57 protein-coding genes, 1 tRNA gene and 1 other RNA gene (1 of these 59 cut by a window edge) are annotated in these 55,826 nt (G+C 66.3%); 31 read left to right on the top strand and 28 right to left on the bottom strand.

Translation table 11 applies throughout. From position 1 onward, the window contains the following. A protein-coding gene (locus tag K7G82_RS02715; protein WP_222988265.1) for an ArsR/SmtB family transcription factor crosses the window boundary here: on the bottom strand, nt 1-266 show its 5' end (the start). The gene continues 358 nt to the left of window position 1, outside the view; only the first 266 of its 624 coding nucleotides appear in the window; it begins with the start codon at nt 264-266; the stop codon falls past the left edge of the window. A gap of 110 nt (nt 267-376) precedes the next feature. On the opposite strand from K7G82_RS02715, the gene K7G82_RS02710 reads away from it, so the two are divergent. The 10 genes from K7G82_RS02710 to K7G82_RS02665 all read left to right on the top strand — a co-directional run bounded on the left by K7G82_RS02710 (nt 377) and on the right by K7G82_RS02665 (nt 9,838). Beyond that, on the top strand, nt 377-2,686 hold the full coding sequence (locus K7G82_RS02710; protein WP_222988264.1) for a patatin-like protein: 2,310 nt from the start codon (nt 377-379) through the stop codon (nt 2,684-2,686). Between the two features lie 56 nt (nt 2,687-2,742). Further along, nucleotides 2,743-3,075, top strand: coding sequence for a LapA family protein (locus tag K7G82_RS02705; protein WP_222988263.1), 333 nt, complete (start codon nt 2,743-2,745; stop codon nt 3,073-3,075). Beyond that, entirely contained in the window at nt 3,072-3,746 is a 675-nt protein-coding gene (gene pyrF / locus K7G82_RS02700; RefSeq protein ID WP_222988262.1) for an orotidine-5'-phosphate decarboxylase, read from the top strand. Before K7G82_RS02705 ends, pyrF begins: the two co-directional genes overlap by 4 nt. 94 nt (nt 3,747-3,840) lie before the next feature. Then, nucleotides 3,841-4,356: a GNAT family N-acetyltransferase gene (locus K7G82_RS02695; protein WP_222988261.1), complete on the top strand. Its 516-nt coding sequence runs from the start codon at nt 3,841-3,843 to the stop codon at nt 4,354-4,356. 7 nt (nt 4,357-4,363) lie between these two features. Next, nucleotides 4,364-5,002 carry a phosphoribosylanthranilate isomerase gene (locus K7G82_RS02690; RefSeq protein ID WP_222988260.1) on the top strand — a complete coding sequence of 213 codons (639 nt, stop codon included), beginning with the start codon at nt 4,364-4,366 and terminating at the stop codon, nt 5,000-5,002. Next, a complete protein-coding gene (gene trpB / locus K7G82_RS02685; protein ID WP_222988259.1) occupies nt 4,999-6,231 on the top strand; it encodes a tryptophan synthase subunit beta in 1,233 nt (410 codons plus the stop codon). The genes K7G82_RS02690 and trpB overlap by 4 nt, the downstream gene beginning before the upstream one ends. Further along, nucleotides 6,228-7,043, top strand: coding sequence for a tryptophan synthase subunit alpha (gene trpA, locus K7G82_RS02680; RefSeq protein WP_222988258.1), 816 nt, complete (start codon nt 6,228-6,230; stop codon nt 7,041-7,043). The genes trpB and trpA overlap by 4 nt, the downstream gene beginning before the upstream one ends. Beyond that, nucleotides 7,040-7,894, top strand: coding sequence for an acetyl-CoA carboxylase, carboxyltransferase subunit beta (accD, locus tag K7G82_RS02675; protein ID WP_222988257.1), 855 nt, complete (start codon nt 7,040-7,042; stop codon nt 7,892-7,894). Before trpA ends, accD begins: the two co-directional genes overlap by 4 nt. A 28-nt stretch (nt 7,895-7,922) precedes the next feature. Continuing rightward, on the top strand, nt 7,923-9,239 hold the full coding sequence (locus K7G82_RS02670) for a bifunctional folylpolyglutamate synthase/dihydrofolate synthase (protein WP_222988256.1): 1,317 nt from the start codon (nt 7,923-7,925) through the stop codon (nt 9,237-9,239). Nucleotides 9,240-9,400: 161 nt separating this feature from the next. Then, complete coding sequence (locus K7G82_RS02665; RefSeq protein ID WP_222988255.1) at nt 9,401-9,838, top strand: DUF6628 family protein; 438 nt, start codon at nt 9,401-9,403, stop codon at nt 9,836-9,838. Nucleotides 9,839-9,856: 18 nt separating this feature from the next. Here the strand turns inward: K7G82_RS02665 and K7G82_RS02660 are convergent, their stop codons facing one another. Next, the gene (locus K7G82_RS02660) at nt 9,857-11,794 is read right to left on the bottom strand and encodes a TonB-dependent receptor domain-containing protein (protein WP_222988254.1); all 1,938 of its coding nucleotides are present in this window, start codon (nt 11,792-11,794) and stop codon (nt 9,857-9,859) included. Between the two features lie 106 nt (nt 11,795-11,900). After that, nucleotides 11,901-14,558, bottom strand: a complete 2,658-nt coding sequence (locus tag K7G82_RS02655; protein WP_222988253.1) for a BTAD domain-containing putative transcriptional regulator — start codon at nt 14,556-14,558, stop codon at nt 11,901-11,903. 112 nt (nt 14,559-14,670) lie between these two features. On the opposite strand from K7G82_RS02655, the gene K7G82_RS02650 reads away from it, so the two are divergent. The 3 genes from K7G82_RS02650 to K7G82_RS02640 are packed head-to-tail and all read left to right on the top strand — an operon-like array spanning nt 14,671 to nt 17,052. Beyond that, nucleotides 14,671-15,678, top strand: a complete 1,008-nt coding sequence (locus tag K7G82_RS02650; protein WP_222988387.1) for an LLM class flavin-dependent oxidoreductase — start codon at nt 14,671-14,673, stop codon at nt 15,676-15,678. Between the two features lie 10 nt (nt 15,679-15,688). Beyond that, the gene (locus tag K7G82_RS02645; protein ID WP_222988252.1) at nt 15,689-16,693 is read left to right on the top strand and encodes an aldo/keto reductase; all 1,005 of its coding nucleotides are present in this window, start codon (nt 15,689-15,691) and stop codon (nt 16,691-16,693) included. 26 nt (nt 16,694-16,719) lie between these two features. Next, nucleotides 16,720-17,052, top strand: coding sequence for a DUF983 domain-containing protein (locus tag K7G82_RS02640; protein ID WP_222988251.1), 333 nt, complete (start codon nt 16,720-16,722; stop codon nt 17,050-17,052). Nucleotides 17,053-17,062: 10 nt separating this feature from the next. On the opposite strand, the gene K7G82_RS02635 is transcribed toward K7G82_RS02640, so the two are convergent. The 3 genes from K7G82_RS02635 to K7G82_RS02625 are packed head-to-tail and all read right to left on the bottom strand — an operon-like array spanning nt 17,063 to nt 20,131. Continuing rightward, a complete protein-coding gene (locus K7G82_RS02635) occupies nt 17,063-18,556 on the bottom strand; it encodes a serine hydrolase domain-containing protein (protein ID WP_222988250.1) in 1,494 nt (497 codons plus the stop codon). A 28-nt stretch (nt 18,557-18,584) separates the two neighbouring features. Beyond that, nucleotides 18,585-18,977, bottom strand: a complete 393-nt coding sequence (locus tag K7G82_RS02630) for a RidA family protein (protein ID WP_246623181.1) — start codon at nt 18,975-18,977, stop codon at nt 18,585-18,587. Then, nucleotides 18,977-20,131 (bottom strand): alanine racemase, encoded by a 1,155-nt coding sequence (locus K7G82_RS02625; RefSeq protein WP_246623180.1) that lies wholly within the window; start codon nt 20,129-20,131, stop codon nt 18,977-18,979. The genes K7G82_RS02630 and K7G82_RS02625 overlap by 1 nt, the downstream gene beginning before the upstream one ends. Before the next feature lie 99 nt (nt 20,132-20,230). Between K7G82_RS02625 and K7G82_RS02620 the strand changes: the two genes are divergently transcribed. Beyond that, nucleotides 20,231-21,145 (top strand): LysR family transcriptional regulator, encoded by a 915-nt coding sequence (locus K7G82_RS02620; protein ID WP_222988248.1) that lies wholly within the window; start codon nt 20,231-20,233, stop codon nt 21,143-21,145. Here K7G82_RS02620 and K7G82_RS02615 read toward each other — a convergent pair. The 3 genes from K7G82_RS02615 to K7G82_RS02605 all read right to left on the bottom strand — a co-directional run bounded on the left by K7G82_RS02615 (nt 21,135) and on the right by K7G82_RS02605 (nt 23,657). Then, nucleotides 21,135-21,863, bottom strand: a complete 729-nt coding sequence (locus K7G82_RS02615) for an META and DUF4377 domain-containing protein (RefSeq protein WP_222988247.1) — start codon at nt 21,861-21,863, stop codon at nt 21,135-21,137. The genes K7G82_RS02620 and K7G82_RS02615 overlap by 11 nt on opposite strands. A gap of 158 nt (nt 21,864-22,021) precedes the next feature. Beyond that, nucleotides 22,022-22,106 (bottom strand) — tRNA-Leu (locus tag K7G82_RS02610). A gap of 42 nt (nt 22,107-22,148) precedes the next feature. Beyond that, on the bottom strand, nt 22,149-23,657 hold the full coding sequence (locus K7G82_RS02605) for a YifB family Mg chelatase-like AAA ATPase (protein ID WP_222988246.1): 1,509 nt from the start codon (nt 23,655-23,657) through the stop codon (nt 22,149-22,151). Nucleotides 23,658-23,766: 109 nt separating this feature from the next. Between K7G82_RS02605 and K7G82_RS02600 the strand changes: the two genes are divergently transcribed. The 7 genes from K7G82_RS02600 to mtgA all read left to right on the top strand — a co-directional run bounded on the left by K7G82_RS02600 (nt 23,767) and on the right by mtgA (nt 28,076). Further along, nucleotides 23,767-24,075 (top strand): hypothetical protein, encoded by a 309-nt coding sequence (locus K7G82_RS02600; RefSeq protein ID WP_246623179.1) that lies wholly within the window; start codon nt 23,767-23,769, stop codon nt 24,073-24,075. 89 nt (nt 24,076-24,164) lie between these two features. Beyond that, nucleotides 24,165-24,299 (top strand): 50S ribosomal protein L34, encoded by a 135-nt coding sequence (rpmH, locus tag K7G82_RS02595; protein WP_222988245.1) that lies wholly within the window; start codon nt 24,165-24,167, stop codon nt 24,297-24,299. A gap of 20 nt (nt 24,300-24,319) precedes the next feature. Beyond that, nucleotides 24,320-24,637, top strand: a complete 318-nt coding sequence (gene rnpA / locus K7G82_RS02590) for a ribonuclease P protein component (protein WP_222988244.1) — start codon at nt 24,320-24,322, stop codon at nt 24,635-24,637. Next, on the top strand, nt 24,634-24,846 hold the full coding sequence (gene yidD, locus K7G82_RS02585; protein WP_222988243.1) for a membrane protein insertion efficiency factor YidD: 213 nt from the start codon (nt 24,634-24,636) through the stop codon (nt 24,844-24,846). The genes rnpA and yidD overlap by 4 nt, the downstream gene beginning before the upstream one ends. Nucleotides 24,847-24,879: 33 nt before the next feature. Further along, nucleotides 24,880-26,589 carry a membrane protein insertase YidC gene (yidC, locus tag K7G82_RS02580; RefSeq protein WP_222988242.1) on the top strand — a complete coding sequence of 570 codons (1,710 nt, stop codon included), beginning with the start codon at nt 24,880-24,882 and terminating at the stop codon, nt 26,587-26,589. Between the two features lie 13 nt (nt 26,590-26,602). Continuing rightward, on the top strand, nt 26,603-27,244 hold the full coding sequence (gene yihA / locus K7G82_RS02575) for a ribosome biogenesis GTP-binding protein YihA/YsxC (protein WP_222988241.1): 642 nt from the start codon (nt 26,603-26,605) through the stop codon (nt 27,242-27,244). A gap of 124 nt (nt 27,245-27,368) precedes the next feature. Further along, entirely contained in the window at nt 27,369-28,076 is a 708-nt protein-coding gene (gene mtgA, locus K7G82_RS02570; protein WP_222988240.1) for a monofunctional biosynthetic peptidoglycan transglycosylase, read from the top strand. A 12-nt stretch (nt 28,077-28,088) separates the two neighbouring features. Here mtgA and K7G82_RS02565 read toward each other — a convergent pair whose 3' ends face one another. The 7 genes from K7G82_RS02565 to K7G82_RS02535 all read right to left on the bottom strand — a co-directional run bounded on the left by K7G82_RS02565 (nt 28,089) and on the right by K7G82_RS02535 (nt 33,264). Then, entirely contained in the window at nt 28,089-28,394 is a 306-nt protein-coding gene (locus tag K7G82_RS02565) for a hypothetical protein (protein ID WP_246623177.1), read from the bottom strand. A gap of 182 nt (nt 28,395-28,576) precedes the next feature. Further along, entirely contained in the window at nt 28,577-28,900 is a 324-nt protein-coding gene (locus tag K7G82_RS02560; RefSeq protein ID WP_222988239.1) for a YbaB/EbfC family nucleoid-associated protein, read from the bottom strand. Between the two features lie 71 nt (nt 28,901-28,971). Further along, nucleotides 28,972-30,564: a DNA polymerase III subunit gamma/tau gene (locus tag K7G82_RS02555; RefSeq protein WP_222988238.1), complete on the bottom strand. Its 1,593-nt coding sequence runs from the start codon at nt 30,562-30,564 to the stop codon at nt 28,972-28,974. Between the two features lie 41 nt (nt 30,565-30,605). Beyond that, an RNA gene (gene ffs / locus K7G82_RS02550) (signal recognition particle sRNA small type) lies at nt 30,606-30,703 on the bottom strand. A gap of 28 nt (nt 30,704-30,731) precedes the next feature. After that, on the bottom strand, nt 30,732-31,067 hold the full coding sequence (locus K7G82_RS02545) for a 2Fe-2S iron-sulfur cluster-binding protein (RefSeq protein ID WP_222988237.1): 336 nt from the start codon (nt 31,065-31,067) through the stop codon (nt 30,732-30,734). Then, entirely contained in the window at nt 31,064-32,191 is a 1,128-nt protein-coding gene (locus K7G82_RS02540) for a cysteine desulfurase family protein (protein WP_222988236.1), read from the bottom strand. Before K7G82_RS02540 ends, K7G82_RS02545 begins: the two co-directional genes overlap by 4 nt. Continuing rightward, nucleotides 32,188-33,264, bottom strand: coding sequence for a cysteine desulfurase family protein (locus K7G82_RS02535; protein ID WP_343228510.1), 1,077 nt, complete (start codon nt 33,262-33,264; stop codon nt 32,188-32,190). Before K7G82_RS02535 ends, K7G82_RS02540 begins: the two co-directional genes overlap by 4 nt. A gap of 122 nt (nt 33,265-33,386) precedes the next feature. Here K7G82_RS02535 and K7G82_RS02530 point away from each other — a divergent pair, with 122 nt between their 5' ends. Then, complete coding sequence (locus K7G82_RS02530) at nt 33,387-34,043, top strand: alpha/beta hydrolase (protein ID WP_222988235.1); 657 nt, start codon at nt 33,387-33,389, stop codon at nt 34,041-34,043. 52 nt (nt 34,044-34,095) lie between these two features. Here K7G82_RS02530 and K7G82_RS02525 read toward each other — a convergent pair whose 3' ends face one another. The 3 genes from K7G82_RS02525 to K7G82_RS02515 are packed head-to-tail and all read right to left on the bottom strand — an operon-like array spanning nt 34,096 to nt 36,022. Beyond that, nucleotides 34,096-34,887, bottom strand: coding sequence for a dimethylarginine dimethylaminohydrolase family protein (locus K7G82_RS02525; protein ID WP_222988234.1), 792 nt, complete (start codon nt 34,885-34,887; stop codon nt 34,096-34,098). Next, the gene (locus tag K7G82_RS02520; RefSeq protein ID WP_222988396.1) at nt 34,884-35,072 is read right to left on the bottom strand and encodes a hypothetical protein; all 189 of its coding nucleotides are present in this window, start codon (nt 35,070-35,072) and stop codon (nt 34,884-34,886) included. The genes K7G82_RS02525 and K7G82_RS02520 overlap by 4 nt, the downstream gene beginning before the upstream one ends. Further along, nucleotides 35,069-36,022 (bottom strand): threonine ammonia-lyase, encoded by a 954-nt coding sequence (locus K7G82_RS02515; protein ID WP_246623176.1) that lies wholly within the window; start codon nt 36,020-36,022, stop codon nt 35,069-35,071. The genes K7G82_RS02520 and K7G82_RS02515 overlap by 4 nt, the downstream gene beginning before the upstream one ends. Before the next feature lie 120 nt (nt 36,023-36,142). Between K7G82_RS02515 and K7G82_RS02510 the strand changes: the two genes are divergently transcribed. From K7G82_RS02510 to K7G82_RS02495, 4 genes are all read left to right on the top strand, one after another. Beyond that, on the top strand, nt 36,143-37,348 hold the full coding sequence (locus K7G82_RS02510; RefSeq protein WP_222988232.1) for a saccharopine dehydrogenase family protein: 1,206 nt from the start codon (nt 36,143-36,145) through the stop codon (nt 37,346-37,348). Between the two features lie 120 nt (nt 37,349-37,468). Continuing rightward, entirely contained in the window at nt 37,469-38,641 is a 1,173-nt protein-coding gene (locus K7G82_RS02505; RefSeq protein ID WP_222988231.1) for a carboxynorspermidine decarboxylase, read from the top strand. Nucleotides 38,642-38,834: 193 nt separating this feature from the next. Further along, a complete protein-coding gene (locus K7G82_RS02500) occupies nt 38,835-40,028 on the top strand; it encodes a type III PLP-dependent enzyme (RefSeq protein ID WP_222988230.1) in 1,194 nt (397 codons plus the stop codon). Between the two features lie 68 nt (nt 40,029-40,096). Next, entirely contained in the window at nt 40,097-40,516 is a 420-nt protein-coding gene (locus K7G82_RS02495) for an MAPEG family protein (protein WP_222988229.1), read from the top strand. Nucleotides 40,517-40,654: 138 nt separating this feature from the next. Here K7G82_RS02495 and K7G82_RS02490 read toward each other — a convergent pair whose 3' ends face one another. The 8 genes from K7G82_RS02490 to K7G82_RS02455 form a co-directional block, all read right to left on the bottom strand. Further along, nucleotides 40,655-41,863 (bottom strand): class I SAM-dependent RNA methyltransferase, encoded by a 1,209-nt coding sequence (locus K7G82_RS02490; protein WP_222988228.1) that lies wholly within the window; start codon nt 41,861-41,863, stop codon nt 40,655-40,657. After that, a complete protein-coding gene (locus K7G82_RS02485; protein WP_343228516.1) occupies nt 41,854-43,215 on the bottom strand; it encodes an NAD(P)H-hydrate dehydratase in 1,362 nt (453 codons plus the stop codon). Before K7G82_RS02485 ends, K7G82_RS02490 begins: the two co-directional genes overlap by 10 nt. A gap of 29 nt (nt 43,216-43,244) precedes the next feature. Beyond that, entirely contained in the window at nt 43,245-43,682 is a 438-nt protein-coding gene (locus K7G82_RS02480; protein WP_222988226.1) for a hypothetical protein, read from the bottom strand. Nucleotides 43,683-43,766: 84 nt separating this feature from the next. Beyond that, nucleotides 43,767-44,489 (bottom strand): N-formylglutamate amidohydrolase, encoded by a 723-nt coding sequence (locus K7G82_RS02475; protein ID WP_222988225.1) that lies wholly within the window; start codon nt 44,487-44,489, stop codon nt 43,767-43,769. Next, complete coding sequence (locus K7G82_RS02470; RefSeq protein ID WP_222988224.1) at nt 44,486-45,244, bottom strand: enoyl-CoA hydratase/isomerase family protein; 759 nt, start codon at nt 45,242-45,244, stop codon at nt 44,486-44,488. The genes K7G82_RS02475 and K7G82_RS02470 overlap by 4 nt, the downstream gene beginning before the upstream one ends. 93 nt (nt 45,245-45,337) lie before the next feature. Continuing rightward, nucleotides 45,338-46,174 carry a 4-(cytidine 5'-diphospho)-2-C-methyl-D-erythritol kinase gene (locus K7G82_RS02465; protein WP_222988223.1) on the bottom strand — a complete coding sequence of 279 codons (837 nt, stop codon included), beginning with the start codon at nt 46,172-46,174 and terminating at the stop codon, nt 45,338-45,340. Nucleotides 46,175-46,198: 24 nt separating this feature from the next. Next, nucleotides 46,199-47,803 (bottom strand): tetratricopeptide repeat protein, encoded by a 1,605-nt coding sequence (locus K7G82_RS30165; protein WP_222988222.1) that lies wholly within the window; start codon nt 47,801-47,803, stop codon nt 46,199-46,201. 28 nt (nt 47,804-47,831) lie between these two features. Further along, nucleotides 47,832-49,481, bottom strand: a complete 1,650-nt coding sequence (locus K7G82_RS02455) for an electron transfer flavoprotein-ubiquinone oxidoreductase (RefSeq protein WP_222988221.1) — start codon at nt 49,479-49,481, stop codon at nt 47,832-47,834. Nucleotides 49,482-49,614: 133 nt separating this feature from the next. On the opposite strand from K7G82_RS02455, the gene K7G82_RS02450 reads away from it, so the two are divergent. The 4 genes from K7G82_RS02450 to K7G82_RS02435 all read left to right on the top strand — a co-directional run bounded on the left by K7G82_RS02450 (nt 49,615) and on the right by K7G82_RS02435 (nt 53,744). Then, nucleotides 49,615-50,325 (top strand): uracil-DNA glycosylase family protein, encoded by a 711-nt coding sequence (locus K7G82_RS02450; RefSeq protein WP_222988220.1) that lies wholly within the window; start codon nt 49,615-49,617, stop codon nt 50,323-50,325. Next, the gene (locus tag K7G82_RS02445) at nt 50,322-52,085 is read left to right on the top strand and encodes a lytic transglycosylase domain-containing protein (protein ID WP_246623173.1); all 1,764 of its coding nucleotides are present in this window, start codon (nt 50,322-50,324) and stop codon (nt 52,083-52,085) included. The genes K7G82_RS02450 and K7G82_RS02445 overlap by 4 nt, the downstream gene beginning before the upstream one ends. Beyond that, nucleotides 52,075-52,602 (top strand): molybdenum cofactor biosynthesis protein B, encoded by a 528-nt coding sequence (gene moaB / locus K7G82_RS02440; protein ID WP_222988219.1) that lies wholly within the window; start codon nt 52,075-52,077, stop codon nt 52,600-52,602. The genes K7G82_RS02445 and moaB overlap by 11 nt, the downstream gene beginning before the upstream one ends. Before the next feature lie 65 nt (nt 52,603-52,667). Next, nucleotides 52,668-53,744, top strand: coding sequence for a PA0069 family radical SAM protein (locus K7G82_RS02435; RefSeq protein WP_222988218.1), 1,077 nt, complete (start codon nt 52,668-52,670; stop codon nt 53,742-53,744). 59 nt (nt 53,745-53,803) lie between these two features. Here K7G82_RS02435 and K7G82_RS02430 read toward each other — a convergent pair whose 3' ends face one another. After that, the gene (locus tag K7G82_RS02430) at nt 53,804-55,399 is read right to left on the bottom strand and encodes a long-chain fatty acid--CoA ligase (protein ID WP_222988217.1); all 1,596 of its coding nucleotides are present in this window, start codon (nt 55,397-55,399) and stop codon (nt 53,804-53,806) included. A 101-nt stretch (nt 55,400-55,500) separates the two neighbouring features. Between K7G82_RS02430 and K7G82_RS02425 the strand changes: the two genes are divergently transcribed. Next, entirely contained in the window at nt 55,501-55,746 is a 246-nt protein-coding gene (locus tag K7G82_RS02425) for a hypothetical protein (RefSeq protein WP_222988216.1), read from the top strand. Nucleotides 55,747-55,826: the final 80 nt, after the last annotated feature.

Here is a 55,826-nt window from a genome sequence, read left to right as displayed (position 1 = left end):
ATCATCATCGCGCCGGGCCGGACCGCATAGAGTTTCTCGACAAAGCCGCGCCGCTGCCGCTGCCCCGCTTCGACGATCAATCCGGCCTGCTCGAGCACTTTCAGATGATGCCGTACGCGCTGGCGCGGAATGCCGAGCGCGTCTCCCAGGCCGGCGGCGGACGCAGGTTCGGCGAGATGCTCGAGTAACCGCCGCCGCAGCGGCGACAGGGCCGCACGCGCCGCCATCGGATCGCCGACCAGATTGAGCGAGTCCCCTTCGGTCATGGCCGGATGCTATAATTGACAATATTTATTGTCAATTCACGCGCCGCGCGGTCTGGGCAATTCCGCCGCGTGCTCGACTTTCCCGCGCGCGCCTGCCATCCATCGCCGCGATGCGTGAAAAGGAACTCAGGCTGGCGCTGGTCTGCTACGGCGGCATTTCCCTCGCGGTCTATATGCACGGTATCACCAAGGAGATCTGGAAGCTGGCGCGCGCCAGCCGCAATTTCCTGGAAGGAAAACCCGCCGAAACCGGCAGCCAGGGCGTCTATCATCGCCTGCTGGACTTGATCGAAACCGAGGCGGGCGTGCGCATGCGCGTGTTCGCCGATATCGTCGCGGGCGCATCCGCCGGCGGCATCAACGGCATTTTCCTGGCGCAGGCGATCTCCACCGGCCAGTCGCTCGAACCGCTCACCAATCTATGGCTCGAATGTGCCGACGTCGAGCGACTGCTCGATCCCGACGCGCGACCGCTCAGCCGCCTTACCAAATTCTGGGCGACGCCGATCGCCTGGATGGCGGCGAACAAGCCGGGCGGCACCGTCGATCAGACAGTGGATCCAGAAACACGCGACGAGGTAAAATCCAAACTTTCCAGCTTCGTGCGCGCCCGCTGGTTCGCGCCGCCCTTTGGCGGCCCCGGCTTCACCAACCTGCTGATCGACGCGCTCGACGCGATGGCCGCATCCGAGCGTGGTCCGCGCCTGCTGCCCGACAATCAGCCGCTCGACCTGTTCGTGACCGTCACCGATTTCCACGGCCATCCCGAGCGGCTGCGCCTGAACAGTCCGCCCGAAGTGGTCGAAACCGAGCACCGGCTGGTAATCGGCTTTTCCGATCGCGATCGCGATGCGCGCGGCATCGGCCATGCCGCCGAACTCGCCTTCGCGGCGCGCGCGACGGCGAGCTTTCCGGGCGCCTTCCCGCCCTTCACCGTCGGCGAACTCGATGGCGTTCTGGTATCGCGCAAACGCGGATGGCCGGGCCGGGCCGCGTTCCTCAAACGCGCCCTGCCGCGCCAAAGCGCCGCCGAGATGATCGACCGCACCGTGCTGATCGACGGATCGGTGCTTGCCAACGCACCGTTCAAGCCCGCGATCGACGCGCTGAGGAACCGGCCAGCGCGGCGTGAGGTGGACCGTCGTTTCGTCTATATCGATCCCAAGCCCGGCATTCGCAGCATCGGCCTGCCCAAGGGCGAGGAAGACGCCCTGCCCGGATTTTTCGGCACGATCTTCGGCGCGCTGTCGAACCTGCCGCGTACCCAGCCGATCCGCGACAATCTGGAGCAGATCGAGCGACGTTCCAGCCGCATTCGGCGGATGCGCGCCGTGGTCGAAGCGCTGCGCCCCGAAGTCGAGGATTCGATCGAATCGCTGTTCGGCATCACTCTCTTTCTCGATCGACCGACGTCCGCCCGCCTGCGCGCATGGCGTGCCAAGGCCCAGGATCGCGCCGCCAAATCCGCGGGCCACGCCTATCCGGCCTATGGCCACCTGAAGCTCTCGAGCGTGGCGGATGAAGCCGTATCCATGCTGTTCGCCTTGTCGGGCCAGCATGGCAGCATCTCGCGCGGCGCCCTGTCCGATGCGATCTGGCGCGCGCTACAGGCCGGTGGGCTCGATCGCGTGGGCGGCCGCAGCGGCGCCACGCCCGCCGCGATCGACTTCTTCCGATCGCACGATCTGGGGTTCCGCGTTCGCCGGCTGCGGCTGCTCGCACGACGGCTGACCGCACTCGCGGACGCCGAAACCGCGCCCGCCGCGGCGATCGACGGCATGCGCGACGCGATCTACCACTGCCTGGCGCTCTATCTCGACCGCGAGATGGACGATTTCTATTCGGCCGCCATGCGGGAAGCCGCCGCAAATGCGGTCGAAGCGCCGCAGGAAGCACTCGATGCGCTCGCCGCCGCGCGCAATCTTCGCGCGATCGACGACATGACCGACGAACGGATCGCGGAAGCGCTGGCGGAGCTGCCCAAGGATCAGCGCCGGCCGATGCTCCTCGCCTATCTCGGCTTCCCCTATTACGACATATCGACGCTGCCTCTGCTTCAGGGCGAGGGGCTCGACGAGTTCGAACCGGTCAAGGTGGATCGAATCTCTCCCGACGATGCGGTCGCGATCCGCGAGGGCGGCGCGGAAGCCACGCTGAAAGGCATCCAGTTCAACAGTTTCGGCGCCTTTTTCAGCCGGGCTTATCGCGAGAACGATTATCTCTGGGGCCGGCTGCATGGCGCGGACCGTTTGATCGACATCCTGTTGTCTAGCCTTCCCGCCGGCCGCACGCTGCAGCCCGGTGAGGCCGCGTCGCTGAAACGCTCCGCCTTTCTCGCCATACTCGACGAAGAGGAATCGCGGCTCACGGCGGTGCCCGAATTGTTCCGAACTTTGCGCGCCGAGATTCCTCCTGCTTGAGTCAGGAGGGGCATCCGGCCTAGTGTCCAAGGCCCATCACCAGCGGAATCATCGGCATGCAATTTCTGAAGACGATCTTCTGGGTGATTCTGGCCGTGGTCGCCGTCGTCTTTTCGCTTGGCAACTGGATACCGGTGACCCTGAAACTCTGGGGTGACGTGGAGGTCGACGCGAAACTGCCCGTTCTGATGATCGGCGCCTTCCTCGTCGGGCTTGTGCCGATGCTGGTCGTCCATCGGGCGACGCGATGGCGATTGCGAAAGCGGCTGGAAAGTACGGAACGTGCGCTGAACGAGGCGCGCGGCATCAACACCGCGCCTGTCCCGGAAACCCGCGAATCGATCCCGCCGGCGTCGATCCCCACCGCCGTGCCGCCGGGGGTCGCATGAGCAGTCCGATCTACGTCGCGCTCGACACGCCCGACATCGAACGCGCCAAGGCCATTGCGACCCGCGTCCGCAACCATGTCGGCGGCATCAAGCTAGGCCTGGAATTCTTCTCCGCAAATGGCCGCGCCGGCGTCCGCGAGATGGCGACGCTCGGCCTGCCGATCTTCCTCGACCTGAAATTCCACGACATTCCCAACACCGTCGCCAAGGCGGTTCAGGCGCTCCGTCCGCTCGAGCCCGCAATCATCACGATCCACGCTTCGGGCGGACGCGCGATGATGGAAGATGCCAAGGCGGCGGCACCTTTGGGCACCAAGGTGGTCGCGGTGACGGTGCTGACGAGCCTCGACGAGAATGACCTCACATCGATCGGCCTCTCCGGCGATCCGCACGAACAGGTGATGCGCCTGACCGAGCTGGCGCGCGATGCCGGTCTCGACGGCGTCGTATGTTCAGGCAACGAGGTGACCGCTGCCCGGAAACTCTGGCCCGGCGGCTTCTTCGTGGTGCCCGGCGTCCGGCCGGCCGGCGGTCCGATCGGCGACCAGAAGCGCGTGATGACGCCCCGCGCCGCGCTCGACGCGGGCGCATCGGTGCTCGTGGTCGGTCGCCCGATCACACAGGCCGACGATCCCGACATGGCCGCGCGCGAGATCGAAGCCACGCTCTGATACCGCGGCACGGGGATGCCGACGCATCCGCACCTTGGATCGCTCAAGCGCCGCGCGGACTTGCGGCGGTGCCGCGCGGTGGTAAGGGCGCGCGATGACCGTCACCGCATTTGCCATCCGGGCTGCAACACCCGCCGATCTCGAAACGCTGCATCCAGTGATCGAACGCGCCTATCGTGGCGGCGGAGAGCGGCCCGGCTGGACGCATGAGGCCGAGTTGCTCGAGGGCCAGCGCACCGACATCACCACGCTGCGCGCAATTCTCGATATGCCCGATACGCAATTGCTCGTCGCGGAAGACAATGGAGCAATCGCCGGCTGCGTGCAGATTACCGATCGTGGCGACGAGCGCTGCTATCTCGGCCTGTTGTGCGTCGATCCCCGATTGCAGGCGACCGGGCTCGGCCGGCGTCTGCTCGCCGAGGCGGAGGAGCGAGCCCAGGCCCGGTTCGGCAGCCTTGTCGTGGAAATGACGGTGATCGAGGCACGCGCCGAACTGATCGCTTATTATGAGCGGCGCGGCTATCGCGCGACCGGCGAGCGGCGCGACTTTCCGATATCGCTGACGCCGCCCTTGTTCATGACCGTGCTCGAAAAGCCGCTGCGCTGAGGATCCGATGCCGACCAAAGCCAAGATCTGCGGGCTCTCCACTCCCGAAACGCTCGATGCCGCGATCGCGAACGGCGCCGCCTATGTCGGCTTCGTCTTTTTCCCGCCCAGCCCGCGCCATCTGGATCCGGAGCGTGCGTCCGCGCTCGCCGCGCGCGCGCCCGGCCATGTCCGCAAGGTAGGCGTGTTCGTCGATCCCGATGACGGGCTGATCGACGCCGCGATCGCCGCCGGCATCGATACGATTCAGCTCCACGGCAAGGAAAGCCCGGCGCGCGCGGCCGCGATCCGCGCGCGGACCGGTCTGGAGCTTTGGAAAGCGGTGCCCGTTCGCACCGCCGCCGACCTGGCCCCCACCACCGGATTTCGCGGCGCGGCCGACCATATCCTCTACGATGCGAAGACGCCGGATACCGCCCTGCTGCCCGGCGGCATGGGTCTGCGCTTCGACTGGAAGCTGCTCCACGGCTTCGTCCACCCCTTGCCCTGGGCGCTTTCCGGCGGGCTCGACGCCGCCAATGTCGGCGACGCGATCCGCACCACCGGCGCGACGCTGGTCGACACTTCGTCTGGCGTCGAATCCGCGCCGGGCATCAAGGATGTGGACAAGATCGCGGCATTCCTTAAAGCCGTGGCCGCATCATGACCGTTCAATCCACCCCTGCGGGAAGCGCCAATTCCCTTCGCACCCAGCCCGACGAGCGCGGGCATTTCGGCCAGTTCGGCGGCCGCTACGTCGCCGAGACGCTGATGCCGCTGATCCTGGACCTGGAGCGCGAATATCGCGCGGCGCAGCAGGATCCGGCGTTCCAGGCCGAATTCGACTATCTGCTCAAGCAATATGTCGGGCGCCCGAGCCCACTCTATTTCGCCGAGCGGCTGACCGAGGAACTGGGCGGTGCCAAGGTCTATCTGAAGCGCGAGGAACTCAACCACACCGGCGCGCACAAGATCAACAACTGCATCGGCCAGATCCTGCTTGCCCGCCGCATGGGCAAGACGCGGATCATCGCCGAAACCGGCGCCGGCCAGCATGGCGTGGCGACCGCGACCGTCGCCGCGCTGTTCGGCCTGCCCTGCACGATCTTCATGGGCGCGGTCGATGTCGCCCGCCAGCAGCCCAACGTGTTCCGCATGAAGCTGCTCGGCGCCGAGGTGCGCGCGGTCGAATCGGGTGCGAAGACGCTGAAGGATGCGATGAACGAGGCGCTGCGCGACTGGGTCGCGAACGTCCACGACACATTCTACATTATCGGCACCGTCGCCGGCCCGCACCCCTATCCGGAGCTTGTCCGCGATTTCCAGTCGGTGATCGGCAACGAGGCCCGCGCCCAGATCCTGGAGGCGGAAGGCCGCCTGCCCGACATGCTGATCGCCCCGGTCGGCGGCGGATCGAATGCGATCGGCCTGTTCCACCCCTTCCTGGACGACAGGCAAGTCGAGATCGTCGGTGTCGAAGCGGCGGGCGAAGGGCTCGATACCGTTCGCCATGCCGCGAGCATCGCGGGCGGCGTGCCCGGCGTGCTCCACGGGAACCGCACCTTCCTGCTCCAGGATGAGGACGGCCAGATCACCGAGGCGCATTCGATCTCGGCCGGGCTCGACTATCCCGGCATCGGCCCCGAACATGCCTGGCTGCACGATATCGGCCGGGTCCGTTACGAACCGGCCACCGATGCGGAGGCGCTCGCGAGCTTCCAGCGGCTCTGCAAGCTCGAAGGGATCATACCGGCGCTTGAATCCGCCCACGCGCTTGCGGTCGCCGAACGGATCGTACCGGGCATGGCGAAGGACAAGATCGTGATCGTCAATCTTTCGGGGCGCGGCGACAAGGATATCTTCACCGTCGCCCAGGCGCTGGGAGTGGAATTGTGAGTCGCCTTCCCGCAGCCTTCGCGCGTGCCGCGTCGCAGGACCGCGCGGCGCTCGTCACCTTCGTCACTGCCGGTGATCCCTCGCCCCAGGGTACTGCCGCCGTCCTCGATGCTCTCGTCGCCGGCGGAGCCGACGTGATCGAACTCGGCATGCCGTTCACCGATCCGATGGCGGACGGCCCGGCGATCCAGCGCGCCAATCTGCGCGCCCTGGGCTCGGGCACCACGACCGCCGCGATCCTCGATATCGCGCGCGACTTCCGCGCCCGCCATCCCGAGGTGCCGCTGGTGCTGATGGGCTATGCCAATCCGATGGTCCGCCGTGGGCCGGACTGGTTCGCCGCCGCCGCGCGCGATGCCGGGGTCGATGGCGTGATCTGCGTCGATATCCCGAGCGAGGAGGATGACGCGCTCGGCCCCGCACTGCGAACCGCGGGCATCGACCTGATCCGCCTCGCCACGCCGACCACCGATGTCGCCCGGTTGCCCGCCGTGCTCGAGAACGCGTCGGGCTTTCTCTATTATGTCTCGGTCGCGGGCATCACCGGCTTGCAACAGGCCGCACAAGCCAGCGTCGAAGCCGCCGTCGCACATCTGAAAGCCGCCACCACTCTGCCCGTCGCCGTCGGCTTCGGCGTCCGCACGCCCGAACAGGCCGGCGCGATCGGTCGTGTCGCCGATGGCGTCGTGGTCGGATCGGCCATCGTCGAGCTGGTCGAGGCGCATGGCGCCGATGCCGCCGGACCGGTAAGGGATTATGTCGGATCGCTCGCCACAGCGCTCGCGACCGCACGAAAGGAGCTCGCAGCATGAGCTGGATCAATCGCGTCCGCAACGCCATCCCCTTCATCGCCAAGCGCGAGACCCCCGACAATCTCTGGCATAAATGCCCGGGTTGCTCGCAGATGATCTTCGTCAAGGAATATGAGGAGAATCAGTCGGTCTGCCCCAAATGCGGGCATCATGGTCGCATCGGCCCGAAGGTTCGCTTCGCCCAGCTTTTCGATGACGGTCGCTACCGCTCGATCCCCAACCCGAAAGTGGCGGACGATCCGCTGAAATTCCGGGATTCGAAGAAATATACCGATCGCATCAAGGCCGCGCGCACCGCGACCGGAGAGGTTGATGCGCTGCTCAACGCCATCGGCACGATCCAGGGGCATCGCGCCGTTGTCGGTGTTCAGGATTTCGCGTTCATGGGCGGATCGATGGGCCTGGGCGTCGGCGCCGCTTTCGTCGCGGGCGTTCGCGCCGCGATCGAGGAACGCGCACCCTATGTCATCTTCACCGCCGCCGGCGGCGCGCGCATGCAGGAAGGCATATTGTCGCTGATGCAGATGCCGCGCACGACGGTCGCGATCGCCGAACTGCGCGAAGCCGGCCTGCCCTATATCGTGGTGATGACCGATCCCACCACCGGGGGCGTCACAGCATCCTATGCGATGCTGGGCGACGTCCAGCTTGCCGAGCCCAACGCCCTGATCGGTTTCGCGGGCCAGCGCGTGATCGAGAACACGATCCGCGAGAAACTGCCCGAAGGCTTCCAGCGCGCGGAATATCTGCTCGACCATGGCATGCTCGACATGGTGGTGGAGCGCAAGGACCTGCCCGAAACGCTTGGCCGGTTGATCGGCTATCTGTGCGGAGACAGGCTCGCCGCCTGACCGCCCCGACAATTCAGGGGCCCCGACAATGGCCGATTCCGCACGCTCAGCCGATCCCGCCGTCCAGCGCCAGCTCGACCGGCTGACGATGCTGTCACCCGGCCGCGACGTGCTGGGGCTGGAGCGTATCGCCGCGCTGCTCGATCGGCTCGGCAATCCGCAGCACCGGCTGCCGCCCGTCTTCCATGTCGCCGGCACCAACGGCAAGGGATCGACATGCGCCTTTCTGCGCGCGGCGATCGAGGCGGCGGGGCTGCGCGCGCATGTCTATAGCTCGCCGCATCTCGTCCGCTTCAACGAGCGCATCCGCATCGCCGGCCATCTGATCGACGACGCCGAACTGGCGCCCTTGCTCGCCGAGGTACTGGACGGTTCGGAAGATATCCATCCGAGCTTCTTCGAGGCGACGACGGCGGCGGCATTGCTCGCCTTCACGCGTCATCCGGCCGATGCCTGCGTGATCGAGGTCGGGCTCGGCGGGCGGCTCGACGCCACCAACATCCTGCCGACCGCAGCTGCCTGCGGCATCGCGCAACTCGGCATCGATCATGAAGCCTTTCTGGGCAACAGCGATGTCGGCATCGCCGGAGAGAAGGCAGGAATCGCCAAGCGCGGCGTTCCACTCGTCACCATGGATTATCGCCCCGCGCTGGCCGATCGCATCGCTGCGGTCGCCGCCGACGCGGGTGCGCCGGTGCTCGCACGGCGCGAGGCCTGGGATGCCGCCATCTATCAGGGCCGGCTGCATTACCGCGACACCCGCGGCAAGGTCGAAACCTCCCTGCCCCGCCTTCCCGGCGACCATCAGGCGATGAACGCCGCACTCGCCTTCGCCATGCTGCGGCATCAGGACGCGATCGCGATTCCCGACGCCGCGCTCAAGGCCGCGACCGGCTGGGCCGAATGGCCGGCGCGCATCCAGCGACTGGAGGCCGGGCCGGTGCGCGACCTGCTGCCCGCCGGCGCCACGCTCTGGCTGGATGGCGGCCATAATCCCGCCGCCGGCGAAACCATCGCGGCGCATTTCCGCGGCATCGGCGCAACAGAACTGCATATCGTTCTGGGCGTGCTGGCCAACAAGGATCCGCACGGGCTGCTCGCTCCCTTTGGCGGCATCGCCGCGAGCATACAGACTGTTGAGGTTCCGGATCATGAGCATCACGCTCCCGCCGATCTCGCCCGCATCGGCATCGCACTGGGCATCCCGTCCGAGCCCGCCGGCGACGTCGCAACCGCGCTTCGTCGGATCGCGGCTCGCTCGGACAGTTCCGTGCAGGTGTTGATCCTCGGCTCCCTCTATCTCGCCGGCGCCGTGCTCGCCGCGAACCACCAGATTCCCGCCTGACGACCGGCGCGATAAGCGCTTCATTCGTCGAAAACCCCGTAATCCCGGGACAGGGACGGAATGCGATCCGGCCGGTGATCGTGTGCGCTCAAAAGAGTCGTTATTGATATTGACTTGCAATAACGCGCTGTCATGATGCTGCTCATAGCGAGGATAGCGCGATGTCAGATCACAATACCGATGACCTTTCCGCCCCAGCCCGTCCGCTTCCCGGCGGACGCAGCGACAGGATTCTGCTGTTCGCGGTTCGGCGTATCGCCGTCCACGGCCTGGACGATGCCCACGCCGCCCACGCGATCTTCACGCATTTCGGGCTCGGCTATCGCCGCCCGCTGGTGCTGATCCGGGCGATGATGGCGGAGATCGCGCGCGCCTCTGTCCTCACCGTGATGGTGGCACCCTGCTGCTGCACACGCATGACCAGGCACGAAGCGACGCTGCTCTCCGCGATCGAAGCCGGGCTGGACGACGCACCGCGCGCCAATGCGCTGCTCGGCGAACTGATGGGCACGCACGATACGCTGGGCGTGCTGACCACCGCACAGGCGGTGGCGCAGTCCTTCTTCGATCTCGGCAAGCCTTTGTCGCTCTATGATTGAGGCGGCCCGCCTCTCCGCTCAGAAATCCGCCGCCATCGAGACGCTGAGCCGGCGCTGCCCATTGGGAACGAACACGGCGGAGGCATTGGTCCGCCAGCCAAAATTGTTGAAGAGATTACCCAGGCGAGCAACGATGCTCGCAGGTGCCCCCGCAAGCTTGAAGCGATAGCGCGCAGAAAGGTCGAGCACTGATCGCGCGGGGATCGAGAGGCGGTTGTCCGCGCTAGCCATGCGCGCACCGACACTGGTGACGGTCGCCCCCACCGAGAATGCCTTTGCCCATGGCAGTTCATATTCGCCGCTGACGATGGTCAGTCGACTCGTCTGCCCCACCGGCTTGCGGCCGATGATGCCGGCGCGCACTTCCTCGCCCGTCACCCGTGGATCGAGGAACAATGTGCCCGCGACCAGATACAAGCCCTGTACTGGCGAGCCGGTGAGCGACATCTCGATCCCGCGCTGGCGGAAATCGCCGAGGCGGCGATAGACACCGTCCGGATCGATGTTGAAATAGGGTTTGCGCACGTCGAACACGCCGGCAACCAGCCTCAGATTGTCGGAAAATGCATAGCGCAGGCCGGCATCGACCTGCCGGGTGCGCAGCGCCGGCGATGCCGCATTGCGGTTCACCGCATTGTTGGGGGCGACGCCCCCCTCCTCCAGCCCCTGGGTATAGCTGCCATAAACCGCGAGCCCGCCGACCACGCGCATCGCCCCGGCGACATTGGCGAGCCAGGGCGAATCCCGTCCTTCCACCGGAACCGGGTCATCGGGCGCGATGGTTTCCTTGCGATAAAACGCCTTTTGCAGCCCGGCACTGAGTTCCAGGCGACCGAACAGGCGGCCTTCATAGGCGAGCGCACCGGTCAACTGGCGGACATGATCGCGCGTCTTGGGCCCGAACGCGATCACGGGCTCCGGCTGCGGATCGGGAATGCCGATGCGCGCGACACCCAGATCCACAAGCGCGGCACCACCATAGCGGCGATGCTGATCGCGTGCGCGAACGACGAGATGCACACGCTGCGGCGCGCGATCGGCCCCGAAATCATGCGTCAGCCGCAATTCGCCCGACATCGATGCGAAGCGCGTATCGCGTTCCTGCACCATCACCCGGTTGGCGGTTCCGTCGGGCAAGGTGTCGAGAAACAGATCGGCATAGTTCCGATCGATCGAGAAGAGCGAACGAAAGGCGCCGAAGCGGACCGTGGTACGCCCAAGATCGAGTCTGGCCAAGGCGCCGAAATTCGCCCCGACATTGCGATTATCGGCCCATGACTGGCCATAGAAGCGATCGCGCTTGATCCGGGGTGGCAGATAGTCGCCCGCCACGTAGATCGCCGGCTGGGTTTCACCCGCCCATGACCAGCTTGTGCTGCCGAAGACGATAAGTTCGAAGCGATCGCTGGGCGTCCAGCGCGGCATGACCGCGATATTGGCATAGCCCGACGCGGCACTATAGCCGTCGTCGGTCTTGTTCAGCGTTCCGCCCGCGACCAGGCTCAGGCGATCGCGCTGCAAGGGGAGTTGGAGATCGGCCTCGATCCCGAGCGAACCGAACGGCCCCGCGCTGGCCAGCAGGCTGCGCACCGGTTTGTCCCCCGCCCGGATCAGCGCATAATCGACGATGCCGGTGGGCGCCGGCAGGGGATAGCTCTGCGCGGAAATACCGATCCGGATCGTCGCGGCACTGATGAGATGGCTGACCGGATCGATCTGCTGATCGAAATACAGCCCGTCGATCCGCGCATTACCGGCATCGATCGCGCTGAACCCGCGTGCCTCGTTGGGATTGTAGAGCCCGATATCCTCATTGCCTATGGTGGTGCCGAAGGCATCCTCGGCACTGCGTACGGCATTGTCGTCCGCGCGCTGCGCCGCCGCCGTGCCGCCAAGGGCCAATGCAGCAACCGATGCCGAAAAAATGCGACGGACATGGACTGGACTGAAAGACATGCGTGGCGCTCCGCTCTCCCTGACGACGCGCTATCAAAGCGCAGCGGCGTGAGCACATGCGTCAACGCAGCGTCACCGCTTCGTCAAATCCGGGCGGTCAGCGGATTCATTGCCTCTGGCGCAATGGCGGCAGGCCCAGCCTGGCCCGTTCCGCATCGACGAAAAGGTCCAGGCGACGATCGATTGCCGCAAGGCGCGGATCGGAGACCAGCGAACCGAAGACTCCACTCTTCGCCAACGGCCGATAGGGAATCGACAGCAACTGATCCGGCATGTCGCGCGCCATGCGTTCGAGCACGTCCAGCGCGGTCGAGCGGTCGCCGGTCAGCACTGCCGCGACGGACTGGTCGAGAAGCAGGAGATGCGGTCCGGCGCGCTTCCGAAGCGCATTCTCGGCCTGCGCGCCGATCCTCGATGCGATGGCGCGCGATTCGTCGATCCGTCCCGCCTTGCGCATCGCAAGGGCGATCGCTCCCGCCTCGACAGGATGGACGATCTCGCCCGGCCGATAGCGCGCCGCGCTGCCGAAACGCCGATCGAACAGGCCCAGCAGCAATCCATCGTGCCCATTGGCGATCAGCGCGTCGTTGACGTCCCACAGTCCCGAACCGGCCTGCCAGAAGGTCTCGGCATTGGCGCCGATCTGCCTGGCCAGTTCGTCGTAACGGCCGCTGACGCTCAAGCGCCCCAGCCAGTCGCCGGATTCGAGCTCGGCAAAAGCAGCCTTGGTCTCGCCGATGATCGCAAGCTGCGAGGCGAGCTTGAAATGGCTTTGCCGATCTTCCGGTGCCAATTCGACCATGCGACGCGCGAACTGCACTGCATCCGCCAGCCGCCCGTCGATCTGCGCCAGCACGAGCTGGAGCTGCGCCTTTGCGCGCTCGTCGTTGGAAAGCGCGAGGAAGCGCCGCACGACCGGCCGAACCTCCTGGCCATGGCCGGTATCGGCGAGGGCGACGATGAGATGCTCATAGCTCAGCCCCCAGAGCGGATCGATCGCGACGGCACGGCGAAAGGCTGCGATCGCCTCGTCGGTGCGGCCGACGACCATCAGCGCCTGCCCGAGCCAGCGATGGAATTCGGCTCGCTGCGGATCGAGCGCGACGGCGCGCCGATAATAGGGCAGCGATGCGGCATCGCTGTGCGTAAGCAGGCCCAATGCCGCCTGTGCTTCCGCCAATTGCGGATCGAGGCCCGCAGCCAGCGTTGCCTCTCGTCTGGCTTCGCTTTCCGCGGCGGCATATTCGCGCCGGCCATAGGTCGTGGGATGCCGCGATTGCAGGATCAGGACCTGCGAGAGCAGGGCGTGGAGCGGCGCATGATCGGGCTGCATCGCAATCGCTTCGCGAAGCGCCCGCTCCGCAGCGGCGAGCGGCGCCGCGCGGCGATCGCGGATCAGGGCGCGCGCGGCCAGATAGCGATCATAAACCTGGGGAAGCGGCGGCGGCCGCTTTGGCGCCGATGCCTGTGCGAACGACCGTCCAAAGCGTTCCGCCACCGCCGCGGCGATGTCGCTCTGCAACGCGAAGGCGCCGCCGGCCCGCCGATCGAACCGGTCGGACCAGAGCACCGATCGGTCGGCAACACGGATCAGCCGGACGATCACGCGCAACTGGCTGCCTTCGTGCTGGACGCTGCCTTCCACCAAGTGCGTGATGCCGAGTTCGCCGGCCAGATGCGGGACATCGCCATTGCCCACCAGCTGGTTCGCGGTGAAGCGGCCGACGATGCGCACGCCCGGCAAGCCGGCCAGCCGGTTCTGGACTTCCTCGCTGATCCCGCCGGTCAGCGGCGAAGAGCTTCCGGAAAGCTGCTGGAAAGGGATCACCGCGATCACCGGAGGCGATGCCCGTGCCGGGCGCAGGAGCAAGAACCAGGCGGAAGCGGCGATGCACAACAGGATTGCCGCAGCACCGATACCCCATATCCGCCGGCGCCGTGCAACGGCCGGTATCGCCCGGCCGGGCGGCGGCGATACCGGCACCTCCCCGGACGACGCGGATGATGGCACCAGCCGCAAACGCTCATAGAGCGCGCGCGTCTCCTGCGCCGGAGCCGCATCCATTTCGTCCGCGAGCCAGCGCGAAAAACCCTGATAACGACGATGAAGCTGCGCGGAATCGCCATTGGCGGCATCCACCCGCAATGCCACGCGCAACAAGCGCTCGTCATGCGGCGCCAGACGCAGGATCTGATCGACGATGTCGCGCGCCACGACGCCCTTGTCCTGCGCCAGCGCCGCTTCCGCGCGCTGCCCCGCAAGCTTCGCAAGATGATCGATCAACCTTGCTCGCTCGTCGCGCAGCCATGTGTCGAGTTCGTCGGAAATCCCGTCGAGCCCGCCAAGGAACGGTGTCCGCATGAGCGCCAGGATCGGTGCGAGTTCATCGATCCCGGTGCCCCCGGCCAGGCCGATATCGTGATCGAGCGTGCCGGGCGCGAGCATCACGCGATCCTGCTCCGTCAGGATCGCATGGTTGCCGATGGTCGCCCGCAATTCGTAGACGACCTGGCGCAGACTGGCGCGCCCCTGTTCGTCCGGCCGGTCGGGCCACAGGATATCGACGAGACGCTGCCGCGCGAGACCGCCATCCTCGAGCGCCAGCAAGACAATCAGCGCGCGCGATTTGCGGGTCCGCAGGACGATGGGCTGACGGGCATCCCCGGACAATATGATGTCACCCGCCAGGCGCAGATGGAAACGGCACGGGCTGGTGCCGGAGGACTCCAAGCTTTCGTCGAAATGATCGAAGGCCGCGCTCATCGCCGGCAGTCTATCAGCCGCTTTGGTTTGCACCAGCCTCCCGGCATTGATGCATGCGGACAATGAACGGCATCCGCTTGCCGGACCCAGGACAGCTTCCCATATGCGCGGCATGACGGCATTTTCGGTTCTCGACCTGTCCTCGATCGTCGAAGGCAGCAATGCGGGCGCTGCGCTCGCCAATTCGCGCGATCTCGCCCGCCATGCCGAGGCATTGGGGTATAAGCGCTTCTGGATGGCCGAGCATCACGGCATGGTCGGGATAGCGAGCGCGGCCACCGCCGTCGCGCTCGCCCATGTCGCGGACGGCACATCGACGATCCGCATCGGCGCGGGCGGGATCATGCTGCCCAACCATTCGCCGCTGGTGATCGCCGAACAGTTCGGCACGCTCGCCGCGCTCCATCCGGGCCGCATCGACCTGGGCCTGGGCCGCGCGCCGGGATCCGACATGCGCGTGGCGCAGGCGCTGCGCCGCAACCTCAATACGGATGCGAACCAGTTCCCGCGCGACGTGGTGGAATTGCAGGCCTATTTCGCGGGCGATCCGCGCCTGGGCATCGATGCGGTGCCCGGCAAGGGCGAGGATGTGCCGCTCTATATCCTGGGATCCAGCCTTTTCGGCGCGCAGCTCGCGGCGGCGCTCGGCCTGCCCTACGCCTTCGCCTCGCATTTCGCGCCGGGCGACATGGACGCGGCGATCGCACTGTATCGTCGCAACTTCACGCCCTCCGCGCAACTCGCCAAGCCCTATGTCATGCTCGGCTACAACATCTTCGCGGCCGATACCGACGAAGAAGCCGAACGTCTCGCCAGCTCGATGCAACAGGCTTTCGTCGCCTTGCGCACGGGCAATCCCCGCCAGCTTCCCCCGCCCGTGCCCGGCTATCGCGACACCCTGCCGCCCCAGGCGCAGACGATGCTCGATCATGTGCTCCAGGCATCGGCGATCGGATCGCGCGAGACGGTGCGCGCCAAGGTCGCGGCATTCATCGATCGCACGGGCGCCGACGAACTCATCATCGCCTGCCAGATGTTCGATCATGCGGCGCGCAAGCACAGCTTCTCGATCGCCGCCGAAGTCCGCGAAAGCCTTGCCGCCGACGCTCCGGTCTGCTGAAGCAACGCCCATGTCGATGGAAACGCGCCGCATCGGGCCACTCACCGTCTCGGCCATCGGGCTGGGCTGCATGAACCTCAGCCATGGTTATGGCCCGCCGCCCGCCGAAGCGGAGGCGGTCGCGCTGCTCAACCGCGCACTCGATCTCGGCTGCACCTTTCTCGACACGGCCGCGATCTATGGCGTCGGCGGCAATGAACGGCTGCTCAATCGCGCGGTGATGCATCGCCGGTCCGAATTCACGCTGGCGAGCAAATGCGTGCTCGATGCCATCGACGGCAAACGCGTGCTGGATGCCCGCCCTGAAACGATCCGCAGGACGCTGGACGATGCCCTTCTTCGGCTCGGTACCGACCGGATCGATCTTTATTATCTCCATCGGCCCGATCCGCAGGTGCCGATCGAGGAGTCGGTCGGCGAATTGTCGCGCGCGATCGAGGCGGGCAAGATCCGGACGATCGGGCTCAGCGAGATGAACGCGCCGACGATCCGGCGCGCCCATGCCGTGTATCCGATCGCGGCCGTGCAGAGCGAATATTCGCCATGGGTGCGCAATCCCGAGATCGCGGTGCTCGGCGCCTGCCGTGAACTCGGCATCGGTTTCGTGGCCTTCTCCCCGGTCGGACGCGGTATGCTGACGGGCACGGTGCGAACCCCATCCTATGCATCCGGCGATATGCGCAACCAGCTTCCACGCTTCCAGGAACCGCACTTCAGCCACAATCTGCACGAAGTCGCGCGGTTCGAAACGCTGGCAGCCAATGCCGGCGTCGCGCCGGCGCAGCTCGCGCTCGGCTGGGTCCTGTCGCGCGACGAGACGATCGTGCCGATCCCGGGCACGCGCAACATCGCCTATCTCGAAGAAAATCTGGCGACGGCGGCCGTGTCGATCGACGACGCTGTCCTTGCCCAGGTCGATGCCCTGTTCACTGGAGACACCGTCCATGGCGGCCGCTACAGCAGGGACATGCAGGCGATGGTGACCACAGAGACCTTTCCGGGCGAGCTTGGATGAGCGGTACGCCTCCATTTCTGGAGCGAATGAAACTCGGTTTCGTGAAGCGCTGCCCGATCTGCGGAGAAGGCCCGCTGTTTCGCGGTTATCTGAAGGTGCATGCGCATTGCCCGCATTGCGGCGAGGAGAATGGCCGTCACCGCGTGGACGACGCCGCATCCTATTTCACAGTGCTGCTCGTCGGCCATCTCGTGCTCGCGCCGATCCTGTTGATCGAGCCGCTCTGGCTGATGCCGCTCTGGCAATCGCTCGCGATCGTGCTGCCGGTGATGATCGGCGTCACCCTGGTCGCGCTGCCCCATATCAAGGGTGCGGTGCTGGGCGCGCTCTCGGCCGTCGGCAGCAGCGGATCGGCCTGATCCCGCAGGATCAGGGCTCGCGCACAGCCTCGACCGCCGCGAGATCGTCGCGCAGGATCAACCGCTCGATCCGGCCATTGTCGCCGGCCACGAACTCCACCCAGCGATCCGCGTCATTCGCATGGACGAAATTGCTGCGATCCGCCGGCACCAGCGCCTCGCCGCCACCGGGTCTGCCGCCGATCCGGAGCACGCCATCGACAACCGCGACATGGATGAGCGGATAAGGGAGCGACATGCGCATACGCTCACCGATCGCCCCGGCAAGAGCTTGTATGCGGTAGGCGCCCTGGATCTCCGACATGTTCGCGGCGGATAATGACAGCGCGGGCACTTCGGCGACGCCGGTATCGGGCCAGCCCTCCGTCACCGCGACCGCGCGCCGGATTTCGGGATAAAGGCGCGCGCCGTCCGCGCCATTGGTGAAGATCACCACGCCGTTCCCGCTCGCCAGATTGCCTTCCATCCAGGCGCGATAGCTGTCGTTCGATCCGCCATGATGGAAACGGCGGGTAGCGCCGCGCCCGTCGAGAAACGGTCCCAGGCCGACGGGCCCGGGTGCCACCGCCGCCATCATCTGTTCGGCGAGCGGCCGGCTGAGGAACGCGCCGCGCGCGCCGCGATAGGATGCAATGAATGCCGCGACCATGCGGGCATAGTCGCTGGGCGTGGTCCACAGCCCCGATGCCGCCGTTTCCGGCATGGCTTCGTAGCCACGCGGCAGCGCTCTGGCCTTGCCATCGGAGCCATGGGCCCTGGCGATATCGCCAAAGCCCGGATCGAGCGGCTGCGCGAAGGTGCTGCGCCTCATGCCGAGCGGCCCGAACAGATAGCGCCTGGCGGCAGTCTCGAAATCGACGCCCAGCACATCCTCGACGACAAGCTGCTCCACCGTCACGCCGCCGCCCGAATAGCGAAACTGGGTGCCCGGCGTGTAGACCATCCTGACCGCCTCGGTCCGCGACGGCGCACGCCCCTCGAGCGTGTCCAGGATCGTGGGGAGCACGTCTCCCGGCTGAAAATCCGGAAAGCCATGCACGTTCAACCCGGCCGTGTGCGACAACAGGCGGCGCAAGGTGACGACATGCCCCTTCGCCAGCGGGCTCTCGGGAATCTTCCAGCGCTTCAGATAGGCATTGACGTTGCGATCGAGATCGAGCCGCCCTTCATCCACCATCCGCAACACCACCGCGGCGGTCGCGACCTTGCTGAGCGAGCCGACCGAGAACATCGTCTCGGTCGTCACCGGATCGGACTTGCCCGCCTGGCGCAGGCCATAGCCGCGTGCCCATGCCAGCTTGCCGTCGCGCAGGACGGCCACGCTGGTGCCGGCGACGCCATAGGTCGCAAGACGTTCGGCAACAGTCCAGCGGATCTGGGGGGTGCCGGCGACATGGACCGCCGGCCGCAATGCCTTCACCACGGCATCACCGTCCCTTGCGAGAGCCATGCCGCCGAGCGGAACTGAGGCAAGCGCGAGCGCCGCAGCGATGGCACGGATCATCATGTCCTCCTCACCCCCAAGATGCCGATCAGGCCGGTCTGCGCGCGATCGCTTCCACTTCGACCAGATAGCCATGATGCAACGGCCCCGTGGGCACCACGGCGCGCGCCGGGCGATGATCGCCGAAAATCTCGGCATAGATCGTGTTGCAATGCCCCCAATGCGCGACATCGGAGACATAGATGGTCGCCTTCACCACATCCTCGATCCCCGCGCCCGCCGCGCGCAGCACCGCGATCAGGTTGCGGAACACCTGCCGCGCCTGGGTATCGAAATCGGCGGTGGCGAGGTCGTGGCCGCCATCTTCCGATATCGGAAGCTGGCCGGATACGAAGATCAGATCGCCGAACACGATGCCGGGCGAATAATGACCGCCGGGGGCCGGAAGATCGGCCGGAAAAACAGGAACGATATCGGTCATCACCATCCTCCAAAACGCAACCAGCGATCGACGACGGCAGCCCTTGCCTCGTCGGTCACCAGATAGGCTTCATGCTGACTGCCCGTTGCGCAGGCATGATTGGGCAATATGCGCACGAGATCGCCGACCGCCAGTTTCGGCAATTCGGCGGTGCTGCCGGGGCGCAGCGCGATCGCGCCATGTTCCTGGTTCGCCTCGGTCATGATCAGGTCCGGATAGACATTGCCCTCCAGATCACAGACCAGCCCATAACCCTGATCGACCGGCTGCGACGCGGTGCCCCGATCGCGCGACATCGCGGTCCAGCCGGCATCGACGACATAGCGCCCGCGCTCCGCCTGCACGGTATTGACGCTGGCCAGCACCGACAGCGCGATATCGTCGACCGCGCAGACACCGATTCCCGCCATCACCAGATCGAAGAAGACGTAGACGCCCGCGCGCGCCTCGGTGACGCCGCTCATGTCCTCCGAAAAGAGCACGCTGGGGGTCGAGCCGATGGAAACGATCTCCGCGCCATGCCCCAGTGCGCGCAGCGTCTCGGCCGCCGCCACCGCGCCATCGCGCTCGAGAGTCGCGAAATCGCGCAGTGCTTCGTCGGATCGCGCAGAATAGCTCTCGCCGGCATGCGTAAGGACCCCCGCCAGGCAGGCGCCCCCGGTCAGGCGATCGGCGATCGCCCCAAGCAGCGCACCGTCATGCGGCTTCACGCCCGCGCGGTGCCCGTCCGAATCGATCTCGATCAGCACCGGCACGGGGCTGTCATCGGCCGATCCACTGCCCGCAAGCGCGGCCGCCGTCTCGGCACTGTCGAGGATGACTTTCAAATCGACCCCATCGCGGCGCAACGCCCGGGCGCGATCGAATTTATTGGGCGTGAGGCCCACGGCATAGACGATGTCGGTATAGCCCGCCTCGGCCAGCCGTTCCGCCTCGCGCAGCGTCGATACGGTTACCGGGCCGCGCAGGCCGCCCGTCATCCGTTCGATCACCTCCAGGCACTTGGCGGTCTTCACATGCGGGCGCAGGCCCACGCGAAGCCCGGCCGCCTTGGCGCGCATGCGTTCGATGTTGCGTGCCATGCGATCGGGATCGAGCAGCAGCGCCGGCGTCTGCAAGGCCGCAAACCCCTGCCCGCCCGTCTCGTTCGCCATCCCATGCCCTTTCATCATTTCAGTCGATCACGGCTTCTACAAGCGGGGCTCGCCATCGTCATGTGGCCTGTTCTAAATGGTGGATTAAGGAGTATCTTAATGCTGACCGCCGACGATCTTGAACTCTTTGCGGCCATCGGCTCTTCCCCCTCGCTCGCCGCAGCGGCACGGGCGTTGGGCGTCACGCCCCCCGCCGTCAGCCAGCGACTGACGCTGATCGAACGCCGGCTGGGGCTGAAGCTCGTGGAGCGCGACGGCAAGGGATTGCGGATCACCGCGGACGGCGAACTTCTCCTCGATCGATCGAACGACATATTGACGCGTCTCTCCGTGCTTCGCGAGGAACTCGCGGAGCGGCGCGGCGGCGCGTCGGGCGAATTGCGGCTGGTCGCGCCGTTCGGCTTCGGTCGCCGCCATATCGCGCCACTCGTCGCACGCTATCATGCCCATCGCCAGGATGTCCGCGTCGACCTGACCCTGTCCGACCGGCCGGGCCTCGGCATCGCGTCGGCATCGGACATATTGATCCGCATCGGCGAGAGTCGCGACAGCGATCAGTTGGCGACGGTCATCGCCCCCAATCGCAGGCTGTTATGCGCCGCGCCCGCCTATCTTCGGAAACATGGCGCACCGGCCGACCCGTCAGTGCTGCGCGAACATCGGTGCATCGCGCTCAGGGAGAATGACGAGGATGTGACACTGTGGCGCTTCAAGGGGCCGAAAGGCGAGCAGGCCAGCGTCCGGATCACCCCATGCCTGTCGAGCAACGACGGAGAGGTGACCAAGGCGCTGGCGCTGGATGGACTCGGCATCACCGTGCGATCCGAATGGGATGTCGCCGACGATCTCGCCGCCGGGCGGCTGGTGCGGTTGATGCCCGATTGGGGGCTGCCCGACGCCGATATCACCGCGCTGCTCGGGCGGCGCGGTGCGCGCTCGGCGCGAATCGACGACTTTCTGGAGCTGCTGCGTCAGTCGCTCCGGCCGGTGCCCTGGCGAGCGGTTACCGATTGACGACGCGCTGTTCGACGACCTGATCGAGAGTCCAGCGGATCGAAGACGCATCGGCCGGCGGATTGGCGATCTTTTCCTCGATGATGCGCAGCCGATATTCGACACCAGGCCGAGGTTCGAAATCGACGATGCCGCCATAGTGAAGCGCCCAGGGCGCGCTTTCACTCTCGCGAATCTGAAGGCAGGTCATCGGCGCGACGCCGGCGCACGGCTTGGTTTCGGCCGAAACATAGATGAACTTGCGCGGCGCATCGGCAGCCGGCTTGTGCGCGGCGCGATAGGTGAGCGTGCCGCCCTTGGCCGTCCGCAGCACCAGTTGATCGCCGGTGATCCGGTACCGCGTCACGGTCGACAAGGCCTCGGTATAGGCGCGCTCGGTCGACATGGCCGGCTCGGGACAAGCCATTTGCGTGCTGACGAAACGGCCCTTGCCCGCGCCCAGTTGGAGCGCGCTTCCCTTGATCTTGAAGGCGCCGCCGGCGCGGTTGCATCCCGTCGCGGTGGAGAAATATCCCTTCGCCACATCGAAATCGAGGCGCAGAGGCTTGCCGTCCGGCAGATCCCTGCCGCTCCATTCGACAAGATCCCAATGATGCGCGGCGAGCGCGGCAGCGTTCTTGCCGGCGGCGGGCGAGGTAGCAGCGGCATGGGCCGTGCCCACCGACAATGCGACGGCAAGGCCGATCAGCAATCCGCCCGCCCTGTGATTGAAAACCATGCGTAACTCCATTTCGACACTGAGGGCGCCTTTGGAGCATGCCGAATGAATGCGGCATGTCCCCAGCGTTGTCGATCCGTCAGGATTGCATCAGAGCGGCGCATGCCCTCTCATCGGCCGGTTTCGACCGATTCACGCTTCTGACGATCAATGGAGATTGGTGCCCCTGGCCGGAATCGAACCAGCACTCCTTTCGGAACTCGATTTTGAGTCGAGCGCGTCTACCAATTTCACCACAGGGGCACTGCCGGGGCCATTAGACCGACGAAGCGAATGCTGCAACCGTCAGTTCCGCGGCGCCTGTCTGCGATAGCTTAATGCCTCGGCGACATGGACGCGCCCTACCCCCTCGCTACCGGCAAGATCGGCGATGGTGCGTGCCACGCGCAGGATCCGGGTATAGCCGCGCGCTGAGAGCCGCATCGCTTCCGCCGCCTGGGCGAGCAAGGCGCGACCGGGCTCGTCGGGTGTGGCCACGGCCTCCAGCAGATCGCCGTCGATCTCGGCATTGGTCCGGGCGCCCTTGCCGGTATAGCGATCGGTCTGAATCGCCCGCGCTTCGGCGACGCGCGCGGCGACCTCCGCCGATCCTTCGGCGGGCGCGGGCAACAATAGGTCGGCAGCGCTCACCGGCTGCACTTCGACGTGCAGGTCGATACGATCGAGCATCGGCCCCGAAACCTTGGCCTGATAATCGGCGGCGCAACGCGGCGCACGCGCGCAGGCCAGCGCCGGATCGCCAAGATGGCCGCAGCGGCAGGGATTCATCGCGGCGACCAACTGGACGCGCGCGGGGAAAGTGACATGCGCATTGGCCCGCGCCACCGTCACCGTGCCGGTTTCCAGCGGCTGGCGCAGCGAATCGAGCACCGCGCGCTGGAATTCGGGCAGTTCGTCGAGAAACAGCACGCCGAGATGCGCCAAGCTGACCTCACCCGGCCGCACCTTCAACCCGCCCCCGGTGAGCGCCGCCATCGAGGCGCTGTGATGCGGACTGCGAAAGGGTCGTGCGCGCACCAGCCGGCCGTCCGCCAGTTCTCCGGCGACCGAGGCAACCATCGAGACCTCCAGCGCTTCCGCCGGCGTCAGATCGGGCAGGATTCCCGGCAGGCACGCCGCCATCAGCGACTTGCCCGCGCCCGGCGGGCCGATCATCAGCAAATTATGCCCACCCGACGCGGCGATTTCGAGTGCTCGTTTCGCACTCTCCTGCCCCTTCACCTGCCGCAGGTCCGGCCCCGACCGCGGATCGGAGACCATGCCGGGCTCGGGCGGCGGCAATGCGCGGCTGCCCTTGAAATGATTGAGCAGCGACAGGAGGTCGGGCGCGGCGATCACCTCCACCTCTCCCGCCCAGGCAGCTTCCGGCCCCTGCGCGGCGGGACAGACCAGCCCAAGGCCGCGTTCGGCGGCGTGAATGGCCGCGAGCAGCACGCCCGAGGAATTCGCGACACGCCCGTCGAGCCCCAGTTCGCCCACCACCAGATAGGATGAGAGCGTCTCGGCATCGATCACGCCCATCGCACCGAGCAACGCCAGCGCGATCGGCAGATCGTAGTGCGATCCCTCCTTGGGCAGATCGGCCGGGGAGAGATTGACGGTGATGCGCTTGGGCGGCAGCGCCAGGCCGATCGCGGCGATGGCGGCCCGCACGCGTTCGCGGCTTTCTGCCACCGCCTTGTCCGGCAGCCCGACGACGACGAACGCCGGCACACCCGCCGCCACCTGAACCTGCGTCTCGACGCTGCGCGCCTCCAGCCCCAGATAGGCCACGGTCGAAACGATCGAGACCACGCACGCCCCCCTTTTGTTCCGCTTCTTCTACGATCTTCCGCCCATGAGTCGAGACGAAATATCGCGCAGGTGTCTTGCGGGACTAGAACAGCACCCCCACATCGCCCGCATGACGCTGAGACACCGGATCAGGCTGTTCATGGCCAGCGAGCCGATGCGCTGGACGATGCTGGCCATCGGCTGGCTGTTCATCGCCGTCACCCCACTGGTCGGGCCGATTCCCGGCCCCGGCGGCGTCATCACCTTCGCGATCGGCGCCGGACTGGTGCTCAAGAATTCACGCTGGGCGAAACGCCGCTATGTCCGCTTCAAACAGCGGCATCCGAAATGGGGAAGCTGGTCCGACTGGAGCCTGCGGCGCGAGAGCGCGAAGCGGCGCGAGGCGATCGCGCGGGAAACGTCGAGCGAGAGCGATTGACTTGAGAGACGCTTTTGCCTATCGGCCCCGCAACAGCGGCCGCTCGCAGAGGCGGCCCTTTTCCGTTTTGACGAATGAGGACATGAGCGATGAAGCGCACCTTTCAGCCGAGCAATCTCGTGCGCGCGCGCCGGCACGGCTTCCGGGCGCGGATGGCGACCCCGGGTGGGCGCAATGTGATCCGCGCGCGCCGCGCACGCGGCCGCAAGTCGCTGTCGGCCTGAACCGACCCAGCTTCGGCATATTGGGTCGCCGCGCGGATTTCCTCGCGGCGAATTCGGGCAAACGCGTGGCAATGCCGGGCTTCGTCCTGCTGGTGAAAGATCGGCAGGACGGCGATCCGGCGATGCGGATCGGTTTCACCGTCACCAAGAAAATCGGCGGCGCTGTCGTCCGGAACCGGATGAAGCGCCGTTTTCGTGCGCTCGCACGCGAAATGCTGCCCGAGCGCGGCATCGCCGGTGCCGATCATGTGCTGATCGGCCGCGCTGGCGGTGTAGAGCGCGATTTCTCCGCGCTGCGCCAGGAACTGGTCAAGGCGCTGGACCGTGCCGCGCGATGATCGCGAAGCTTTTGATCGGCATCGCCCGGCTATGGCAGATCGGCCCTTCGCGCATCCTGCCGCCCAGTTGCCGCTACTCGCCATCCTGTTCGGCCTATGCAATCACCGCACTGGGGCGCTATGGAGCGCTCAAGGGAGGCTGGCTTTCCGCCAGACGGCTCGCCCGTTGCCATCCCTGGGGCGGCTCCGGCCACGATCCGGTTCCTTGATCCGGCTGTTTCCATGACCTTGGGGGAAGACACTTGACCGATAACCGCAACATGATCCTCGCGATCGTGCTGTCGCTGGCGGTACTGCTCGGCTGGAGCGCGCTTTCGAGCCATTTCTTCCCGACCGCGAATCCGCCGGCGACCAAGACCGTCGACGGCAAGCAGGTGCCCGTCGCCAACCCGACGGCCAGCCCCGCCTCCAACGCGCCCAAGGCGCTGCGCGAACGCGCGCTGGTATTGGCGGAAGCGCCGCGCGTCCGCATCGACACGCCGGCGCTCAAAGGTTCGATCAACCTGAAGGGCGCGCGCGTCGACGATCTGACGCTGACGCGCTTCAACGAGACGATCGCCAAGGATTCGCCGCCCATCCGCCTGCTTTCGCCCGGCGGCGCGAAGGACAGCCAATATGCCGGCTTCGGCTGGACCGGCCAGAATATCGCGCTTCCGACCGCAGACACCGTCTGGACGCCGAGCGCTTCGACGCTGACGCCGGCGACGCCAGTCACGCTTTCGTGGGACAATGGCCAGGGCCAGCGCTTCCAGATCACCTATCGGGTCGATCCGGACTATATGTTCACGGTCGAACAATCGGTGGCCAACACCGCCGGCGGCGCGATCGCCGTCCAGCCCTATGGCTTCATCAGCCGCGACGGCGTGTCCAAGGATCCCGACAGCTGGACGATCCACACCGGCCCGATCGGCGTGTTCAACAAGCTGGTCGATTACGACATCAATTTCTCGACCGTCGACGAGGCGGGCAATGCCGGCGTCGCGCGCAGCTCGACCGGCGGCTGGATGGGCTTCACCGACAAATATTGGCTGACCGCGCTGATCCCTGACCAGGCGGCGACGGTCCAGGCCTATTTCCGCGTCGGCGCCGATCGTCATTACCAGGCCGATTTCACGCTGCCCGCCACGATCGTCCAGCCCGGCAAGGCCGTGCGCACCACCGCGCGGCTGTTCTCGGGCGCAAAGGAGGTCAATCACCTCGATCGCTATGAAGACACGCTCGGCATCCCCAATTTCGGCAAGGCGATCGACTGGGGCTGGTTCGAAGTGTTCGAAAAGCCGATCTTCAAGCTGCTCGACTTCCTGTTCAAGCTGTTCGGCAATTTCGGCGTCGCGATCATCGGCCTGACCGTGATCATCCGCGGCCTGATGTTCCCGATCGCACAGAAGCAGTTCAAGTCGATGGCCGGCATGCGCGCCGTCCAGCCCAAGATGAAGGCGCTCCAGGAACGCTGGAAGGACGACAAGCAGAAGCTGCAGGCGGAAATGCTCAACCTGTACAAGCAGGAGAAGGTCAATCCGCTGGCGGGCTGCCTGCCGATCCTGCTGCAGATCCCGATCTTCTACGCGCTCTACAAGGTGCTGCTGCTCACCATCGAAATGCGGCACCAGCCCTTCGTGCTGTGGATCAAGGACCTGTCCGCGCCCGATCCGCTGACCCCGGTCAACCTGTTCGGCCTGCTCGATTTCACGCCGCCGCACATCATCGCGCTGGGCGTGCTGCCGATCCTGCTCGGCGTGTCGATGTGGCTGCAGTTCAAGCTGAACCCGCAGGCGACCGATCCGGTGCAGCAGCAGATGTTCTCGATCATGCCCTGGGTGCTGATGTTCGTGATGGCACCCTTCGCCGCCGGCCTCCAGCTCTACTGGCTGACCAACAACATCCTCTCCATCGCCCAGCAGAAATGGCTCTATAGCCGCCATCCCTCGCTGAAGCAGGTCGAGGCGAAGTGAGTTCGCGCAGGACATGAGTGAAATCGATCCCGAAGCGATCGAGGCCGCGCGAAAGATCTTCGCCGGCCCCATCGCCTTTCTGAAATCGGCGCCCGCGCTCAAGTTCCTGCCGAACATGGACGCGCCGGAGATCGCCTTTGCCGGGCGTTCGAACGTCGGCAAATCCTCGCTGCTCAACGCGTTGACGGGGCGCAATGCGCTGGCGCGCACGTCGAACACGCCGGGCCGTACCCAGGAGCTCAATTTCTTCGATATCGGCGATCCGCTGATCTTCCGCCTGGTCGACATGCCCGGTTACGGCTTCGCCAAGGCGCCCAAGGATGTCGTCAAACAGTGGCGCTTCCTGATCAACGATTTCCTGCGCGGCCGCGCGGTGCTCAAGCGGACGCTGGTGCTGATCGATTCGCGCCACGGCATCAAGGATGTCGACCGCGACGTCATGAAAATGCTCGACGATGCCGCCGTGAGTTACCGGCTGGTGCTGACCAAGGCCGACAAGATCAAGCCGACCGAGCTGGCCGATACGCTGGCACGCACCGCCGAAGAAGCCCGCAAGCGCCCCGCCGCGCATCCGGAGATCATCGCGACATCGAGCGAAACCGGCCTGGGAATCCCGGAATTGCGCGCGGCGGTGATCGAGGCGGTGACCGACTGAGCCCGGGTGCCGTCCGATGCGCGCGCCTCTTCACCATCCCGGCCCCGCGGTAGCCATTTGTTGTCGCATCATTTTGGCGGAAAACCGGTTTCCACTTTTCCGCACGATGCTTTAGCAAACCACCATGAAAGCCCGATCGTCGAAGACGCGCCCCCTTCCCTATAGAATCGGCTGGTGGATCGGGCGGGGCATCGTGTTCTTCGTCACGGGATCGGTGCTGTGGGTGCTGATCTACAAATTCGTGCCGCCGCCGATCACCGCGACGATGATCGGTGACGTCGTCGCCGGGCGCGGCCTCACCAAGGACTGGATGAGCCTGTCCGAAATGGACCCGAACATGGCTCGCGCGGCGATCGCCGGTGAAGACGGCAAATTCTGCTCGCATGGCGGCTTCGACCGGGATGCGATCGAGGATGCCATGAAGCGCAACGCCAAGGGTGGCCGCATCCGGGGCGGATCCACGATCAGCCAGCAGACCGCCAAGAACGCGTTCCTGTGGCAGGGTGGCGGTTATTTCCGCAAGGGCCTGGAAGCGTGGTTCACCGTCCTGATCGAAGCGATCTGGGGCAAGAAACGGATCATGGAAGTCTATCTGAACGTCGCGGAAACCGGCATCGGCACCTATGGCGCCAATGCCGGCGCGATGCGCTATTTCCGGCACGATGCCAGCAGACTGACTCCGGAGGAAGCCGCGCGGATCGCGGCGGTGCTGCCGCTGCCCAAGAAGCGCGAGGCGATCGATCCTTCAGGCTTTACGCGCCGGCACGGCAACCGGCTCGCGCGCTGGATCGGCGTCGTGCGACGCGATGGGCTGGACAGCTGCCTTAAGTAACCGCTGTCGGCGCTATTTCTTTTCGTCGCCGGTCAGCTTGTCCGCAGCCTTTTCCGCCGCATCGCCGATCTTCTTGGCGCTGTCGCCAACCTTGCCCGCAGCGTCAGCGACGGCATCGTCCTTGCGGGTCTCGCCCCTGTTCATGTCGAGCATGAAAAAGGCGACCACCGCGATCATCGCGACCAGGATGATCGCGATAATCACGCTGCCGCCGCCACGGCGTTCCACCACGGTCGTCCCCGGCGCGCCGCGCTCGATGATGCGTTCGGTGACATTGCCCGCCGCATCGGTGCGTTCGGTGATTCTTTCTTCGGTCATCACAACCTCCTCAAAGCCTCACGCGAACAAACGCCGTGAGGCTTGAGGACGTTCCGACCGCGTTACGTGGAGTCGCAATGCCAAGGTGCAGGGACACTGACGCGTCCGCAAATTGGAACGCTCAAACGCCGCGCGGGCTTCACCTGGATGCGATGAGCCACGCTCATAGCATTCTGGTGAAATCAGAACGGCAGCTTGAAACCCGGCGGCAGCGGCAGGCCGCTCGTCATCTTGCCCATTTCCGCGCTCGATGCGGCATCCGCCTTGGCGCGGGCGTCGTTGAACGCGGCGGCGACCAGATCCTCCAGCATCTGCTTTTCGGACGGCGCCAGCAGGCTTTCGTCGATATCCACGGCGATGATCCGGCCTTTGGCGGTCGCCCGCACCTTGACCATGCCGCCGCCCGACACGCCTTCAACCTCGATCGTGTCGAGATTGGCCTGCGCCTTTTGCAGCTCGTCCTGGACATTCTTCGCCATGTTCAGGATTTCATCGAGGGATTTCATGTCTCTACTCCAGTCATACGCGGTCGAGGGGATGCGATGCACCCGGACCGGTTCACTCAGACGCCGGGTTATTAGCCGGCACGTTTCCATTCGACCAGTTCGGCCTCCGGAAAGGCATCGAACGCGGCCTTGACCAGCGGGGCCGCCAATATGGCGTCGCGCGCGCGATTTTCCTCCATCCGCTCCTGCTCGAGCAAGGTCGGCTCCGCCGGACCATCGGGCGACGAAACCTCCCAGATCTCTCCCGTGATCGTCTTGAGGGCAGCCGCCAGGTCGCGGTTGAACTCGCTCGCCATCGGTTTCGCCGGGCGAATGGCGAGTTCGGGCGGCGCATAGCGGATCAGCCCGATATAATCGTGCAGTTGCTGCGCCATGTGCGCCTTGCCGTTATTGGCCAGGAGCGAGATCATCGCGGGAAAATCCACGGGCAGGCGTTGCGCCGGCGCCTGCGGCGCGGGATCATGCGCCGGCATGGCGGCCGGCGCCGCCATCGCCTCTCCATTGGCAAGCCGCTTCATCAATTCGCCGGGATCGGGAAGCTGCGCGGCATGGATCACGCGCAGAAGCGCCATTTCCGCCGATTCGATCGGTAGCGCCGCGCGCACCGTCTCGTCATGCCCCTTCAGCAGAAGCTGCCAGAGCCGATGGAGCGCGGCGAAGCCGAGCCGGCTCGCCCAATCGGCCAGCGCCTCACGTTCCTCGATCGAGAGCGCGGGATCGTCGCCGCCGCCGACCTTCGCCAGCGTCACGCCATGGACGGTCTCGAGCAACGCGCGCAGCACGCCCACGGGATCGACACCCAGATCATGCTGTTCCCTGAGCGCCGCCAGCGTCGCGGGCGCATCGCCCGACAGCAAATGCCCGAACAACCGGCGAATCGCTCCACGATCGGAAAGCCCAAGCATGTCACGGACTTGCCCAGCAGTGACGCCATGACTGCCTTCCATATCGGCATGGGCGATCGCCTGGTCGAGGATCGAAAGACCGTCGCGCGCCGATCCCTCGGCCGCGCGTGCGACGAGCGCAAGCGCCTCGGGTTCCGCGGTCACGCCTTCGGCGCGCGCGACACGATCGAAATGCGCGGCCAGCGTCTCGGCGGGAATCCTGCGCAGGTCGAAACGCTGGCAGCGCGACAGCACGGTGACGGGCACCTTGTTCACCTCTGTCGTGGCGAACAGGAACTTCACGTGCGGCGGCGGCTCCTCCAGCGTCTTCAGCAACGCGTTGAACGCGTTCTTCGACAGCATATGGACTTCGTCGACGATATAGACCTTGTAACGCGCCGAAACCGCCGCGTAGCGCACCGCCTCGATGATCTCGCGCACATCGTCCACGCCGGTATGGCTGGCGGCGTCCATCTCGACCACGTCGATATGCCGGCCTTCGGCGATCGCCACGCAGGGCTCGCACACGCCGCACGGCGTGATCGTCGGGCCGCCCTGCCCGTCCGGGCCGATACAGTTGAGCGCCTTGGCAATCAGCCGCGCGGTCGAGGTCTTGCCGACACCGCGAACGCCGGTCAGCAGAAAGGCGTGCGCCAGCCGATCGCGCTTGATCGCGTTGCCGAGCGTCGTGACCATGGCATCCTGGCCGATCAGTTCGGCGAAGGTCTGCGGCCGGTATTTGCGTGCGAGGACGCGATAGGGTTGTGGAGATTCGGACATCGCGGGGCAATCTAGGGATTGGAGCCCGGCTTGTCGAAGGAGAAGGTGGGAGCCGGAACGACCCGGGGCGAATTCGTTACGGCTGCTTCCTTCCGGACCTGACCGGGTTGGCGAGAGCACCGTCCGCCCGACTCCCGCCGCGCATATGGGGGAAAGTGTCGGCTAAATCAACGCCCCTGCATATTGCGCACTTCACCGGGGATTCGAACCGTCAGGCTTTCGAGATCATCGGTCAGCCAGATCTGGCAGGCGAGCCGGCTATGCCGCGTCGCGCCGGCCGCGAGATCGAGCATATCCTCCTCCATCTCGGACGCGCGCGGCAGCTTGGTAAAATCAGCGGCATCGACGATGACATGGCATGTTGAGCAGGCCATCTGCCCCTCGCACGTCCCTTCGAGCGGCTGGCCATCATTCTGGCCGAGCGTCAGCAGATTGTCGCCGGCGGCGCCGATGACCTCGCTGACGGTCTCGCCATCGGCACTGACGAAGCGCACGCGGGTCATGCGGCCAGCGCCCGCTGGCGATTCGCCGCCTCGCCGATCAGCGCGGCCGCGCGCTCGATGTCGGCGATGCTCGTATAGCGGCCGAAACCCAGCCTGATGCTGGCGCGCGCCTCCGCGTCGGTCAGCCCCAGCGCGGACAGCACATGGCTGGGACGGCCCGAGCCGCTGGCGCAGGCAGACCCCGCGGAAAAGGCGACGCCTCGCACCTCCGAGATCAATCTCGCCGCATCGACGCCGTTGCGACGAAGATTGAGGTTTCCGCTATAACGGCCTGAAATCGATCCGTTGATTTCCCAATCCCCAAAACAGCTTCTGGCCATCTCCGCGAGCGTCGCGACATGCTCCGCATCCGTCGCCCGGCGTTCGGTCATCAGCGCGGCGGCCACACCGAACCCCGCGCACAGCGCCGGAGACAAGGTTCCGGACCGCAGCCCGCCTTCCTGCGCGCCGCCATGGATGATCGGCGAGATCTCCACGCCGTCCGCCAGCCACAGTGCCCCCACGCCCTTGGGCCCATGCAGCTTGTGCGCCGAGACCGCGACCATGTCGCAGGCGCCCGCCGGCAGGTCGACGCGGCCGAAGCCCTGGACGGCATCGCAGAAAAAGGCCGCGCCGGCCGCGCGCGCCAGCGCCGAAAGCGCCGCGACCGGCTGGATCACCCCGATCTCGTTATTGACCAGCATCGCCGCCACGAGCGCGGTCGTGCCATCGATCTCCGCCGCAGCCGCATCGAGATCGACCAGCCCGTCGGCATGGACAGGCAGCAGCACGCATTCGAAACCATGGCTGCCCAGCCACAGCGCGGTATCGCGGACACAGGCATGTTCGGTCGCGATCGTGACGATCTTCCGCCGCCCGGCGGGCGCCGCGATCATCAGGCCCTGGATCGCCATATTGGCGGCCTCGGTCGCGCCCGACGTGAAGATCAGCCGCCCTCCGCCCAGGCCGAGCGCCGCCGCGACCCGGTCACGCGCCAGTTCCACCGCCGCGCGCGCGGCCCTGCCGGGCGCATGTGAGGAATGCGGATTGGCGAAGCCGGGATCCAGCCAGGGCGTCATCGCCGCCAGCGCCTCGGGCGCGAGCGGCGTCGTCGCCTGATAGTCGAGATAGATGGCGCCGGTCATGCCGCGCGCGCCTTGGCCTCGCCCGCCAGCCTCTTCCATTGATCGACGAATCGATAGACGTCGGACCGCGTCGTATCGGGCCCGAAGCTCACGCGAATCACTTCGGCGACATCGCGCTCGTCCCAGCCCATCGCCGCCAGCACGTGACTGGGCTTCAACGTTCCCGACGAACAGGCGCTGCCGGCCGACACCGCGATTCCCGCCATATCGAACTGGATGAGCTGTGCCGACGCCGCCATGCCGGGCATGCGATAGGACGCGATGGTCGGGATCCTCGCGCTGCGCCTGGCGACGACCTGGCCGCCCGCCGCCTCGATCGCGCCATCGAGATGCGCGCGTAGATCCTCCGCGCGCTTGAGCCAGGCGCGCGACGCCTCCAGCGCGGCTGCGAAGGCGAGCGCGCCGGGCACATTCTCGGTGCCGCCGCGATAGCCCTTTTCCTGCCCACCCTCGGGCGCCAGATCGCCAAGGTCGCGCACCAGCAGCGCGCCAATACCCGGCGGACCGCCCAGCTTGTGCGCGGAGATCGAGATCAGGTCAGCTTCGGGCAAGGGCAGCTTGCCCGCAGACTGCGCGCAATCGGCGAAGATCAGGCCGCCCTTGCCGCGCACGATCGGGATCAGCGAATCGAGCGGCTGCAGCACGCCGCTTTCATTGTTGGCGGACTGGATGGCGACGAGCGGCCGTTCCGCCCCCAATGCGCCGAGCCGCCCGGTCAGCGCATGATCCGCGACCGTGCCATCGCCCTGCACCGGCAGGAAAAATGCCTTGGGCGCGGCGCGATGGACGGCGTCGTGCTCGGTCGCGCCAACCAGCACCGCATCCGCCTTGGTCCGGGTGAGCCCGATGCGGATCGCCTCGGTCGCGCCGCTGGTGAAGATCAGTTCGCCGGTCCAGCCGAGCGCGGCGGCGACCCGCGCGCGCGCATCTTCCAGCGCCGCGCGCGCGGCGCGGCCCTCCGCATGGGGCGAAGACGGGTTCGCCCAGCGTTCGATGGCGTCGTTCATCGCGGCGCGTGCGGCCGCGAGCATGGGCGTCGTCGCCGCGTGATCCAGATAAAGGCGGCCGCTCACCCGCTAAAGCTCCCCGACGATTGCGAAACCGTGAGGCGCATCTATATAGGCTGGCGCGACGGCGCACAGCCCCATCCCGCATGGAGCCACGCACCAATCCATCTTTTCAGCACGAAGGTGCCATGCCCGAAGTCATCATTCCCGGCCCCGAAGGCCGCCTCGAAGGGCGGTTCAGCCCGCCTCCCCGTCCTCGCGCGCCCGTCGCGATGATCCTGCATCCGCACCCCCAGGGCGGCGGCACAATGAACGACCGGATCACCCAGGCGCTCTACAAGACCTTCCAGCGGCGCGGCTTCGCGACGCTGCGGTTCAACTTCCGTGGCGTCGGCAAGAGCCAGGGCACCTTCGACAATGGCGTTGGCGAACTTTCCGACGCCGCCGCCGCGCTGGATTGGGTGCAGAGCTTCCATCCCGAAGCGCAGACCACCTGGATCGCCGGCTTCAGCTTCGGCGCCTGGATCGGCATGCAGTTGCTGATGCGCCGCCCCGAAGTGCGCGGCTTCATCTCGATCGCGCCGCCGGCGAACATGTACGACTTCACCTTCCTGGCGCCCTGCCCGGCCTCCGGCATCATCGTGCAGGGAACCGGCGACGAGGTGGTCACGCCCGGCGCGGTGCAGAAGCTGGTCGACAAGCTGCGCACGCAGAAGCACATCACCATCCATCACGACGAGATTCCGCGCGCCAACCACTTCTTCGAGCATGAACTCGACGAGATGATGCGCGCCGTCGACAATTATCTCGACATGCGGCTGGATCCGAACTCGCCGATCAAGTGACCGGCCAGACCCCGATCGCTTCAGGCCTGCACGGCCTGAAGCGATCGAGACACTAACTCGCCCGCCAGCGCAGCGACATGCACGACAGGCCGGCATCGATCTTCGCGATCTCCGAAACCGCGAGTGGAACGATGTTCAAGCCGCGCGCCGCGACAAGCGCGGCCGTCGCGGGATAGCCGGCGCCGACCAGCACCACATCGTTGACGCGCAGCAGGTTCGCCGCCGCTTCCTCGCCTTCCGGCGTCTCGATGACGTCGAGATCGCCGAACAGGCCGGCATCGGCCAGCGCGGGCGTGGCGATCACCGCCTTCTCGTCGATCAGCGAAGACGCGGTCTTCAGATGCAGCGTGCCCGCCGGCGGCGCCACGACCCGGACCGTACGGCCGAACCCGGCCATCAGCTCCGCGAAGCGTTCGGCGCCTTCCTGGTCCGTACGCGCGGACAATCCGATCAGGATCTCATCCGGCAGGATCAGAATGTCCCCGCCATCGGCATAGCCGCGATCGAGCGTTTTCACGGTGGCGAATCGCCGTTCGAGCACCGCCGCCAGTTCGGCGCTTTCGCCCAGCCGGCTGGGCGTGCCCGGCCGCAACAGGATCGCGCCTTCGGGCACGACAAAGGCCGGATCCTCGACGAAGATCGAATCGGGATACGCGTCGAGCGGCGGCAGGACCTCGACCGCGACGCCCGCGGCGCGAAGCGCATCGACATAGGTCGTATGCTCGGCAAGCACGGTGCGATGATCGGGATCGTCCTGCCCGCCGGCGCGCAGTCCCCTCACGACGCTGGGCGCCGGCGTGCGGACCAGCGCGTCGGTGAAGTCGAAGATGCGGTTCCCGGTCATGCCGTCAGGATCACGACATTGGCGACGAACACGACGGCGCAGACGATCATCAACACCCCCTTTTGCCGGTTCCCCCGGCGGATCAGCTTGAAGCCGCCGATCGCCAGGGCGAAGGCGGCGATCATCAGGATGGCGGGGCCGGCCGCGACCGCGAAGGATGCAACCGAACCGAAAATGCCACTCACGCCGAGAGCACCGCCGCGAACCTGGCGTCGTCGACATTGCCGCCGGAAATGATGACCAGCGTCCGTTCGCCCAGCTCGACCTTGCCGGCCAGCACCGCCGCCAGCGCCGCGGCGCCGCCCGGCTCAACCACCAGCCGCAATTTGTCGAACGCGAAACGCATCGCCTCGGCGACTTCCGCCTCGCTGACGGCGACCCCAGTCGCGCCGCGTCCGCTGAGCACTTCGAAGGTCAGCGGCGAAACAAGCGTCGTCTGAAGGGCATCGCAGGCGGTGGGCGGCGGATTGGGGCCGACGGGCACGATCTCGCCGGTCTCGAGCGACTGGCGCATATCGTCCCAGCCCTCCGGCTCGGCGATGACGATCTCCGCATCGGGGCAGGCGAGCGCGATGCCGGCCGACAGGCCGCCGCCGCCGCAGGGAATGACGATGCGATCGGGCGCGCCGCCGGCACGCGCCTCCATCTGCGCCGTCGCCTCGATGCCCGCGCTGCCCTGCCCCTCGATCACCCAGGCATCGTCGAAGCTGGGGACCAGCGTGGCCCCGCGCTCAGCCGCCAGCGCCGCGCCGATCGCCGCGCGATCCTCGGTCATGCGATCGTACAGGATGATCTCGGCGCCCAGCGCACGGGTATTCTCCAGCTTCTTGCGCGGCGCATCAGACGGCATGACGATCGTCGACGGCATGCCGAGCCGCTTCGCCGACCAGGCGACGCCCTGCGCGTGGTTGCCCGAAGAAAAGGCGACGACGCCATCGGCGCGCTGCTGGGCGTCAAGATCGGTCAGCCGATGCCAGGCGCCGCGCAGCTTGAACGCGCCCATCGGCTGGAGCGATTCGGCCTTGCACCAGATGGTCGCGCCATCGCGCTCGAAGGACAGCAGCGGCGTTTCGGGCAGGATTTCGGCGATCTTCGCGGCGGCGGCGAGAACGCCGTCTCGATTGGGCTTGCGCATCAGTGAGGCTCCAGGGGTTCGCATCGACTCGATCGTTCCAGCGCATCGTCATGTCGTACTTTGCCCTGTCACGAAGCATCCCTATATAGCCGCACTTTCCCCCGGCAAATGGAGATGGGCGTGAGCAAGGTTCTGGTGATCGGCGCAGGCGGCGTCGGGTCGGTCGCGGTGCACAAGATGGCGATGAACCCCGGCATCTTCTCGCACATCACGCTGGCGAGCCGCCGCAAGGCGAAATGCGACGCGATCGCCGAATCGGTGAAGGCGCGCACCGGCGTCGTCATCGACACGGCCGAAGTCGATGCCGACGATGTCGAGGCGACCGCCGCGCTGATCGCGCGCGTGCAGCCCAAGCTGGTCGTGCATCTGGCGCTGCCCTATCAGGACCTCTCGATCATGGAGGCGTGCCTGAAGGCCGGCGTCGACTATCTCGACACCGCCAATTACGAGCCGCGCGACGAAGCCAAGTTCGAATATGGCTGGCAATGGGCCTATCATGACCGCTTCAAGGAAGCCGGGCTGATGGCGCTGCTCGGTTCGGGCTTCGATCCGGGCGTCACCTCGGTCTTCGCTAGCTATATCAAGAAGCACCTGCTCGACCGCATCGATACGCTCGACATCCTCGACTGCAACGGCGGCGACCATGGCCAGCATTTCGCGACCAACTTCAATCCGGAGATCAACATCCGCGAAGTCACCGCGCCATCGCGCCACTGGGCGGATGGCGAATGGGTGGAAGGCCCCGCGCTCAGCCACAAGCAGGTGTTCGACTTCGAGGCCGTCGGCGAGAAGAACATGTACCTCATGTATCATGAGGAACTGGAATCGCTGGCCAAGCACTATCCCGAGATCAAGCGTATCCGTTTCTGGATGACGTTCGGAGATGCATATCTCAAGCATCTGGAAGTGTTGCAGAATGTCGGCATGACCCGAATCGATCCGGTCATCTATGAAGGCCGCGAGATCATCCCGCTGCAGTTCCTGAAGGCGGTGCTGCCCGAACCGTCGAGCCTGGGGCCGACGACGCACGGCAAGACCAATATCGGCGATATCGCCACCGGCGAGAAGGATGGCGAGCAGAAGACGGTCTATGTCTACAATATCTGCGACCATGAGGACGCCTATGAGGAGACCGGCAACCAGGCGGTGAGCTACACCACCGGCGTGCCGGCGATGATCGGCGCCGCGATGATGCTGACCGGCAAGTGGCGCGGCGAGGGCGTGTTCAACATGGAACAGTTCGATCCCGATCCGTTCATGGACATGCTGAACGACCATGGCCTGCCCTGGCAGGTCAAGGAGTTGGATGGACCTCTTCAGTTCTGAATCTAGTTACAGATCCGTTCGGGCTGAGCCCGTCGAAGCCCTGCCCCTCTTTGCCCCGGTGCGGAAGAAGGACAGCCCTTCGACAGGCTCAGGGCGAGCGGGTCTCCAGGGACCGTAAAAATGGAAACCAGAGCCGGCGCCCCCGGAGCCTTTGCGCATTTCGACCTGAGCCGCGTGCCCAGCCCCTGCTTCGTCGTCGACGAGGCGGCGGTGCGGCGCAATCTCGCTGTGCTCAAGGATGTGCGCGACCGTTCGGGCGCGAAGGTGCTGCTCGCGCTCAAGGCCTTCTCCATGTGGTCGCTGGGCGACGTGGTCGGCGAATATCTCGACGGCGTCTGCGCGTCGGGCCTGTGGGAAGCGCTTCTGGGGCGCGAGAAATATCGCGGCGAGGTCGCCACCTATTGCGCCGGATACAAGGCCGAGGACATGGCCGAGATCCTGCGCCTGTCCGATCACGTCATCTTCAACAGCCCCGCCCAGCATCGCCGCTTCCTGCCGCAGATCGAGGCCGCGCGCGCCGCCGGCGACGTGTTCGACGTGGGACTGCGCATCAATCCTGAGCATAGCGAGGGAGAGGTGCCGAAATACGACCCGTGCCAGCCCGGATCGCGGCTGGGTTTCCCCGTGTCGCAGCTTCGCGCCGAGGATCTGGACGGTGTCGACGGCCTGCACTTCCACAGCCTGTGCGAACAGGATTTCGAGCCGCTGCGCCGCACCTGGCAGTCACTGGAAGCCAAGTTAGAGCCGTATTTCAACACATTGAAATGGCTGAATTTCGGCGGCGGCCACCATATCACGCGCGCCGATTATCAACGCGACGATCTGGTCGATTTCATCAAGCGCGTCCGCGCGTCCACCGGGCTCGACATCTTCCTGGAACCGGGCGAAGCCACCGCGCTCGACGCCGGCATCCTGGTCGGCGAGATCCTCGACACGTTCGAGAACGGCGTGCCGATCGGCATCACCGACATCTCCGCCACCTGCCATATGCCCGACGTGATCGAGGCGCCCTATCGCCCTGCCATGCTGGGCGAAGCCGAGGACGGTGTGCCGGTCCGGCTCGGCGGCCCGTCGTGCCTGGCCGGTGACATCATCGGCGACTATCGATTCGCTACCCCACCCCAGGTGGGCGATCGCATCGCCTTTCTCGATCAGGCGCATTATTCGATGGTCAAGACCAACAGTTTCAATGGGGTACCGCTGCCCGCTATCGCATTGTGGAACAGCGAAAACGACTCGCTGAGGATCGTGAAACGCTTCTCCTACGAGGATTTCCGCGACCGCCTGTCGTGATCGCGGGGCGAATTCGTCCCGCACATTTCCCGCTTCATCCTGAAATTCCGCCATTTCCAGCGGATGCGCGCAAGAATCTTGCAAACGGTCTTTACACCCCCGCCCCCCCCACATATATCGCGCCTTCCGCTGCCCCATGGGACTTCCACCGCAAGGCAGCTCTTTGTGAACTACCCACTGGAGGTCCCTTGAGTTGCACAAGCACCATAGCGCGCTGGGGCTAGCGACCGCCCTTCGTCCGGTTCAGCCGGTCACGCTCATTCGTCCGCACGCCGCAGAGCGCGCAGCCCGTTTCTTCGTAGAGAAGTTTCCGGGTCGCTCCCTCTATGCGGTCAAGGCGAATCCCTCGCCCGATCTGCTTCAGATCCTGTGGGCCAGCGGAATCACGCATTATGACGTCGCCTCGATCACCGAGGTGCGCATGGTCGCGAAGACGCTGCCCGAGGCCGAACTGTGCTTCATGCACCCGGTCAAGGCCGAGGAAGCGATCCGCGAGGCCTATTTCACCCATGGCGTAAAGACCTTCTCGCTCGATTCGATCGAGGAACTGGAGAAGATCAAGCGCGCGACCCGCCATGCGAGCGATCTGACGCTCGCGGTGCGGCTGCGGGTGTCGTCGGATCATTCGAAGCTCAGCCTGGCCTCCAAGTTCGGCGCCGCGCCGTCCGAAGTGTCCGATCTGCTGATGGCGACCCGCCAGGCGGCGGACACGCTGGGCATCTGCTTCCATGTCGGCAGCCAGGCGATGACGCCGCGCGCCTATACCGAAGCGATGGAACAGGTTCGCGCCGCCATCGTCCAGGCCGCGGTCACGGTCGATCTCGTCGATGTCGGCGGCGGTTTCCCCTCGGTCTATCCGGGGATGGAGCCGCCCGCGCTGGAGGCGTATTTCGCCGCGATCCACGCCGCGTTCGAAGATCTGCCGATCAGCTATTCGGCCGAACTCTGGTGCGAGCCGGGCCGTGCGCTGTGCGCCGAATATGCGAGCCTGCTGGTTCGCGTCGAGCGGCGCCGGGGCGACGAACTGTACATCAACGACGGCGCCTATGGCGCGTTGTTCGATGCGGCGCATGTCGGCTGGCGTTTTCCGGTGAAGCTGGTGCGCGAGGACGAAAGCGACACGCGCGACATGGCGTTCAGCTTCTATGGCCCGACCTGCGACGATCTCGACCATATGGCGGGGCCGTTCATGCTGCCCGCCGACACCCGGGCGGGCGACTATATCGAGATCGGCATGCTGGGCGCCTATGGCTGCGCGATGCGCACCGCCTTCAACGGCTTCGGCGATGTCGGAACGGTGATCGCGGAGGACGAGCCGATGGCGAGCCTCTACACCGGGATCGAGGAACCACGCCGCAATTCGGTGGTGACGCTCAAGCGCAACTGAGTTTCGTTTGACGACCGAAACGGCCTGAAGCACCCTCTCCTTCACAACGAAGGAGGGGGTGTTTTCTTATGAAGAGCGAAATCCTCGCGCCCGTGGTGGCGCTTGTCCTGTGGTCGCTGGTGATGTGGCTTTGGATGTACGCGACACGCATTCCGGCGATGCAGCGGCTGAACGTGAAGCTCGACCCGACAGTGCCGCCCGGCACGCTGACGGCGGTGCTGCCGCCCGAAGTCCGCTGGAAAGCGGACAATTACAATCACCTGATGGAACAGCCCACGATCTTCTACGCCACCGCGCTCACGCTGGCGCTGCTCGGCGCCGGCGATGGCCTGAACGCGCAGATCGCCTGGGCCTATGTCGGGCTGCGCGTGCTGCACAGCCTGGTGCAGGCCACCGTCAACCGGATCATGATCCGGTTTATCGTCTTCGTGCTCTCGACGGTCTCGCTGGCGATACTGGCGATCCACGCCGCGCTGATCGTGTTTTAACGATCCAGGCGGTCGCCTCAGAGGCGATCCCGTTCAGATTGAACCGGATCGCCTCTGAATATCCCATATTTACCGTGATTTAGCTTCGCTGACCTGCGGCTCCGAGCCGGCAGGTGATTCACCTGCCTCGAAATCACTCTATTGTTCGAACGCGGCCGCCAGTTCGACATGGGTCGACCAGCGGAACTGGCCGACCGCGGTGATCCGCACAAGCCGGTAACCGCCAGCGACCAGGATCCTGGCGTCGCGCGCGAAGGTCGCGGGATTGCACGAGACATAGGCGATGCGCGGCACCTTCGCGGCGGCGAGTGCCTTCACCTGTTCCTCGGCGCCCGATCGCGGCGGATCGAGAACGATCGCGCCGAACCGGTCAAGTTCGGCCGTGGTGAGCGGGCGACGATACAGGTCGCGATGTTCGACGAACACCGGCCGCTGCGCGCGGCCGGCAGCGGCCTTGAGCGCACCGGCTGCATCGCGCGCCGCTTCCGCCGCATAGATTTTGCGCGTGCCCGCCAGCGCCAGCGCGAAGGTGCCCAGCCCCGAGAACAGATCGGCGGCGGTCGGCGCGTCGCCCACCGCGTCCTTGACCGCGGCGACCAGCGCTGCTTCGCCATCGGCGGTCGCCTGAAGAAAATTGTCGTGGGGCAAGGGCACGGCGACGCCGCCGAGCGTGACCGTGACCGGATCGGGCTCCCATCGGGTCTGCGGACCATAGCCGTCGTCGATCGCAAGTCGCGCCAGCCCGTGCGCGACCGCGAAATCGGTCAGCGCTTCCGACACGGCAAGCCCGTCCGCCTCGATCCCGTCGATCAGCAGATCGACACCCTGATCCGCCAGCGTCATCCGGATATTGGCGACGCGCTTCTCGCGCAGCATCGCCCCCAGCAATTGCCGCAGCGGCGCGATCAGCGCGAACAGCGCCGGATGGAGGATCGCGCAATCGGCCATATCGACGATGCGGTGGCTCGCCCCGGCATTGAAACCGATCAGCACACGTCGCCCCCGGCGCTCCGCCTTCAGGCTGGCGCGACGACGCACATGGGACGGCGACAGATGCACCGGCATCAGTTCGGGTATGGCAAGCTCCTGCGCCGCCAGGCCGATCGTGATCCGATCACGCACGAAATCGGCATAGCTCTCATCGTCGAGATGCTGGAGCTGGCAACCGCCGCATTCGGGATAATGCGAACATTGCGGCGGATTATGATGTTTTCCCGGCAGGATAGTACCATCCGGCGTCACGGCGTCACCCGGGGCCGCGAGCGGCACGAAGCGGCCATCGGCGGTGACACCGTCACCGCGCCCGGCCACGCGGACGATCTCTGCGGCCTCGACTGTTACAGACATTGCGCAAGCGCTCCCGAAAGCTGGATAGTCAGATCATCGGCGACGAACGCCGGCCCGGCGCGGCGCGCGGCTTCAGCGTGCAGCCAGACGCCCGCGCTCGCCGCCGCGAAGGCATCCAGTCCCTGCGCGCGCATCGCCGCGATGACGCCGGCGAGCACATCGCCCGTTCCACCGGTCGACAGCCATGAAGAATTGGGCGGGGCGATCGCCACCTGCCCATCGGGCGCCGCGATCACCGTATCCGCCCCCTTGTGGACGATCACCGCGCCGCAGCGCTCGGCGGCCGCCAATGCCCGATCGATCTTGCTCGCGCCGGGCATGGGCGCATCGCCGAACAATCCCTCGAACTCGCCGTCATGCGGGGTCAGGATCGCCATGGCGGGCAGATCCGCCAGCCGTTCGACACCGGTCTCGCCGATCAGTCGCAACGCGCCCGCATCGAGCACGAGCGGATGCCCCGCCGCCAGCGCCGATTCGAGCAGGTCGCGGCCGCAGGCATCGGGTGGCATGCCGGGGCCGATCAGCACCGCGTTGACGCGGGCATCGGCGAGCCCGGCAGGAACATCGTCGATCGTGCGGCAGATCAGCGCATCGGCGCCACCCTGCGCGCCATAGAGCCGGACCATGCCGGCACCCGCGCGGAACGCGGCCATCGCGGACAGCCGCGCCGCGCCGGGCATGCCGCCACCGATCACCATCACCATGCCGCGCGTATATTTGTGATCGCGCGGCCCCGGTGCGGGCAGCGACGGACGAGCGGCCTCATGCCAATGCGTCGAGACCGGCACGCCGATATCGGCGAGCAGCACCGTCCCGCAGCGTTCGGCTGCGGGTTGGAGCCGATGCGCGGGCTTGAGCGCGCCAAGCGCCAGCGTCGCGGAAAAACGCGGCACCGGCGCCAGCAACGCGCCCGTATCGGTCTGAAGGCCGCTCGGCAGATCGATGGCAAGGCTGAAATGCGAGGCCTCCACCAGCCGCGCCAGCGGATCGCTCGCCGTCATATCCAGCGGCCGCGTCACGCCGGTTCCGAACAAGGCATCGACCAGAATGGGCGCGGCCTCGGCCTCGGCAAGCGACTCGACAGGACCATCCCAGGCGGTCCGCGCGCGGCGCGCCACCTCGCTGCGCGGTTCCGCCAGCGCCGCGACGCGCACCCGGGCGCCGCGTGCCGCCAGGTGGCGCGCGGCGACATAGCCGTCGCCGCCATTGTTGCCCGGCCCGCAGGCGATCAGCACCGGCCGACCGCCGCCGAAGCGCCAGGCGGCCTCGGCCACCGCGCGGCCCGCACGATCCATCAGCTCGTCGACGCTGGTTTCCGCACGCATGACGCGCTCCTCCGCGGCGCGCATCATCGCCGCGGTCAGAATGGGACGTTGGCGGATCATTGGCCGGCCGCGGCGGCGCCCGGCTTGACGGTAGCGGGCAGGCGATAGCGATTGCCGCCCAGCGCCACTTCGATCTCGCGCGGCGAGATCGTGGTCACCACGGCCTGTTCCGCGCCATCGGCGGCGATCACGCCGCGCCCGTCTCCGGTGACAAGCAGACGGCGGAAGCCGCCGTCGGGATGCCGGATCGTCAGGGTCACATGATTTTCGCGGTCTCGGCCACGTTCGATCTCGCAGGCGCGCTGGAACGCGGTCTCGCCAGCGGGCGCACAATCGATCCTGCCGTCATCGGCCGCTTCCGAACGGGCCTGCGCCTCGACCTCGGCAAGCGCGGACTGATCGGTGGTTCGATTGCCGTCGCATCCGGCGAGAAGGGCCGCAAGCGCCGCCAGCACGCCAAGGCTGGTCGCCCGATCGGATATCCGCTTGGACATGGGTTTCTGCGCTCGCTTCAATAGGTTCACCGCCCCCTTATAGGCCGGGCCGCCATTGTGGGAAGAGTGTGGAAGGTCGACGCCTTACCCCAGCCTGTCGCGCGTCCCGGCGATGATCGGCGCCAGTATCGCGCCCCAGCGAGCAATGCCATCCGCATCGGCGATCAGATCCTGCCGCACTTCCAGCCCCAGATAGGGGAGCCCCCTGCCCTCGCCATGCCGGTTCATCGTCGCGTTCAGGATCTTGCCCGAATAGGGAAAATTATCGCCCGTCGCGATGCCTGCCGCCTCGAGGAGCGGGATCGCCGCGCGCGCCGCGCGCTCGTCCTGATTATAAAGAACGCCGATCTCCCAGGGCCGCTGCTGATCGGGATCGCTGGTCAGGCGCGGCGTGAAGCTGTGTAGCGACACCAGCATGCGTGGGTTCAGTTCCGCGATCGCCCGGTCGATGGCCGCGTGATAGGGGCGCCAGAAGCGCTCGATCCGCCCAGCGCGCGCTTCGGCCGGGAGATCCGCATTGCCGGGAATCGCGTGACCATCGCTGGCATGCGGAATCAGGCCTGGAACATCCTCTTCCCGATTGAGATCGATGACGAGCCGGGAAACCGTCGCGAGCAGCGCCGATGCGGAGAGTTCCGCCGCCAGCAGGCCGCACAGCGCCTCCGTGCCGATATCGATCGCCATATGCTGGGTGAGCAGCGCCGGATCGATGCCGAGCGCGATATCCTCGGGCACATGGTTGGACGCATGGTCGACGATGATGAGGAGGCCCGAACGCGCATCTCCTTCGATCAGCTTGGGATTCATGCGCCGAATTCCGGCGCCCGCCGCTCGCGCATCGCCAGGATCCCCTCGGCGAAATCCGCGCCGTCAAAGGCGCGCTCGAACGCTTCATCGTACACGCTGCCCGATCGCTCGCCGGCGGCGGCGGCGGCGATCGCGCGCTTGAGCATCGCGACGCTGGTGGGCGAGGATTCGGCGCAAAGCGTCGCGAGATTGTTCACCGCGCCATGCGCGCTGTGCGCGACGGACTCGATCAATCCGATGCGATGCGCTTCATCGGCGCCGATCCGCTCGCCCGTCAGCATCAGCCGGGCAGCCTGGCCGGGCCCGACCAAGGCGACCAGCCGCGCGATATCCTCCTGCGGATAACCGATGCCCAGCCGTGCCGGTGGAATCGCGAATTGCGCCATATGCCCGCCGATCCGGAGATCGCACGCCATGACGAGCGCGACCCCGGCGCCGAAACAGCCGCCATCGATCGCCGCGATCGTTGCGACGGGAAGCCGCGCCAGTCGATCGAGCGCACCGCACATCGCGGCACGCATGCGTCGTTGCCCCACCGCATCACCGGGCAACGCCTCCAGTTCGACCAGATCCGCACCGGCCGAGAAAATGCCGGTGACGGCGGAGCGCATGATCACCGTCCGCGCGCCCTCCGCCACGGCACGTTCGGCGAGATCCGCGAGATCCGCCCAGTCGGCGATCCGAATGGCGTTGCGCGCGCTCGCGCGATTGAGGCTGATGCGGGCGATGCGCCCGTCCTGTGCGAGATCGAACATGCACCATCTCTGCCGCCCCGCGCGGCGAATGTCACGCCGGAGCACGCCGCGATCCTTGAAACGTTCGATGAGCCCATCGAACTGCAGATCGCTCTATCGCAGCACCGCGGCGAGTTGCCAGTAGCCTGGCCGGCGATCGGCGATCGAGGCGGCCGCCCGATCGCGCGCCTCGGCATCGTCGAATAGCGCGAAACAGGTGGCCCCCGATCCAGACATCCGGGCGAGCCGGACACCCGGCATCGCCGCCAGGGCGGATACGATCCCGCCAATCTCCGGGACCAGCGCGACTGCGGGCGCCTCCAGATCGTTGCGGCCCGACAGAGCAGCGTCGAGCGGCGGTCCCGACGCGAGCGCGCCACGATCCTCACCGTTCCATCCCCTGAAGACCGGGCCGGTGGCAAGCGGGATGCGCGGATTGACCAGCAGCACCGGCATGCCGACAAGGGCGGCGTCATCGATCAGGTCGAGCCGGTCGCCGCGCCCCTCTCCCCGCAAGGTCCGGCTCCGCACACAGGCCGGAACATCAGCGCCGAGCGATGCGGCGATCCGCATGAGCAATGGCTCGTCCTCGACCTGCCACAGCCGCGCCAGCAGCCGAAGCGCGGCCGCCGCATCCGCCGATCCGCCACCGATACCCGCCGCGACCGGCAGACGCTTGTCGAGCGTGATCCGGGCACCGCGCCCGGGCGCGGCGGCATCGCGCAGCGCCTGCGCGGCGCGGATCACCAGATTGTCTTCGCCATCCGACAAACCGTCCGCGAAGGGCCCCGCGATCGTCAGCGACAATCGCTCGTCCATCCCGGCGGACAGCAGATCGCCCGCATCGGCGAAGGCGAACAGGCTTTCGATGTCATGATAGCCGTCGGCGCGGCGCGCGCGGACATGCAGCGCAAGATTGATCTTCGCCCAGGCGGTTTCGTGCAGGGTCACGCGCGTCTCGAATGCAGCAATGGATCAGGGGTTGGCTTGCGGGCCGATATCGATCTTGTCGCGCAAACGATCGGCGACCTGCCCCTCCGCGCCGATCAGCGCGGCCCGCCAGGCATAGCGCGCGTCGATGCGACGGCCCGCCGCCCAATAGGCGTCGCCCAGATGCTCGTTGATCGTCGGCTCGTCGGGCTGTCCGGCGACGGCGCGTTCCAGCGTCTCGATCGCCTTGGGCAGGTTGCCGCGAATATAATAGGCCCAGCCGAGCGAATCGGTGATCGCGCTGTCCTTCGGCCGTAATTCGCTCGCCCGGCGGATCAGGCGCTCGGCCTCCTCCAGATTCTCGCGCCGCTCGAGTTGCGCATAGCCCAGATAATTGAGAACGGCGGCCTGATCCGGCGCCAGGGCGGCCGCCTTTTTGAGCGCGGGCAGCGCATTGGCCCAATCGCCCGCCTGTTCATAGGCGCCGCCCTTGAGCAGCCAGAGCGTCCAGCCCGGATCGACGCCGGCCGCCTGATTCAGCTCGATCGCGCGCGCATAGGATTTGGCGGCCTCGCCATGGTGCGCCATCGCGCTCTGCACGCCGCCAAGCCTGATCCAGTCCTGGGCGGTCGCCGCCTTGGCGCGCGTCGCGCGGGTGGCGAAGGCCAGCGCCGCATCGGCCTCGCCGCGCTGGACAAGCAATTGCGCGCGCGCGTCGCCGACGCGCGAAACCCATGGCCCTTTGGGGTCGACCCGGTCGAGCGCGCCGATCGCGCTTGCGCTGCGGCCGTCCGCCGCCAGCATCGACGCCGCAAGCAGGTGTGCGGCATCGCTGCGCGGATCGAGCATGCCGGCGATGCGGGTCAGCGAAAGCGCGATCGGCGTCGGCTGCTGGCGCTGGATATCCTCCGCCAGCCGCACCAGCAGCAGCGACAACCCAGCCGCTGCCGTCGTCACCGCGCCCGGCAGACGGCGACGCGCCACCAGCGCGCGCGCGGCGGCCAGATCGACGTCATCTTCGCTCAGCAGCGACAGCGCGGCATCGCGCTGGCCAAGACTGGTCAGCCGCGAAGCGGCCGCGATTCGGACGGCATCGCGTGCGATGCTCGATCCATTGCCGCCGGTCGCGCGCAATATCTCGACACCGCCTTCCGCCTTGCCGTCGGCCAGCAGCAGCAGCGCACGCTGTTCGTTGCCATAAGCGGCGGTCAAACCAGGCAAGCGCCCTTGCAGCCGCGCCGCAGAAGGCCCGTCGCCCGCGCCCTGATCGACCCAGGCGCGCAGGATCGGCGCCAGGAATTCGAAGGCCTGTTCCTCCTCGATACGATCGATGGCGAGACGCGCCTTCGCCCAGTCGCGCATCGTCATGGCTTCGGCGGCGAACAGGATCCGCCCTTCGGCGGGCAGCACGCCACGGGCATCGAGCAATCTGGCGGCCCGCAATGCCAAAGCCATGTCGCCGGCCGCCATCGCACCGCGCCAGGCGCGCAGCGCGATGGCGGAATCATCGGGCTGCTGCGCCAGCAGCGCGGCATAGCCGGTCACGGCCTGTTCGGGTGCCCCCGCCGTATCGGCTAGGCGCGCGCGCACATAATTGCCGATCGCCGCCGCATCGCCGAGCGTCGCCGCCGCCGGGGCGGCGGCGCACACACTCAGCAGCAGCGCTGCGGCAAGGCGACTACATGTTCGGATAATTGGGGCCCCCGCCGCCTTCGGGCACCACCCAGTTGATGTTCTGCGTGGGGTCCTTGATGTCGCAGGTCTTGCAATGGACGCAATTCTGCGCGTTGATCTGGAAACGCGGATTGCCTTCATCCTCGCCGACCACCTCGTAAACACCGGCCGGGCAGTAACGCTGGGCCGGCTCGTCATAAAGCGGCAGATTGTACGAGATCGGGATGTCCGCATCCTTCAGCGTCAGGTGGATCGGCTGATCTTCCTCATGATTGGTGTTCGACAGGAACACCGAGGAGAGCCGATCGAAGCTGATGACGCCATCGGGCTTGGGATAGTCGATCTTCTCACACTGGTCGGCACGCCACAATTTCTCATTGTCCGGCGTGTGACCGAAGGTGAACGGCAGGCCGATCCCCAATTGCCGCATCCACATGTCGGCGCCCGCGATCAACGTTCCCGCCGTGCCGCCGAACTTGGCGACCGCCGGCTCGACATTGCGGACCATCTTGAGTTCCTTCGCGATCCAGCTCTGGTTCAGCGCATCGGGATAGGCACTCAGTTCGTCGCCGGCACGCTCGGCCGCGATGGCGTCGAACGCCGCCTCGGCGGCGAGCATGCCCGATTTCATCGCGGTATGGCTGCCCTTGATCCGGGGCACATTCACGAAGCCGGCCGAACAGCCGATCAGCGCGCCGCCGGGGAAGGTCAGCTTGGGGACCGACTGCCAGCCGCCCTCGTTGATCGCGCGCGCGCCATAGGACACGCGCTTGCCGCCTTCCAGGATCGCGCGGATCGCCGGATGCGTCTTCCAGCGCTGGAATTCCTGGAACGGCGAAAGATGGGGATTCTTGTAGGACAGCGCGACGACGAAGCCGAGCGCGACCTGACCGTTCGCCTGATGATAGAGGAAGCCACCGCCCCAGGCATCGCCGAGCGGCCAGCCTTGGGTGTGGATCACCCGGCCCGCCTCATGCTTGGCTGGATCGATATCCCAGAGTTCTTTCAGTCCAATGCCATAGACTTGCGGCTGGCAGTTCGCCTCCAGATCGAAGATCCGCTTGAGCTCCTTGGTCAGGTGCCCGCGTACGCCCTCGGCGAAGAAGGTATATTTGGCGTGCAGTTCCAGCCCGGGCTGATAATCGGGCTTGCGCGTGCCGTCGCGCGCGATGCCCATATCGCCGGTCGCGACGCCCTTCACCGATCCGTCCTCGTTGAACAGGATCTCGGCGGCGGCGAAACCCGGGAAGATCTCGACACCCAGGCCTTCGGCCTGCTCGGCCAGCCAGCGGCAGAGATTGCCGAGCGAGCCGGTATAGGTGCCCTTGTTGTTCATGAAGGGCGGCATCAGGATGTGCGGGAATTCGTATTTCCCGTTGGCCGTCAGCACCCAGTGATGATTCTCGGTGACCGGCGTCTGCGCCAGCGCGCAGCTCGATTTCCAGTCGGGCAGCAATTCGTCGAGCGCCTTGGGATCGACGACCGCCCCCGACAGGATATGCGCACCGATCTCCGAGCCCTTTTCGAGCACGCAGACCGAAATCTCGGTGCCGGTTTCCGCCGCGCGCTGCTTCAGACGGATCGCCGCGGCCAGGCCGGCAGGCCCCCCGCCGACGATCACCACGTCATAAGGCATCGATTCCCGTTCGCTCATTCCCGTCCCTCCAGGCGCACCGCGCGATTCCTGTCATCGCAAGCGTGACACGCCTTGCCAGAACTGCGGTGCATGAAGATTGACCGCCTCGTCAACCTTGGACTCTAAGGGACGGATGCTGGCGGGGGATGATATGCTGGACATGGCGGGTGCGTTGAGCGCGCTCGACTGGTGGCGCGAGGCGGGGTTCGACACCCCCATAGCCGATGCGCCGAGAAACTGGCTGGCAGAACCGCCGGCCGGCGCGCCGGCGCACGCCCCAACCCCGGCTCGCCCCGCCAAGGCCGCGATGCCGGCGACGATCGCCGAATTCCGCGCTTGGGCCGAATCCGTTCCATCGATGGCCGATGGCTCGCTCGCCGGCCGGCGCCTGCTGGCGGAGGGCGACCCCGCGTCGAACCTGATGATCATGATCGAAATGCCCGAACCGGCCGATGCCGCCGCCGGACGACTGCTGTCCGACGAGACCGGCCGGCTGCTCGATCGCATGCTCGCCGCCATCGGCCGCGATCGCGGATCGATCTATCTGGCCTCCATGTGTTTCGCGCGCCCGGCGGGCGGGCGGATCGCGCCGGCCTCGCTGCCGGCGATCGCCGATATCGCGCGCCGTCACATCGCGCTCGCCGCGCCCAAAAGGCTGCTCGTGATGGGTCAGGCGGCGAGCCGTGCAATTCTCGGGACCGAACTGGTCGAGATGCGCGGAAAGTTACGTATTATTAACCATGAAGGCGTCAATGTGGAGGCGATCGCGAGCTTCGCGCCGCGTTTCCTGATCCAGAATCCCGCCCGCAAGGCGGACGTGTGGAAGGATCTTAGGCTCCTCATCGGGGGTATCGGGATTTGAAGTCGAAGTTTCTGCTTGGCGCCGTGCTGTTGCTTGCGCCCATCGCGCCCGCGCTGGCCGCCAGCGAAACGCTGCAGCGTGCGCCCGCAAAATCCGCGCGCGCCACGCTCCCCACCCAGTTGAGCGCCGAGGAACGCGAGGGCTATCGCGCGATATTCACGGCCATTCGCGGCCAGAAATGGGCCGATGCCGCAGCCAGGCTCGATGCCATGAAGGCCGGCCCGCTCCACACGGTCGCGCGCGCCGAACTCTATCTGGCCAAGGGCTCGCCCAAGGTCGAACTCGACCCGCTGGTGACGCTGCTCAACCAGGCGCCGGACATGCCGCAATCGGCGCAGCTCGCGCGCCTCGCCACGACGCGCGGTGCGACCGAACTGCCCGCCATCCCGACGGCGCAGCGCCTGATCTGGCTCGGCAGCCGCCCGCTCCGCCAACGCGCCTCGACGATCAAGGACGACGCGGCGGCGGCGGCGCTCGGGCAGAAGATCCTGCCGCTCATCAAGAATGACGACCCCGCCGCCTGCGAAGCGCTGATCGACACGGCGGCGGCAACGCTGAGCTCTGCCGCGCTCACCGAATGGCAGCAGCGTGTCGCCTGGTCCTATTATCTGACAGGCAACGATCGCGCCGCGCGCGCGCTCGCCGCCAAGGCGCAGGCCGGCACCGGCGAATGGGCGGTGCATGCCGATTGGGTCGCCGGGCTCGCCGCCTGGCGCGACAAGGATTTCCAGGCCGCGCGCACCGCATTCGAATCGGTCGCCGCGCGCGGCGAGGACAGCGAGATGCGCGCGGCGGGCCTGTATTGGGCATCGCGCGCCGACATCGCGCTGGGCGAGCCGCAAAAGGTGCAGGGCCGCCTGCGCAATGCGGCGCGCATGGACGAGACGTTCTACGGCCTGCTCGCCTCCGAAACGCTCGGCATCAAGCGGCGCGATCAGTCGGGCCCCGATCTGGTGACCGCCGATTGGGGACGCCTGTCGCGCAAGACCAACATCGCCACCGCCGTGGCGCTCTCCGAAATCGGCGAGTTCAAGCTGGCCGACGAAGCGCTGCGCCATCAGGCACGGATCGGCGGGCGTGACGATCATGCCGCGCTGGTGACGCTGGCGGAACGGCTGAACCTGCCCGAAACCCAGCTCTGGCTGGCGCATAACGGCCCGGCCGGCGCCAATCCCGGCCCCCGCGCCCGCTATCCCGCGCCGGACTGGACACCCGATGGCGGCTGGCGCGTCGATCGATCGCTGCTGTTCGCGCATGCATTGCAGGAATCGAATTTCCGGCGCGATGCGGTCAGCCCGGCCGGCGCCTATGGCCTGATGCAGATCATGCCCGCCGCCGCGCAGGACATCTCGCGCCGCAAGGGCACCAACTGGTCGCGCGAATCGCTCACCAGCCCATCGACCAACATGGAATATGGGCAGGCCCATCTGGAGGCGCTGCGCGACTTTTCCGGTACCGAAGGGCTGCTGCCCAAGGTGATCGCCGCTTATAATGCCGGCCCGGCGCCGGTGCGCGACTGGAATGCGCGCAACATCGATCGCGGCGATCCGCTGCTCTACATCGAATCGATCCCCTATTGGGAAACACGCGGCTATGTGACGATCGTGCTGCGCAATTATTGGATGTACGAGCGCAACGCGGGCGAACGCGCCGCCAGCATGACGGCCCTCGCGCAGGGACTGTGGCCGCGTTTTCCCGGCCTTCCGGGCGCGACGGCGGTCCGCATGGATACCGGCACAAGAGCACCCAGTGCCGATTGACGAAGGCGCGCCGTTCCTGCCGGTCAGGATCGCCGTACTCACCATTTCCGACAGCCGCACGGTCGCCGACGACCGGTCCGGCGACACGCTGGTCGCGCGTCTCGAAGCCGCCGGCCATATCCTGGCCGAACGCGCGATCATCCGCGACGAGATAGATCTGATCGTCGCCCGGCTGCACGCCTGGGTGGAAGACGAGCAGGTCGATTGCATCATCACCACCGGCGGAACCGGCGTCACCGGACGCGACGTGACGCCCGAAGCGCTCGAGCGGCTCGGCGGCAAGACGATTCCGGGTTTCGGAGAACTGTTTCGCTGGCTGAGCTATCAGTCGATCGGCACCTCGACCATCCAGTCACGTGCCGCCGCGACGGTGGTGCGCGGCACCTATATCTTCGCGCTTCCCGGCTCGACCGGCGCGGTGAAGGATGGATGGGACGGCATATTGGCCAGCCAGCTCGACAGTCGCCACCGGCCCTGCAATTTCGTCGAACTGATGCCGAGACTGACCGAGCGCTGACTGCATCGCCGATTCAGGAACGATTTGTTCTTGATATGTTCTCATTCGCGGCGCATTCTGCGCCGATGGATGCAAAGCTTCGCCCGGTCCGTGGCGCGACGCTCAATCGAGAGAGCACGCGATTCAATCTCCCATCGACCGAGATCGATGGCGACTGGCTGGACGCACGCGACGCCATTGACGGGCAGGCGCCGAAGGCGAGGACAACGGTGACGATCGAGAAACCGAAGACGATCATCGCGCGCAATCAATCGCCCGATATCGGCTTCGACCGGTCGATCAACGCCTATCGCGGGTGCGAGCATGGCTGCATCTATTGTTTCGCGCGCCCGACCCATGCCTTTCACGATTTGTCGCCCGGGCTGGATTTCGAGACGAAGCTGTTCGCGAAACCCGATGCCGCGTCTCTCCTGCGCGCGGAGCTTTCAAAGCCGCGCTATGCGGTCGCCCCGATCGCCATGGGCACCAATACCGACCCCTATCAACCGATCGAAAGCGACTGGCGGATCACGAGAAGCTGTATCGAGGTGCTGGCCGAAACGCGCCACCCGCTGATGATAACGACGAAATCCGATCGGGTGACGCGCGATATCGATCTGCTTTCCGACATGGCGAAAGACGGGCTGGTCTCGGTGATGGTGTCGGTCACCTCGCTCGATCCGAAAGTGGCGATGACCGTGGAGCCCCGCGCGCCGCGACCGGCAAGGCGCCTGGCGGCGATCAAGGCGCTCAGCGAGGCCGGCATCCCCACCATCGTCTCGATCGCGCCGGTGATCCCGGCGATTACCGATCACGAGATGGAGCATATCCTGGAAGCAGCGGCGGACGCGGGCGCCGCGCATGCCTCCTATATCCTCGTTCGGCTCCCCTTCGAGGTCGCGCCGTTGTTCCGCGCATGGCTCGACACGCATTTCCCGGATCGCGCGGGCAAGGTGATGGCGATCATCCGCGAGATACGCGGCGGGCGGGACAATGATCCCGACTTCCACACGCGCATGAGACCCAAAGGCGCCTGGGCGGACCTGTTGCGGACACGCTTCAGGATCGCGTGCCGCAAGACCGGCCTCAACGACCGGCAATGGCTCAACCTCAGAACCGATCTGTTCAGGCCGCCCGAAGGCGCGCAGATGCGGTTGTTTTAGGAGCGTCCCTGCAACAGTCATTCCGGCTTTCGCCGGAATGACCAGAGACCTTGCCTTCATCAGGCGGCGGCGAGCTTGTAGTCGCGATACTGTTCCCTCAGCGCGGTCTTGAGCAGCTTGCCGGTCGCCGTATGCGGCAGGCTGTCGACGAACAGGATTTCGTCGGGAAGCCACCATTTCGCGACATGCCCGGAGAGATGGGCGAAAATCTGCTCAGCCGTCACATTGCTGTCGGGCTTGCGCACGATCAGCAGCAACGGGCGCTCGTCCCATTTCGGATGATAGATGCCGATCGCGGCGGCTTCCTGGACGCCGGGGCAGCCGACAGCCGCATTTTCGAGCTCGACCGAACTGATCCACTCGCCGCCGGACTTGATGACGTCCTTCGAGCGATCGGTGATCTGCATCGTGCCGCAGGGATGGATCACCGCGACGTCGCCGGTGTCGAACCAGCCTTCGGCATCGACGCAATCGCCACCCTCATCCTGGAAATAGCGCTTGATGATCCAGGGGCCACGCACCTGCAACCGGCCCGAGCTGGCGCCATCGCGGGGCTGGACGACGCCTTCGTCGTCAACCACGCGCAGTTCGACGCCGAAGGGCACCCTGCCCTGCTTGCACACCTGATCGAGTTGCTCGTCGAAGCTCAGATCGTCCCAATCATGCGGCGGCGCGCCCATGGTGCCGATCGGCGAGGTCTCGGTCATGCCCCAGGCATGGCCGACACGGATGCCCATCTTCATCAGCCGGTCGATCATCGCGCGCGGCGCCGCCGATCCGCCGATCGTAACGAGCTGGAGATGTTCCGGCCTGTGCCCGGTGCTGTCGATATGCTGGAACATGGCCAGCCACACCGTCGGCACGCCGGCCGAGTGCGTCACCTTCTCCTCGTTCATCAGCCGGCAGAGCACCGCCGCGTCATTGACCGCCGAGAAGACGAACTTGATGCCCGCCAGCGCCCCCGCGAACGGCAAGCCCCAGGCCGCGGCATGGAACATCGGCACGATCGGCAAGGCGACGGAGCGCGGATCCAGATCGAACACCGACGGCGATACTTCCGCCAGCGCGTGGATCATCGTCGAGCGATGTTCGTAGAGCACGCCCTTGGGATTGCCCGTCGTTCCGCTGGTGTAGCAGAGCATGCACGGCTCGCGTTCCGGGCCTTCGACCCAGGCATAGTCGCCATCCTCTTCCTCGATCAGCGCTTCGAACCCGTCGGCCCCGTCCGAATCGAAGCAGACATAATGTTCGATGCTCGTCCATTGCGGCTTCAGCCGGTCGACGATCGGCTGGAAGGCCTTGTCGTAGAGGAGAACGCGATCCTCGGCGTGATTGCAGATATAGACGAGCTGTTCGTCGAACAGGCGCGGATTGACGGTGTGGATCACGCCGCCCATCCCGATCACGCCGTACCAGGCGGCCAGATGTCGGCCATGGTTCATCGCGAGTGTTCCAACGCGATCACCGCGCTTCACGCCCAGCTTTTCGAGCGCCTGCGCCAGCCGCCGCGCATCATGCGCGATCCCGGCCCAATTGCTGCGCGTCGTCGTGCCGTCCGCCCAGTAGCTGACGATCTCGCGCGTGCCGTGTTCGCGCGCGGCATGATCGATCAGCCGGGGCACACGCAGCTCGAAATCCTGCATTCCGCCGAGCATCTATCTCTCCCGAATCTTCTCCATGCCCCGTTATCACGATTTTCGACGATCGCGGGAAGCATCTTGCGGCCTCAAGCGTTTGGGCCGGCAAGGAGACAGAGATGGCGACCACCCTACCCGATCCGCATCCCGATGCCCCGTTGCCCGAAGAGCCCTTGCGGAATCCGGACGAGATCACGCCCGGACAAGGCGATATCGATCATCCGGACTCAGTGCCTCAGGAAGATCCGGGTTCGCCGGCCGAGGCTCCTGACGAAATCACGCCCGATCAGGGCGACACCGATGCGCCGGATGCCTTGCCGGCGGAAGCCCCCGGGACGCCGGGGGCCGATCCGCGACTGTCCTGAAGGATGACGGTCGCGCAGTCCGCCTGGCCGCCTGCCGTCCACACGATGCCCCGTCTTGCGATGCGCTGGATCAGGCTGAG

The sequence above is a fragment of the Sphingomonas colocasiae genome (assembly GCF_019880585.1).
GTDB classification, from domain to species: domain Bacteria; phylum Pseudomonadota; class Alphaproteobacteria; order Sphingomonadales; family Sphingomonadaceae; genus Sphingobium_A; species Sphingobium_A colocasiae.
This window is presented reverse-complemented; position numbering and strand designations above follow the sequence as displayed.

What these genes read in the sequence shown, in the direction of transcription:
- K7G82_RS02710 (WP_222988264.1), top strand. Translation starts at nt 377, where the DNA reads ATGCGTGAAAAGGAACTCAGGCTGGCGCTGGTCTGCTACGGCGGCATT.
- K7G82_RS02705 (WP_222988263.1), top strand. Translation starts at nt 2,743, where the DNA reads ATGCAATTTCTGAAGACGATCTTCTGGGTGATTCTGGCCGTGGTCGCC.
- pyrF (WP_222988262.1), top strand. Translation starts at nt 3,072, where the DNA reads ATGAGCAGTCCGATCTACGTCGCGCTCGACACGCCCGACATCGAACGC.
- K7G82_RS02695 (WP_222988261.1), top strand. Translation starts at nt 3,841, where the DNA reads ATGACCGTCACCGCATTTGCCATCCGGGCTGCAACACCCGCCGATCTC.
- K7G82_RS02690 (WP_222988260.1), top strand. Translation starts at nt 4,364, where the DNA reads ATGCCGACCAAAGCCAAGATCTGCGGGCTCTCCACTCCCGAAACGCTC.
- trpB (WP_222988259.1), top strand. Translation starts at nt 4,999, where the DNA reads ATGACCGTTCAATCCACCCCTGCGGGAAGCGCCAATTCCCTTCGCACC.
- accD (WP_222988257.1), top strand. Translation starts at nt 7,040, where the DNA reads ATGAGCTGGATCAATCGCGTCCGCAACGCCATCCCCTTCATCGCCAAG.
- K7G82_RS02670 (WP_222988256.1), top strand. Translation starts at nt 7,923, where the DNA reads ATGGCCGATTCCGCACGCTCAGCCGATCCCGCCGTCCAGCGCCAGCTC.
- K7G82_RS02665 (WP_222988255.1), top strand. Translation starts at nt 9,401, where the DNA reads ATGTCAGATCACAATACCGATGACCTTTCCGCCCCAGCCCGTCCGCTT.
- K7G82_RS02660 (WP_222988254.1), bottom strand. Translation starts at nt 11,794, where the DNA reads ATGTCTTTCAGTCCAGTCCATGTCCGTCGCATTTTTTCGGCATCGGTT.
- K7G82_RS02655 (WP_222988253.1), bottom strand. Translation starts at nt 14,558, where the DNA reads ATGAGCGCGGCCTTCGATCATTTCGACGAAAGCTTGGAGTCCTCCGGC.
- K7G82_RS02650 (WP_222988387.1), top strand. Translation starts at nt 14,671, where the DNA reads ATGACGGCATTTTCGGTTCTCGACCTGTCCTCGATCGTCGAAGGCAGC.
- K7G82_RS02645 (WP_222988252.1), top strand. Translation starts at nt 15,689, where the DNA reads ATGTCGATGGAAACGCGCCGCATCGGGCCACTCACCGTCTCGGCCATC.
- K7G82_RS02640 (WP_222988251.1), top strand. Translation starts at nt 16,720, where the DNA reads ATGAAACTCGGTTTCGTGAAGCGCTGCCCGATCTGCGGAGAAGGCCCG.
- K7G82_RS02635 (WP_222988250.1), bottom strand. Translation starts at nt 18,556, where the DNA reads ATGATCCGTGCCATCGCTGCGGCGCTCGCGCTTGCCTCAGTTCCGCTC.
- K7G82_RS02630 (WP_246623181.1), bottom strand. Translation starts at nt 18,977, where the DNA reads ATGACCGATATCGTTCCTGTTTTTCCGGCCGATCTTCCGGCCCCCGGC.
- K7G82_RS02625 (WP_246623180.1), bottom strand. Translation starts at nt 20,131, where the DNA reads ATGGCGAACGAGACGGGCGGGCAGGGGTTTGCGGCCTTGCAGACGCCG.
- K7G82_RS02620 (WP_222988248.1), top strand. Translation starts at nt 20,231, where the DNA reads ATGCTGACCGCCGACGATCTTGAACTCTTTGCGGCCATCGGCTCTTCC.
- K7G82_RS02615 (WP_222988247.1), bottom strand. Translation starts at nt 21,863, where the DNA reads ATGGTTTTCAATCACAGGGCGGGCGGATTGCTGATCGGCCTTGCCGTC.
- K7G82_RS02600 (WP_246623179.1), top strand. Translation starts at nt 23,767, where the DNA reads ATGACGCTGAGACACCGGATCAGGCTGTTCATGGCCAGCGAGCCGATG.
- rpmH (WP_222988245.1), top strand. Translation starts at nt 24,165, where the DNA reads ATGAAGCGCACCTTTCAGCCGAGCAATCTCGTGCGCGCGCGCCGGCAC.
- yidD (WP_222988243.1), top strand. Translation starts at nt 24,634, where the DNA reads ATGATCGCGAAGCTTTTGATCGGCATCGCCCGGCTATGGCAGATCGGC.
- yihA (WP_222988241.1), top strand. Translation starts at nt 26,603, where the DNA reads ATGAGTGAAATCGATCCCGAAGCGATCGAGGCCGCGCGAAAGATCTTC.
- mtgA (WP_222988240.1), top strand. Translation starts at nt 27,369, where the DNA reads ATGAAAGCCCGATCGTCGAAGACGCGCCCCCTTCCCTATAGAATCGGC.
- K7G82_RS02565 (WP_246623177.1), bottom strand. Translation starts at nt 28,394, where the DNA reads ATGACCGAAGAAAGAATCACCGAACGCACCGATGCGGCGGGCAATGTC.
- K7G82_RS02560 (WP_222988239.1), bottom strand. Translation starts at nt 28,900, where the DNA reads ATGAAATCCCTCGATGAAATCCTGAACATGGCGAAGAATGTCCAGGAC.
- K7G82_RS02555 (WP_222988238.1), bottom strand. Translation starts at nt 30,564, where the DNA reads ATGTCCGAATCTCCACAACCCTATCGCGTCCTCGCACGCAAATACCGG.
- K7G82_RS02545 (WP_222988237.1), bottom strand. Translation starts at nt 31,067, where the DNA reads ATGACCCGCGTGCGCTTCGTCAGTGCCGATGGCGAGACCGTCAGCGAG.
- K7G82_RS02540 (WP_222988236.1), bottom strand. Translation starts at nt 32,191, where the DNA reads ATGACCGGCGCCATCTATCTCGACTATCAGGCGACGACGCCGCTCGCG.
- K7G82_RS02530 (WP_222988235.1), top strand. Translation starts at nt 33,387, where the DNA reads ATGCCCGAAGTCATCATTCCCGGCCCCGAAGGCCGCCTCGAAGGGCGG.
- K7G82_RS02525 (WP_222988234.1), bottom strand. Translation starts at nt 34,887, where the DNA reads ATGACCGGGAACCGCATCTTCGACTTCACCGACGCGCTGGTCCGCACG.
- K7G82_RS02515 (WP_246623176.1), bottom strand. Translation starts at nt 36,022, where the DNA reads ATGCGCAAGCCCAATCGAGACGGCGTTCTCGCCGCCGCCGCGAAGATC.
- K7G82_RS02505 (WP_222988231.1), top strand. Translation starts at nt 37,469, where the DNA reads ATGGAAACCAGAGCCGGCGCCCCCGGAGCCTTTGCGCATTTCGACCTG.
- K7G82_RS02495 (WP_222988229.1), top strand. Translation starts at nt 40,097, where the DNA reads ATGAAGAGCGAAATCCTCGCGCCCGTGGTGGCGCTTGTCCTGTGGTCG.
- K7G82_RS02490 (WP_222988228.1), bottom strand. Translation starts at nt 41,863, where the DNA reads ATGTCTGTAACAGTCGAGGCCGCAGAGATCGTCCGCGTGGCCGGGCGC.
- K7G82_RS02485 (WP_343228516.1), bottom strand. Translation starts at nt 43,215, where the DNA reads ATGATGCGCGCCGCGGAGGAGCGCGTCATGCGTGCGGAAACCAGCGTC.
- K7G82_RS02480 (WP_222988226.1), bottom strand. Translation starts at nt 43,682, where the DNA reads ATGTCCAAGCGGATATCCGATCGGGCGACCAGCCTTGGCGTGCTGGCG.
- K7G82_RS02475 (WP_222988225.1), bottom strand. Translation starts at nt 44,489, where the DNA reads ATGAATCCCAAGCTGATCGAAGGAGATGCGCGTTCGGGCCTCCTCATC.
- K7G82_RS02470 (WP_222988224.1), bottom strand. Translation starts at nt 45,244, where the DNA reads ATGTTCGATCTCGCACAGGACGGGCGCATCGCCCGCATCAGCCTCAAT.
- K7G82_RS02455 (WP_222988221.1), bottom strand. Translation starts at nt 49,481, where the DNA reads ATGAGCGAACGGGAATCGATGCCTTATGACGTGGTGATCGTCGGCGGG.
- K7G82_RS02450 (WP_222988220.1), top strand. Translation starts at nt 49,615, where the DNA reads ATGCTGGACATGGCGGGTGCGTTGAGCGCGCTCGACTGGTGGCGCGAG.
- K7G82_RS02435 (WP_222988218.1), top strand. Translation starts at nt 52,668, where the DNA reads ATGGATGCAAAGCTTCGCCCGGTCCGTGGCGCGACGCTCAATCGAGAG.
- K7G82_RS02430 (WP_222988217.1), bottom strand. Translation starts at nt 55,399, where the DNA reads ATGCTCGGCGGAATGCAGGATTTCGAGCTGCGTGTGCCCCGGCTGATC.
- K7G82_RS02425 (WP_222988216.1), top strand. Translation starts at nt 55,501, where the DNA reads ATGGCGACCACCCTACCCGATCCGCATCCCGATGCCCCGTTGCCCGAA.